A 56,501-nucleotide genomic window follows, 5' to 3' on the forward strand; every position below is an offset into this window, starting at 1 on the left:
CGCCGCCTCCTCCGCCGCCGCTCGTGCCGCCTGACGTGCCACCGCCGTCCGTGGAACCACTGCCGGTCGGCGTTGGCGAGGCGTCGGGGCCCTTCGTCGTCGGTTTCGCACCCTCCGTGGGGGCGGCGCGGGCCGGGTCGCGCGACTCCCGCCTCGGCGAGGATGGCCTCGTGGCCCGTGAACCGCCACTTGGAAGGCGTCACGGGAGCCCAGTTCCGCTCGCCCATGACGCGGGTGAGCGTGGTTCCGTCGGTGTCGCAGGAGGCGAACTTCCGGGTGCCCGTCACCTTCCAGATCTTGCCGTTGGCCTTGGACAGCAGATACAGCTCGCCGTCCGCGTCCCGCCCGAAGCGCAGGTCCACCCGGGCGTCCCCGGCCAGGTCCTGCATGGTGACGCGCTTGCCGCTCTCGTCGTAGAGCATGAGGTCGTACAGCCGTGCCAGATCCTTGCTGTCGCGGTCCATGTCCTCGGTGTCGGCGAAGAGCAGCCGTCCGTCGACGAGGTCGCCGAAGATGTACTTGCCGCGCAGTCCCGGCAGGTCACTGCCGCGGTAGACGAAACCGCCCACGATGGCGCGGCCCACGTCGGAGGTGCAGTTCCAGTCGGCGGGCGGGTCGTGGTCGTAGGCGGCGACAGGGTAGGTGTAGCCGTACCGCTCGTCGTCCTCGGGGAGCGGGAGGATCCGGGCGCAGGGGTCGGTGGCTGTCTTGTCGAAGACGAAGGGGCCTTCACGTTCGCTCCAGCCGAAGTTGTCACCCGCGCGCACCTCGTACACGGACTCGATGGCGTGCTCACCGATGTGGCCGAGATACATGCGGTGACTGCCGCCGGGGTCCCAGCTGAAGCGGTGCGGGTCGCGCATGCCGTACGCGTAGATCTCGCCCAGCGCGCCGGGGGTGCCGGTGAACGGGTTGCGCGCCGGGATCCCGTACTGGCCGTTGGCGCCGTTGCTGCCGCGCGGGTCGATGCGCAGGATCTTGCCGTGCGGCAGGGACAGGTTCTGCGGCTCGGTGTTCCGCGCGCCCTGGCCGCCGTCGCCGACGGCGACGTAGAGCAGGCCGTAGTCGGGGTCGTCAGGGTCGGCCGTGGGGTTGAAGTCGATCTGCTGGATGCCGTGGATCGTGCCCGCGAAGCCGATGCGCAGGATCTCGCGGCGGGTGCCATGGAAGGTGTCGGCCGAGGGGTCGTCGGCGGTCCATTCGGTGATGATGCCGTGGTAGTTCGTCGTGGCCGCCTGTCGCCAGTCGGGGACGACGGTGGTGGCGGAGGCCAGTTCAGTGTGGACGGTGTAGAAGCGGCCGTTGCGCTTGAAGTCGGGGTCGAAGGTGACGAACCCGAAGCCCTGGCCGAGGCCCCGGCTGGCGAAGAACTGGGGGGCGAAGGTGGCGCCGACGTCCAGGTAGACGTGCGGGGTGCCGTCCTCGACGAGATACAGCTTGCCGTTGAGGTCGGGAACGGCCATCCGGCCGGATCCGTCGGGGAGTTCGCTCAGGTAGTTGATACGCGCGTGCCGCACCAGCCGTGGATCGGTGACCGGGCCTGGCGACGGTTCCGTCTTCGGGAAGGAGGCGAACTCCTCGACGGTCAGCCCTATGCCGGAGGCGGCGGGCCGGTCGGGCAGGGGATCGGTGAGGGGGTCGGCAGCCGCGTGCGCCCTTCCTGGTACGGCGACGAGGGCCGACAACAGCAGGGCGAGGACGATAAGAGGGGCCAGCAATAGGGTTCTTGGTCTGACGCCGGGGGATGTGTTCATCGGTCATTCCTCCTTACTGATGGCTCAGTTCTGGCCGGTGCTCACCAGTCGGTACTGAGCCCGTATCCGCTCGCCGTCCACGGCCCGGTTCAGGAACATCAGGCTGTCCATGCGGCAGTCGCAGGGATTGCGTTCGGCGGTGTTCTGCGGGAAGCTGCCGCCGATCTTGATGCCCCGGGGGTCGGTGGGCGAGGTCTTGTGCGGCCCTGGTGTCGAGAGGTCCCAGGGGTCGCCGGCGACGGCGTAGAAGCCGTCCAGCCGCTGCCCGTTGCGATAGAGCGCCATGGCTCCGGTGTCGAAGTCGAAGGTCGCGGCGAGGAAGACCCATGTGCCGTCGGGCAGCAGGGTCCGCCAGTCCTGGGAGGCGGCGAAGGTCTGCGAGCTCGCCCCGTCGATGCGCCGGCCGAGGGCCACCAGACGCAGTTCGCCGTTCACGTTGATGATTTCCAGCAGGGCACGGACCGCGTGGCCGTCGGAGTCCCCCGACAGCACCCCGGCCAGGCCGACGGCGCCGTAGTAGTCGTCCGGGGCTGCCGTGTTGCTGTTCGGGCTCGGGTTCGGGCCGGTCATCTTGAACCAGCCCATGACGGTGATTCCCTTGACCGCGTTGAAGGGCTTCAGCGTCGGCACGCCGGAAGTCCCGTACACGCCTGCCTTCCAGTCGTCGTTGCCCGCTGTGTCCGGGCTCACCTGCCGCACCTGGATCGAGGTCCGGCTGCCGCGGTGTCCCCCGTCCGCCGTCCGCATCAGTGCCCCGCCGTTGACCAGGTCGATGTCCGTGCGGGAGAAGCCCTGGTCCCGCTCCTTCGCCGGGTTCCCACGCACCGGGTGCTCGAAGTCGTAGTACGCCGCCAAGTACGGCCTCAGGGTGGGGTGTACGGCACCTTGGTCGGCCCCTGCTTGCGCGGGTGCGGCCGCCACGGCGGTCGAGGCGGTCAGGAAGGCGGCGAGTGCCGCGGCGGTGTGCCGTCTGCGTCGCATGAACATTCCACTCGCTCCTTTGCGAGGCGGGTCATGGGCGGGCGTGTCGCGGAGGGGGGCGGCTGTCGGAGGGACGGCGTGTCGAAGGTGCCGCGCGTCCCAGGTGCGGCGTGTCGCCGAGGGACGGCCTCGGAGGGCGGCATGTCGTGGGCAGGGATTGTCGTGGCCGAGGATTTGTCGTGGCCGGGATGTGTCGTGAGCCGGGGGTGCGCACGTCAGCGGCGCGCGGGTCGGCCTCCGAGGTAGAGCTCGCCGAGTTGGGGATCGGCGAGCAACTGCCGTGCCGGGCCGGAGACATGGACGCGGCCGAGGTCGAGGACGCAGCCGGTGTCGGCGGCCTCCAGGGCGCGCCGCGCGTTCTGTTCCACGAGCAGGACGGCGGTGCCCGCGTCCCGCATCCGTACGATCTGCTCGAAGACGATGCCGGTCGCCTTGGGGTCGAGCCCCATCGAGGGTTCGTCCAGGAGCACCACCCGGGGTTTGACCATCAGCGAGCGCGCGAACTCCACCTGCTTCTGCTGGCCGCCGGAGAGCAGCCCGGCCAGGCTCGTCCACCGCTCCCCCACGACCGGGAAGAGTTCCCGCACGAAGCTCACCCGCTCGGCGAGGAGTGCCTTGTCCCGGAGGGTGTAGCCGCCCAGCAGGACGTTCTCGGCGACCGTCATCTCCCGGAAGACGCTGTGCCCTTGGAGGACGTGGGCGACTCCGGCGGCGAGCATCCGCTGCGGTCCGTGGCCGGTGAGGTCCTCGCCGTCGACCAGGATCCGGCCCGCGCGCGGGGCGAGGAGCCCGCTGGCGACCTTCAGAACGGTGGACTTGCCCGCGCCGTTCGGCCCGACCAGGCAGACGATCGCCCCGGCGGGGACCTGGACGGTCAGCCCGCGCAGCACCAGCGCCGCCCGGCCGTATCCGGCCTGTATGTCGTCGAGTTCGAGAAGGATTGCGGAGTCAGAGTCAGACGCCAAGGTATGCCCCGAGGACTCGTTCGTCGGACTGGATCACCGAGGGCGGGCCCTGTGCGATCGGCCTGCCGCGGTCGAACACGACGACGTGGTCGCTCAGGCTCATGACCAGGTCCATGTTGTGTTCGACGATCAGGAAGGTCCGCCCCTCGGTGTTGAGTTCGCGGACCAGCTCGCAGATGCGGTCGATGAGCGCCGGGTTGACGCCGCCCGCCGGCTCGTCCAGCAGGACCAGCTCGGGCTCGCTCATCAGCACACCCGCGAGTTCCAGCAACTTCTGCTGTCCCCAGGACAGTTGGCGTGCCTCGGCCCGCTCCAGATGCTCGATGCCCATCCGAGCCAGCCAGTTCCGGGCCCGCTCGGTCTCCTCCCGCTTGCCCGCGCCCGCGAGCTGTCCCGCCAGACCGGACGGTCGTACCGCGGCGAGGAGGTTGTCCAGTACGGTCATCCGCGGGAAGACGCGGCACAGTTGGAAGGAGCGTCCGATGCCGGCGCGGGCGATCCGGTGCGGGGGCTTTCCGGTGATGTCGCGTCCGCGGTAGGTGGTACGGCCCGCGTCCGGGCGGATCATCCCGGTGACGCAGTTGAAGAAGGTGGTCTTTCCGGAGCCGTTGGGGCCGATCAGGGCGTTGACCTTGCCGTGGTGGAAGGTCACGGTGGCGGAGTCGAGCGCGGTGACCCCGCCGAAGGCCTTGGTGAGCCCGACGGTCGCCAGACTCGGCTCAGGCTCAGGCTCACGCTCAGGTCGGGCTTCCCTTCCCGCTTCCGCTCCCGCTTCGCTCACTGTCTCTCACCTCTTCCGTTCCGTTGCGCTGTCCGCGCCGCTCCCGCAGTTCGGCGGCGGTCACCTCGCGGATGGAGGTCTCGCCGGTCTTGCGGAAGCGGTCCAACAGGGCGGTGGCGGCCGGGATGACCCCGTCCGGCATGAACATCACGACGACGCCCAGCAGCAGCCCCGCCACGACCAGGTGCAGGGGTGTGTCTCCGTATTCGATCTTGGAGTACTCCAGCCCGTACCCGACGATCACGGCCCCGAGCACGGGTCCGTACAGATGACGTACGCCTCCCAGCAGCGCCATCAGCACCATGTACGCCCCGCTGAGGATGGAGAACTGGAAGACCGGGTCGAGGTCGCCGAACCAGAGCGCGTAGAGACCGCCCGCCAGCGAGGTGAAGGCGGCGGAGACCACGAACACCACGAGTTTGTACGTGTAGGTGGGGGTGCCCAGCGACTGGGCCTTGTCCTCGTCCTCACGGATCGCCTTCAGGCCCATGCCGAACCGCGAGCGGTCGATGATCCACCAGACCACCAGCGCCGCCGCGAGCAGCGCGGCGAAGAGGAAGTAGAAGGTGCGGTGGTGCTCGGCGCGCAGCATGCCGGGGAAGGGCCGTGGTACGACCAGTCCTCGGGAGCCGCCGGTGAAGGAGGACCAGCTCTGGAAGACCAGCAGCAGGATGAGGACCAGGGCGATGGAGACGATGACGAAGGAGGCGCCGCGCACGCGCAGGGCGGCGTAGCCGACCGGCACGGCGACCGCGGCCACCAGGACGGCGGCCGTGAACAGGGCGGCGAAGGGCGGGAGTTCGGCCTTGGTGACCAGCAGTCCGGTCCCGTAGGCGCCGAGTCCGGCGAAGCCGCCGTGCCCGAGGGAGATGTAGCCGGTGAAGCCGCCGACGAAGTTCCACGAGGTGGAGAGCACCGCGTAGTTGAGGATGGCGATGCCCACGGTGATCTCGTACGGGCTCGGGGCCATGGACGGGAAGGACAGCACGACGGCGACCACGGCGAGCAGGATGCCGAGGCGCAGCAACCTGCCTGCCCAGGACGGGGTTTGGCCCGCCCGGAGCGAGGTTCCACCCGCCCGGAGCGAGGTTGCGCCCGCCCGGAGCGGGGCTTCGCCTGCGGGGACCGGGGCTTCAGAATCTCTGGGCAAGCCGCCCCCCGAAGAATCCCTGTGGCCGGAAGGCCAAGGTGGCGAAGAGCGCGACGTAGAAGACGGTCTGCGCCCAGGTGGTCGAGAGTTCCAGCTGGAGCAGGCTCTGGAGCATGCCCAGCGTCATGGCCGCGATGGCGGCTCCCGGCACGCTGCCGAGTCCACCGACGACGATGATGGCCATCAGCGGGCCGATCCAGTGCCAGTGCAGCGAGGGGTAGATGGTGGTGTCGAGGGCCAGTGCCGTGCCGCCGACGGCCGCCGTGGCGAGGCCGAGCCCGAAGCCGTAGCCGGCGACCCGGTCGGTGTCGATGCCGAGCAGCTGGGCGGCTTCCCGGTGCTGGATGGTGGCGCGCAGCGCCTGGCCGAACCGGCTGTGCTTCATCAGCATGTACAGCCCGAGCAGGGCGAGTGCGGCCATGCCGAAGGCGATCAGCTTGACCGCCGCGATCCTCGCCCCGAGGAACTCGAAACCGGCCGAGCTGTAGCCGAGCCGGATACGGCGCTGGGTGCCGCTGAAGACGTACCCGAGCAGCCCTTCGATGACGAGGGCGACCGAGAAGGTGAGCAGCACCGACATCATGGTGAGCGTCGCGGGGCGCAGTCGGGTGAGGAGCAGCCGCTGCATGGCGACGCCCGCGGCGAAGAACAGCGGCACGGTGACGAACAGGGTGAGCAGCGGGTCCACACCGGTCTCCCGGTGGGCGTACCAGGCGAGGTAGGCGGCGAGGATCAGGAAGGCGGAGTGGGCGATCATCACGACGCGCATGACGCCGAAGTAGAGGGTCAGGCCTGCCGCGAGGAGGGCGTAGAGCCCTCCCAGCAGCACACCGAGGACGACGCTCTGGAAAACAAGGCTCGCGGAGGGCACGCCGGCCTCACCACGCCGGCTTGGGGTAGATCAGATCGGCTTCCTTCTGTTGCTCGGGGAGCACGATCTGGATCTCTCCGTCGACCCATTGCTGGATCATGTGCGCGCTCTGCGGACGGCCCTTGTCGTCCCACTTCAGCGGTCCGACGACGGTCTCCACCTGGTGGCCGCGCAGCCACTCGACCATCTTGCTCTGGCATTCGGGGTCCTGGGAGGCGCAGTCGGCGGCCTTGACCGCCGCCGCGACCACCTGACCCGTGGTGTAGGCGTTGGCCTCGTCCTCCTCCGGGGCCTTGCCGAACTGCTTGGTGTACTTCTCCACGAACTCCTTGTTGCTGGGGTAGTCGCCCTTCTGTGTGTAGCCGGTGGGTGCGAGGATCCCCTCGGTCTTGTTGCCGACGGCCTTCGCGAACTCCGGTTCCGTCGGCGCGGTGGAGAAGGCGGCCATCTTCGGCTGGTAGTTGAGCTGTTGGAGGGCGACGATCAGATTGACGCCGTCCTGGTACTGCGAACCGCCCACCACCATGTCCGCCTTGGAGTCGGCGATCTTGGCGGCGATGCCGCCGAAGTCGGTGGTGTTGGGAGGGTAGACCTCGTTGACTACGGTCTTGATGCCGCCCTTCTCGAGTTTCTCCTTGAGTCCGTAGGCCGTTCCCTGGGCGAAGGGGTCATCCATCGCGGCGTACGCGACCGTCTTGGGACGCTTGTCGGCCGGCAGGGCCAGGATGTATTCGGCCAGGTAGTTGTAGTGGTCGTTGGCGACGGCCGGCGCGGCGTAGAAGAGGTTCTTGAAGCCCTGGTCGAAGACCTCCGGCGCCGCTCCCGCCGGCTCGACGAAGAGCATGCCGTACTCGTCCGCGACACGCGCGGAGGGGACGACGAGCCGGGTGGAGAAGGGGCCGAAGACCAGGTCCACCTCGTCCTTGCCGATCAGCTGCTCGTAGTCGGAGACGACCCGGTCGGCGTTGGACTGGTCGTCGAGAATCTTCAACTCGACCTTGCGGCCGAGGAGTCCGCCCTTGTCGTTGACGATCTTCGCCCAGGACTTGTAGCCGCGCTCGACGCCTTTGCCGGGCTCGGAGAAGTCGCCGGTGAGAGGCAAGGAGACGCCGATCACGATGGGGTCGTCGGGTGAGTCCTCGGAGTTGGAGCCGCCGGAGACGCAGCCACTGGCGACGAGCACCAGGGTCAGCGTGCCGACGGTGATTCCCCCTTGCAGACGGTGCGTTGTTCTCATCGAATGGACACCCCTCGTCGGCTGGACCGCCTCATGGGTTGGCCGGATAACGTGGTGCGTGAAAGCGCTTTCAGCGACGCTTTCGTCCTATGTAAGCCGCGTCAGGGTGGTCTGGACAACACTCGTGCACGGAGAAATTTGGCCTTCGCTTGACCAATTTGGCGCCCCCCACGCGCTGCGGCAGTCCGCGCGCCCCTCCTCGGGCGCCGCGGCGGGACCGTTACCATCCGCCTGGGCCGCCTCGGAGTTGACGGCTCGACAGCGTTCGAGCGGCAGGGCTACGTCGGCGGAGAGCTGAGCTGCCGGGAGGAATCCGCGCGCGGTGGCTCGTAACGGTGCGGTCGGTCCGATTACGCCGCTGAACTGGGATGTTCCGGTTGCGCGCACTCCACCGGTACGAGGGTCGCGGCCGCCGCCCCCGGTCAACTGCTCCTGCCGGCCGACCATTCCGCGGCCTCGCGCGTCAACACGCGGGAACGCGAAGGGCTGAGGTGGCATCTGCGACCCGTACGGTCCTCAACTCGTGGGGAATGGGCCCATGCTGCGGACCGGAGCGCGTACGGGCCTGAGTCGTCCTTTGCCGGAGCGTGGCCGGACCGGAGCCCGTACGGACCTGATTCATCCGATCTTTGCCTTGCTGGACCCTGAACCCGTACGAACCTCAGTCATCTGACCTTTGCCTGACTGGACCTGAGCCCGTACAGCTCGGGCGAGGCCTGCGGCGCCGCGCCGGCGGTCAGGCGGCGTAGTCGTAGAATCCGTGGCCGTTCTTGCGGCCGAGGCGGCCCGCGGCGACCATGCGGCGCAGCAGCGCGGGCGGCGCGTAGAGCGGCTCCTTGAACTCCTCGTACATCGATTCCGCCACGGCCTGGGCGGTGTCGAGCCCGATGAGGTCGAGAAGGCGCAGAGGTCCCATGGGATGTGCGCAGCCGAGTTCCATGCCGCGATCGATGTCCTCGGCGCGGGCGGATCCGGACTCGACCATGCGCACCGCGGCGAGCAGGTAGGGCACGAGGAGTGCGTTGACCACGAACCCCGAGCGGTCGGTGGCCTGGACGACCTCCTTTCCAAGGCACCCGGAGGCGAAGGCGCTCGTCCGGGCGACGGTGTCGGGGCTCGTGGTGAGGGCCGGGATGACCTCGACCAGGGCCTGCACCGGTACCGGGTTGAAGAAGTGCATGCCGATGACCTGAGTGGGCCGCTTTGTGGTCACGGCCAGGTCGACGATGGGTATGGACGAGGTGTTGCTGGCGAGGATGGCCTGGGGATCGGTCACGACGCGGTCCAGGGTCTGGAAGATGCCGGTCTTGATGTCACGGTTCTCCGCGACGGCCTCGATGACGAACTGACGGTCCGCCATGGCGTCGAAGTCGTCGGTGACGGCCAGGCGGGCGAGCGCGGCGTCCCGCGCTGCCTCCGTGATCTTGCCGCGGCGCACACCGCGGTCGAGGGAGACCTCGACGCGTCGGCGGCCGGTCCGGGCTGCTTCGGGGGACGACTCGATGACCAGGACGTCGGTGCCGCCGAGGGCGGCGACTTCGGCGATGCCGGAGCCCATGAGGCCGCAGCCGACGACGCCGAGGCGGGAGACGGTTTCCATGTGATGGCCCTTGCGGTGGTGTTGTTGGGGTGGTGAGAAGGTGTTCCGGGCCGGCGCCGTCATGAGCCGGCAGCGTCAAGCGGGCGGGGCTGCCGGTAGGGCTTCACCGCGCGGCGCGCTATGGCGAACCGGTGTGTCTCCGACGGGCCGTCGTAGATCCGGAACGGGCGCACCTCCCTGAGCAGGCGGGCCAGCGGGGCGTCGGCGGTCGAGATGCCGAGCGCTCCGCAGATCTGTACCGACCGGTCGACCACCCTCCCCACCGCCTCCGCGACGAAGGTCTTGGACACCGAGGTGAGCTGCGCGGCCGCGGCGGATCCGGTGTCCAACTCCCAGGCGGTACGCAGAATCAGGGCGCGGCTCGCCTCGATGTCGATCTCGGAGTCGGCCAGCATCTGCTGCACCATGCCGAGGTCTCCCAGCACGGAGCCGAACGCCATCCGGCTGCCCGCCCGCTCCAGTGCGACGTCCTGAGCGCGGCGGGCCGCTCCCAGCCAGCGCATACAGTGCGTCATTCGGGCGGGGCCGAGCCGGACCTGGGCGTTGTCGAAGCCGCGGTCCACCGCGCCGAGCACCTGCTCCTCGCCGACCACGCATTCCTCGAAGACGATCTCGCTGTGCCCGGCGAAGAGCCCCTCGTCCAGGGTTTCGATGTCCCGGACGATGCGCATGCCCGGGGTGCCGGCGTCGACCAGGAACATGGTGGCGCCGCCCGGGTCGCCGGGGCTGCCGGAGGTGCGGGCCATGACGATGGCGAAGTCGGCTCCGTTGGCTCCACTGATGAACCACTTGCGCCCGTCGATGCGCCACCCGCCGGGTACCCGGGTCGCGGTGGTCCGCAGGGAGCGGGGGTCGGCGCCGGCGCCCGGCGCCGGTTCGGTCATCGCGAAGCAGGACCGGGACTCGCCGGCGGCGAGCGGGCGCAGATAGCGCTGCTGCTGCTCCTCGGTGGCCACCTTCTCCAGCAGGTGCATATTGCCCTCGTCCGGAGCCGCGCAATTCAGGGCCAGCGGTCCGAGCAGCGAGTACCCGGCGGCTTCGAACACGACCGCCTGGCCGCGCAGGTCCAGCCCGTGCCCGCCCCACCGTGCCGGCACGTGCGGCGCGAACACGCCTGCCTGCCGAGCGCCCTTCTGCAGAGCCTGGCGCAGTGCCTCGGGGGCGTCGTGCACGGAGCCGCCGCACTCGCGCTCGGCCGGGATCACCACTTCACGTACGAACACCGCGGTGGCCTCGGCCAGCCGGGCGACAGACGGATCGACATCGAACTGGACAGGCATGGTTCCTCCCCGCCGACGGGCGTACGGGCATCGGTGCCCGTCGCGACTCTAGAAACTGTACAGCGTCTTCAGTATCTTGCCTCCGTGACGCTGGGCGACGACGGGAGAGGACCCCCATGAACCATCAGCCGGTGGATACCCAGCCGGTCCGGGTCGTCCGGCATCCCGACGGGGTCGTCGAGCTGAGGCTGGACGACCCAGGACGGGGCAACGCCCTGGACCTCCGGACAGCCGAGGCGCTTCGGGACATGACCGCCCGGGTGGCCGCCGACCCCGGCGGCGCGGTCCTGCTGCGGGCGACGGGAGCCAACTTCTGCGTGGGCGGTGACCTGCGCGCTTTCGCCGGCCTGGGCGCTAAGACCGGACCTTATGTGCATGCCGTGGCGACCGCCGCGCACGCGGCGTTGCGGGCGCTGCACGAGCTGCCGGTGCCCGTGGTGGCCGCCGTGCGCGGCGCGGCGGCGGGCGGCGGCATCGGCCTCGCTCTCGTCGGCGACATCGTCCTTGCCGCCCGGTCGGCGCGGTTCCGGCTGGCGTACACGGCGATCGGGCTGTCGCCGGACTGCGGGGCCTCGTGGTTCCTGCCGCGCCTGGTCGGTCCCCGGCTGGCAGCGGATCTGATCCTGACAAACCGGGTCCTGACCGGCGACGATGCCGAACGTCACGGCCTGATCTCCCGGGCCGTCGGCGACGACGAACTGGACGAGGCCGCCCACCGGACCGCCGCCGAGCTCGCAGCCGGGGCCGGTGAGGCACTGCGCGCCTCGAAGCGCCTACTGTGCGACGACGGCACCAGGGACGACCTGCGCCGTCACCTCGCCGAAGAGGCGCGGCTGATCGCCGGCCTGGCGGACGGCCCGGAGGCACAGGCCCGCATGGCGTCGTTCCTGGCCTCCCGGAGTCGCGTGAGGGTGGAAACAGAAAGTGTTTCTTGATTCCCTCTTCACTAACAGTCCCGCCGGAGCGTAATCTCCGGGCAACACAGAACCGAGGAAGAGGTGTGGCAATGCAACCTGCTGCCGTGGCCGGGTCGGACGCTGTCGACGAGACCCTCACCGAAGCCGTTGTCGACCTCGTTCTGCGTGGCATGTGGCGTGGCGCCCCCGAGTCCGAGCACCGCCCTCTGGTGGACGCCGGGCTGGCCATGGCGAAGGGCCCGATGGTCCTGCCGACCGAGCGCGCCAAGGCCACCGCGGCTCAGCTCCTGCGGGTCCCCGCGGGATCCGAGCAGGAGGAGCGGATCACCGCCGTCTACGAGGCTTTCCTGCCGGTCAACAGGAAGATCCGCGAGGTGTGCACGGCATGGCAGTGCCGTCCCGACGGCAGCGCCAACGACCACACCGACAGCGTCTACGACGCCGAGGTGCGCGAGTCGCTGGAAGATGTGCACGAGGCCATTCAGCCCGTGCTGCGCAGGCTGGAGCGGGTGCTCGCGGGCAGCGGACGCTACATGACCGGCCTGGACGAGGCGCTCGACCGCTTCGACGACGGCGCGGTGGAGTGGCTGGCCTCGCCGCTGTGTGACTCGTACCACACGGTGTGGATGCGGCTGCATCAGGAGCTGCTGCTGGTTCTGGGCATCAGCCGGGCGCAGGACGAGGTTCTCGAAGAGGAACTGGTCCGAAGGAGCCGGGGTTGAGCACGACCGACGGCCGCTCCGGCGCGCTCGCGCAGGCACACACGCCCCTCGCGCAGGCACATACGCCCCTCGCGCAGGCAGACACGGACCTCGCACGGGCACACACGCCGGTCGCACAGGCACCCGCCCCCGGCCATGCCCTGGTGCCCTACGGCCAGGGCCGCATCCGGGGGCTGGACGCCGGTGAGCTGGGCACGCACGGCATCGCCATGGACCGGCTGGTGGCCCTCGGGCTCCCGGTGGTCCCCGGACTCACCGTGCCGGCCGGTGCGGCCGGCACGCTGTGCGAGCCGGAGACCGCCCGGGCCGCCCTGGAACTCGTCGAGCAGCTGTCGGGACGGCAGATCGGCGACCGAGGCAGGCCACTGCTGCTGCGTCTGTCGGCGAGCGCGTCGACCGAAGTCGCGGGGCTGCCGCCCGACCTCGCCTGCATCGGTGTCACCGCGGCGAACGCCGGTGACCTGTGCGCCGTGATCGGCCGCGAGGAGGCGCTGTACGAGGTGTGGGCGGCCACCGTCCGGATGATCGCCGAATACGCCCTCGACGTGCCCGGCCCGGAGCTCGACGACGCTCTGCTCGATGCCCCGGATCCGAAGGCCCGCGTCGACGCGCTGCTCTCCACGATCGCCCGGCACGGCGCGCGCCCTTTCCCGGACGATCCGGCGGAGCAGCTGGCGCTCGCCGCCCGAGCGGTACGGGGACGGTGGGCCTCGCCCCGGGCCAGGCGGTCCCGCAAGGCTCAGCGGCTTCCCGCGGACCTGGGCATCGCCCTGCACGTCCAGGCCGTACGCATCGGGCCGTCGGATCTCTCCGGCTACGGCACGGCGGTGAGCCGGCACCCCGAAAGCGGCCGCTTCGCGCCACAGGGCTCCTTCTTCCGCGGCGTACGCCGCAGCGCGCCGCCCCCGCACACCGGGGAACCTCTGGAGAAGATCGGCGGGGGCATCACACTGCTCGAGCACTCTCTGCTCACCCTCGAACGCCATCTGCACGCCCCGGTCTCCGTCGACTTCGAGGTGCGCGACGGCGAGGTCTCGCTGCTCGCCGCCTCGGCGCAGAGCCACCCGCCGCTGCGCGCCTCGGTGTGCCTGGCCGCGGATCTGGCCGGCGACGGGACGCTTCGCCCGGAGGAGGCGGTACGCCGTGTCGGCCCCGCCCAGGTGCAGGAACTCCTGCACCCCCGGCTCCGGTTGACCGGCGCGGAGGAACTCCTCGTCCAGGGACTGCCCGCCTCTCCCGGGGCCGCGGCCGGCGCGATCGTGCTGTCCAGCGAACGCGCCCTCGAACTGGGCGCGGCCGGCACGCCCGCCGTCCTGGTGGCGCACGAGACCACTCCGGCCGACGTCCCCGGCATGCTGGCCGCCTCCGCGGTGCTGACCGGCAGCGGCGGCATCGCCTCGCACGCCGCGGTCGTGGCCAGGGGGGCCGGCAGGCCGGCGGTGTGCGGCGCCGAGGGTCTGCGGGTGGACCGGGCGGCCGGCACGGTACGGATCGGGGACCGGTTGCTGCGCGAGGGCGACCCGGTCTCCCTCGACGGCCGCACCGGCACCGTGTACGCCGGGACGCTCCCGGTCACCCTCGCCGACCCACCGCCGGAGCTGTCCACGCTGCTGGAGTGGGCGGACGGTGTGCGGCGCCTGGGCGTACGTGTGAACGCCGATACGGCGGCGGAGGTGAACACCGCCGTCGCCCTGGGCGCGGAGGGTGTCGGCCTGTGTCGTACGGAGCACCAGTTTCTCGGCGAACGGCTGCCGCTGATCCGGCGGGTGATCCTGGCCGCCGACCCGGACGCGCGCACGGAGGCGCTGCTCGCCCTGGAACATGCCCAGCACGAGGACTTCCGGGCGCTGCTGTCCGCCGTCGGGGACCGACCCGTCACCGTACGGCTGCTGGACGCGCCGCTGCACGAGTTCCTGCCCGCGCCCGGAGATGCCGGTGACGACGCGGCCGAACAGCGGGCCGCCGCCCTGCGCGAGGCGAACCCCATGCTCGGGCTGCGCGGAGTGCGTCTGGCCCTGCTGCACGAAGGGCTCTACCCGGCGCAGGCCGAGGCGCTCTTCACCGCCTGGGCCGATGTCGCCGCCACCGGAGTCCGCCCCGAGCTGGAGGTGATGATCCCGCTCGTCAGCCTGCCGGAGGAACTGGCCGCCGCGGCCGCGTACGTGCGGGGCGCCGCCGAGGCGGTCGCCTCCCGCACCGGTGTGGAGGTCCCGTACCGGCTCGGCACGATGATCGAGACACCCCGGGCCGCACTGATGGCCGCCGAGCTCGCCGAACACGCCGAGTTCTTCTCCTTCGGCACCAACGACCTCACCCAGCTCACCTACGGCTTCTCCCGGGACGACGTCGAGCGCCAGGTACTCGCCTCGTATCTGGACCGCGGGTTCCTGACCGCCAGTCCGTTCGCCCGGCTCGACCCGCACGGGGTGGGCGCCCTGATCGCCCTCGCCGCCGAGCGGGCCAGGCGCGTACGCCCCGACATCAAGCTGGGCGTGTGCGGTGAGCACGGCGGGGACCCGGAGTCGATCGCCCTCTGCGACGAACTGGGCCTTGACTACGTCTCCTGCTCCGCACACCGCGTGCCGGTCGCCCGCATGGCGGCCGCGCACAGCGCCCTGCGAGAGCCGGAGCGTCGCAGCGAAAGCGAGACCGCGTCATGACGAGCACCGTGCCCAGTCCCGTCAGAGGGGCGACCGAAGTCTCCACCAACACAGCTGCCTCAGCGGCCTCCGAGGTGTCCGAAGTCTCGGACGCCGATCTGAACGACCTGCGGGAGACCGTGCGGTCGGTGTGCGCGGACGCCGGCGGCACCGCCGCGGTGCGCCGGCTGCCCGAGCACTCCCCCGGCATCGACGCCGGGCTGTGGGACACCCTCGGCCGGCAGGTCGGCCTGGCCTCCCTCGGCCTGCCCGAGGCTGCCGGAGGCATCGGCGGCCTCGCCGAGATCGCCGTGGTCTGCGAGGAACTGGGCCGGACCCTGACGCCGGTGCCGCTGCTGTCCTCCACCGTGCTGGCCGGGCAGGTACTGGCGAGCTGTGGTACCGCCGACGAGGCGCTGGCGGAGCTGGCCGAGGGCGCGGTGCACGCCCTCGCGGTGGCGGCGCCCGACGGCACCTGGCGGCCGGACGCCGTGCCGGTGGCCGTCACCTGGCGGGGCGGCGTGCCGTTGCTGGACGGAACCGCGCCGTTCGTCCTCGACGGCGCCGACGCCGAAGGGCTGGTGGTCGCGGCTGTCGGGACCGACGGTGTGGATCTCTTCCTCACCGGCCCGGGCGAGCCGGGGGTGACGGTCCGCCGGGTGCCCACTCTGGACCTCAGCCGCGGGCAGGCCGTGGTCTCCTTCTCCGGCGTGCGAGCACGGGCTCTGACCGCCGGGGGCGAGGGAGCGGATCTCGTCAGCCGCGCCCTCGACCTGGGCCTGGTGGCCCTGGCCGCCGAGCAACTGGGCGGCGCCCAGGCCGCCTTGGACATGACCGTGGCCCACGTACGGGACCGTACCCAGTTCGGCAGGTCCCTCGGCAGCTTCCAGGCGGTCAAGCACACCTGCGCCGAGATGCTGCTCCAGGTCGAGGCCGCACGGTCGGCGGTGGTACGCGCCGTCCGGGCGGCCGAATCGCCCGAGGCGCTGGCCGAGGCGGCCGCGGTGGCGCAGGCGTGGTGCGGCGAGGCGTTCGTGTTCGTCGCCGGGGAGTGCGTGCAACTGCACGGCGGCATGGGCTTCACCTGGGAACACGACGCGCACTTGTACTTCCGGCGCGCCCAGTCCGACGCCGTCCTGCTGGGCGGCGCCGCGCACCACCGGGAACGGCTGGCCGGGCTGCTCGGCTGGTGACGTAGAAGGCGGGACGGCATGACCACCAGACTTATCGACGAGAACCTGTTCGACGCTGTGGACCCACCGCGTCTCGCGGGCGCGCGCTGCGACGAGTGCGGCACCGTCGTCTTCCCCCGGCAGGACTCGTGCCCCAAGTGTTCGGGCAGGGCCATGTCCACGCACGCGCTGCTGGTACGCGGGCTGGTGTGGTCCTGGACGCTCCAGGCGTTCCCGCCCAAGCCGCCGTACCGGCCGCCGGCCGAGGGCTACCAGCCGTACCACGTGGGCTATGTGGACCTCGGTGAGGTGCTGGTCGAGGCACGGCTGGATGTTCCGCGCGCGGAGATTCGGATCGGGCTGCCGGTCCGGCTCACCATGGTGCCCGCGTACCACGACGAGGACGGAACCGAGGTGCTGACCTTCGCGTTCCGCCCGGACCGGGAAGAGGACCGATGACCATGGCGAGGTCCGACGATGTCTACGTGGTCGGCTGCGGGATGCATCCCTTCGGCCGCGACGCGAGCGTGACCGGGATGGACATGGCCGAACACGCCGTGCGAGAGGCGTTGCGGGACGCCGGCGTCGGCTGGGCGGACATCGGCTACGCGGCCGGCGGATCGGATGTGTCCGGCAAACCCGACACGCTGGTAGGGCGTCTCGGCCTGACCGGTGTCCCCTTCGTCAACGTCCAGGGCGGCTGCGCGACCGGGGCGTCTACCGTACTCGCGGTGGCCAACGCGCTGCGCGCGGGCGAGGCCACGCTGGGGCTGGCCGTGGGCTTCGACAAGCATGAGCGGGGCGCGTTCCACGTCTCCGCGGCCCGCTACGGACTGGGCGACTGGTACGCCGAGACCGGCATGATGCTGACGACCCAGTTCTTCGCCCTGAAGACCCAGCGGTACCTGCACGAGTACGGCATCTCGGAGCGGGCGCTGGCGATGGTGGCGGCACGGGCCTTCCGTAACGGCTCCCACCACCCCATGGCCTGGCGCCGTAAACCGCTGACGGAGCAGGAGATCCTCGACTCCGCCGAGGTCAGCCCGCCCCTCACCCAGTACATGTTCTGCTCGCCGGGACAGGGCGCGGTGGCACTCGTGCTGGCGCGCGGCGACCGCGCGTTCGACCTGTGCGAGCGGCCGGTCAGGCTGGCGTCGGTGGCACTGCGCACCCGGCGGTTCGGCTCGTTCGAGGTGTTCTCGCCCTGGCTGCCGCCGGGACCGCATCGCAGCCCGAGTGTCGACGCGGCCGAGGCGGTGTTCCGCGGGGCGGACGTGCGTCCGGCTGACGTGCGGGTGGCGCAGTTGCAGGACACCGACAGTGGCTCGGAGCTGATCCATCTGGCGGAGACGGGGCTGTGCGGCCACGGCGAGCAGGAGGAACTGCTGGCCTCCGGGGACACCGATCCCACGGGTCGGCTGCCGGTGAACACCGACGGCGGCTGCCTGGCCGGCGGCGAGCCCGTCGGCGCCTCGGGGCTGCGCCAGTTCCACGAGGTCGTACGGCAGTTGCAGGGCCGGGCGGCGGGCGTACAGGTACCGGGCGCTCCCCGAGTGGGCTTCACCCATGTGTACGGGGCACCCGGGATCAGCGCCTGTTCGGTGCTGACGATCTGAGAGCCAGGGCAGGCACGCGGACACAAGGCAGCACACAGAAACAAGGCAGGCACACGATGAACGGGCAGCAGAATCCCGCCCCGGAAGGCAGGAGAACCGCGCTGGTCACCGGCGGCGCTCGCGGCCTCGGCGCCGAGATATGCCGGCAACTGGCAGGCCAGGGGCTACAGGTCCTGGTGGCGGCCAGAAGGCGCGAGGCGGCCGAGGAGGTCTGCCGCGCCATCGGCCCGGCAGCGGTGCCGCTGGCCCTGGACGTGGCCTCCGCCGAGAGCGTCACCGCGGCCGTGCGCGAGGCTCTGGAGCGCTTCGGCACGATCGACGTCCTGGTGAACAACGCCGGTGTCAGCCTCGACGGTTCACGAACGGCTCTCGACCTCGACGACGACGTTCTGCGCGCCACGCTGGACACCAATCTGGTGGGCGCCTGGCGCATGGCCGAGGCCGTGGTCCCCGGCATGGTGCGCGCCGGTTACGGCCGCCTGGTCAATGTCACCAGCGGCTACGGCTCGCTCGCCCTGATGGACTCCGGCCGCCACCCCACGTACCGGGTGTCGAAGACCGCGCTCAACGCCCTCACCCGCATGCTCGCCGCCGAGCTGTCCGGCACCGGTGTGCTGGTCAACTCCGCCGACCCGGGCTGGACCCGGACCGGAATGGGCGGCCCGGCCGCACCGCGCGGACCGGAGCTGGGCGCCGACACTCCGGTGTGGCTGGCGACGCTGCCCGTGGGCGACACGACGACGGGCGGAGTGTTCGCCGAGCGCAAGCCGCTGCCGTGGTGACAGGCGTACGGGCGCTCTGAGCACCGCCCGGTGATCAAGCCTCGGTGATCAAGCCGGCGAGACCCGTGGCGACCTGGTTCGCCGGTAAGCGCCCCCCAGTGATCAAGCCGACGAGACCGCCGCGCCCTGGTCCGCGGCGACGATCCGCAGGGCCAGCGACCTGACCGCTGCCTGTACATCACTCGGCGGCAGCCCGGCCAGCGGCCCGCCTTCCGCCCGCAGCGCGGTGACCAGCATGGTCGTGCTGATGAGGGTGCGGACCGCGAGCGCCTGGGCGGCGTGCCTGGCCTTGGCCGCGCGAGGGCTGCGCGTGGTGCCCTCCGGCAGATAGTCGTACGCACGCTGGATGTGCCGCTGTTCGAACTCGTCGCGCAGCAGCTTCACGCTTCCGTTGGCGGCGGCGACCTGGACCTGGAACAGACGGGCTTCGTCCGGGTTGGCCCCCACCCAGTCCCAGACGGCGTCGATGACGCGCAGCAGTCCCTGGGCGTCGCCCGGCTCGGAATCCGGGCGGGCCTCCTCGACCACGGCGTTCAGCTGGTCGAAGACCCGCCGCATGGCCAGTTCGAGCAGTTCTTCCTTGCCGTCGAAGTGGTAGTAGACGGCCGTGGGCACCACCTGGGCCTCGTCCGCGATGTCCTGGACGCTGGTCTCGGCGAAGCCCTTCCGGCCGAAGACCCGTACCGCGGCACCGATGATGTGCTGCCGTCGTGAGGGACGGTGGGCCGGCTGCTTGCCGTTCTGCGTGCTGGTGGCCATTGCGTGCTCCCTTGCCGCTGCCGCTGCCGTCTCCGGTGCCAACGCCAGTCCCAGTGCCGGTGTACTGACCATGCTATCCAGTAACTCCGTCGTGTGGCTGCCGGTAATTCCTGCCATTGCTGTGGCGCTGTTGGCAGGAGCCTTGGGCATACTTGACATCATGACGACTTCCGGAACCCGCGCCGCTCACCGCCCGTCGCGTCGGCAGTGGGTGATCGAAGCAGCCACGGAGCTCTTCGCCACCCAGCCGCCGGACGAGGTGACGGTGGCCGACATCGCCGCGCGGGCGGAGATGACGTCCGCGGCGGTGTACTACCACTTCTCCTCCAAGGACCAGGTCCTGGTGGAGGGCATGCGAGTGTTCGCCGCCGCGCTGCGCGAGCAGCTGGAGTCGCTCACCGAGGCCCACAAGCCGGGTTCTGACATCGGCACGGAGGTCACCGCGCTGCTGGCCTGGCTGGGCGAACACCGGTCGGCCGCCGCCGTCTTCTTCGTCTCCTCGGCCGGGATGAGCCAGGAGGCGGAGATACTGCGCCACGAGATCCGTACGCAGCTGCTCGAAGAACTCGTACGCCTGGTGCGCAAGGCCCGTGAGTCGATCAGCGACGCGGAGGCGGCGGTGATCGGCCTGGGCGTCCTCGCGCTACTGGAGAACGCGGCAATCTCGCAGATCCGTGGCGACGACGTCTACCGGTCGCTCGGCCACCGGTCGTTCACCAAGGAGGTCGGCCGACTGGCCACCCGCGTCGCGGCTGCTGCGGGGACTACGGGGAGCTGAACGGACGCGGGCGCTCCGCGGTGCCGGCGGGCCGGGCCCCGATCATTCGGGGGTGATGCGGCCACGCCACGCTCCGGATTCGCCACCGCGGTGCTCGATGTACTCCTTGAAGCGTCGCATGTCTCCCTTGACGCGTCGGTCGACCATCCCGAACATGTCGGCGGTCTTCTCCGCGACGCCGCTGGGCTGGATTTCCATCACGAGCTCCACCCTGGTGTGGGTCTCGTCCAGCGGCTGGAAGCGGACCATACCCATCTGCCTGGTGTCGCCGGTGGTGGTACGCCAGGCGATCCGCTCATCAGGAAGCTGGTCGACGATCTCGGTGTCGAACTCCCGCCGTATTCCGCTGATCTTGGTGGTCCAGTGGTTGTGGGTTTCGTCGAGCTGCCTGACCTCCTGGACCCCCTGCATGAAGTTCGGGAACTCCTCGAACTGCGTCCACTGGTTGTAGGCGGTACGGACGGGGACCTCGACTTCCACCGTTTCCTTGACCGTGCTCATCCCTGGCCTCCTTTCACTGACCGGTACGACAGAGCCACCGGCCCCGCCGCACAGATCTCGGCACGCCGCGGCGAGTACCCACGCACCGCCCGCTAACCGCTCCGACGATCCCCGTCCGGTCCGGGCCGCCCTGTCATACGAGCAGACGCAGCGGCTTGCCCAACAGGGATGCCACCGTGCGCAGAAACTCCGCGGCCGGAGCCCCATCGACGGCACGGTGGTCGAAGGTGAGGCTCAGGGTGAGCACCCGCGTCCGCCGCGGCTGGTCGTCCACCCACTCGACGCCGTCCCTGAGCCTGCCCACTCCCAGGATGGCGACGTTTCCGGGGTTGATCACGGGGGTGAAGAAGTCGACTCCGTACCCGCCCAGCGAGGTGACGGTGAACGTGGCCCCTTCCAGCCGCGCCGGGGAGATCCGGCCGGAGCGGGCGCTCTCGGCCAGTTCCCTGGACCAGCGGGCCAGGTCCGTCAGCGGAAGAGCGGCGGCGTCCTCGATCACGGGGACGAGCAGGCCGTTCGGCACGGCGACCGCGAACCCGATGTGGATGTCCTCGACCAGGTGGACGCCGTCCTCGTGGACCGCCGCGTTGAGCAGCGGGTGTACGCGCAGGGCCAGCGCGGCGGCCTTCACGAGGAAGTCGTTGAGGCTGGGCACCGGCAGGCCGCTGTCGGCCCACTCCCGCTTGAGCTGGGCTCTGAGGGCCACGACGGCATCCATGCGCACCTCGTAGCCGTGCGTCAGCTGCGCCATCTCCTGGAGGCTGGCGTGCATCCGGCGGGCGATGGTGCCGCGCATTCCGGTGAGCGGGAGGACGTCTCCCGGCTGTGGCTCGCCGGCCGCGGCGCGCGAGGGCCGGCGGACGGCCGATTCGGAGGCCGGCGCGGGCGCCGGGGCAGGTGCAGGTGCCGCTGCGGGTTTCGGAGCGGCGATGACGGCGTCGAGGTCGGCCCTCCGGATCCGGCCGCCCGCACCCGTGCCCTGTACGCCGGCGAGGTCGATGCCCCGCTCCTTCGCCAGACGGCGCACCAGGGGGGAGACAGGGGTGACGGACTCGCCGGGCAGGGTGGCGGGCTCGCCGGGCAGGGTGGCGGACGCCTGTACGGCCGGCACGGAAGCGGCGGCGAGGAAGTCCTCCACGTCCTCGGAGACGATCCGGCCGCCGGGCCCCGTGCCGCGTACGGCGTCGAGGTCCACGCCGGCCTCGGCGGCCACCCGCCGAGCGTTGGGCGACGACAGGAGCCGGCCCCCGGCCCCGCGGCCGTGATGCCCATTCCGGGCCGCGGCACCGTTGACGGACAGCGCGTGGGCGCCGTTGACGGACGGCGGCGCGGACGAGACGGCTTGGGCCGCGGGCTCAGCGGCGCTGTTGGCCCCGGGCAAGGCGGGCATCGGCGTACCCGCCGCGCCCGGAGGCTGCTCGCCCTCGGCCAGCAGCCAGCCGATGAGGGCCCCCGCCGGGACGGTGGTCCCGGCCGGGACCACGGGGTGGAACAGTCCCCCCGCCTCCGCCTCGACATCCACGTCGACCTTGTCCGTGGCCAGCCGCAGCAGAGCGTCGCCCTCGGAGACGGAGGCGCCGGCCGGCACCAGCCACTCGTCGATCGTGCCTTCCTGCATGGTCAGGCCGATCTTCGGCAGCAGAACCTCGACCGCCACTGGGTCACGACCTTTCGAGGAGACGGCGGCAGCCCTGCACGATGCGGGCCTGGTCGGGCACGTACGCCTTCTCCAGCACCGGGGAGAACGGCACCGGGGAGAAGGGCGCGCCGATACGCAGCACCGGCGCGTCGAGGTAGTCGAAGGCCGCGTCCTGGATCTGGGCGGCGATCTCCCCGCCGAGCCCGCCGAAGGTGACGGCCTCGTGCACCACGAGGGCCCGGTTGGTGCGGCGGACCGAGGCGATCATGGTCTCAGTGTCCAGGGGCTGCACGGTGCGCGGATCGATCACCTCGACCTCGATGCCTTCGGTGGCCAGCTCGTCGGCCGCCGCGAGGGCCTCGCCCACCATGCGGCCCAGGGCGATGACGGTGACGTCGGAGCCCTGCCGCGCGGTGTGGGCCTGGCCCAGCGGGATTCCGTAGATCTGCTCCGGCACCTCGCTCTTGCTGCCCAGCAGGACCTTGTTGAGCATCACGACGACCGGGTTGTCGTCCCGGATCGCCGAGACGGTCAGACCTTTGGCGGTATACGCGTCGCACGGCATCACGACCTTGAGGCCGGGCACATGGGCGAGCCAGGCTTCCAGGCTCTGACTGTGCTGGGCGGCGGCACCCAGGCCCGCGCCGGAGGCGGTGGTGATGGTGAGCGGCACGGATACGGCGCCGCCGAACATGTACTTCATCTTTGCGGCCTGATTGACGATCTGGTCCAGGCAGACGCCGATGAAGTCCATGAACATCAGGTCGACGACGGGGCGCAGGCCCCGGGCGGCGGCGCCCACGCCCAGTCCGACGAGCGCGGCCTCGGAGATCGGGGTGTCGATCATGCGGCGAGGGCCGAACTCGTCCAGCAGGTTGTCGAACATGCGGAAGACGCCGCCGTATCCGGCCACGTCCTCGCCGGCGACGAAGACGTTCTCGTCCTCGCGCATGACCTGCGCCAGGCCCTCGTTGAACGCCTTGACGTAGGTGAGCTTGCGGCCCGTGCCGTCCGGGGCAGGGGCCGGAGCTTCGGTGATGGTGGTCATGGCGGTCATCCCGAGTAGACGTTGAGGAGGAGGTCGGCGGGGTCGGGCAGCGGGCCGGCCTCGGCGTAGGCGATGGCCTCGGCGATCTCGTCGCGGGTGCGCTGCCAGGTGTCGTCCAGCTCGGCGCGGGTGGCGGTGCCGTCGGCGAGGGCGCGGGCCTCCAGCAGGTCGATCGCGTCCCGGGCCTTCCACTCCTCGACCTCCGCGTCCGAGCGGTAGGGGTGACGCAGTCCCTTGACGCCCTGGTGGTCGTAATAGCGGTAGGTCTTGGCCTCGATGAACATGGGACCCTCGCCGGCCCGGGCGCGTGCGACGGCCTCGACGGTGGCCTGGTAAACGGCGAGCGCGTCCATGCCGTCGACGATCACGCTGGGCATGCCGTAGGACGCGGCCCGGTCGGCGACGTCGGTGATCAGCATGTGCTTCGACTGCGGGGTGAACTCGGCGTAGCCGTTGTTCTCGCAGATGAACAGGACCGGCAGGCGCAGGATGGCGGCCATGTTGGCGCCCTCGTGGAAGCTGCCGATGTTGGTGGCGCCGTCGCCGAAGAAGGTGACGGCGATGTTGTCCTCGCCGCGATACTGGGCGGCGAAGGCGGCTCCGACGGCGATCGGGACGCCTGCACCGACGATGCCGTTGGCGCCGAGCATGCCGAGGGTGACGTCATTGATGTGCATGCTTCCGCCGCGACCGAGGCAGGCGCCGGTGACGCGGCCGTACAGCTCGGCGTACATGTGCCGGAAGCTGACGCCCTTGGCCACGGCGTGACCGTGTCCGCGGTGGGTGGAGGTGATCTGGTCGTCGTCGCGGAGTGCCACCATCACCCCCGCGGCCACGGCTTCCTGGCCTACGTAGAGATGCAGGAAGCCGGGGAGCTTACCCGCCTCCATGAGCTTTCCCGCCTCGGTCTCGAAGAGCCGGATACGCACCATGCGCTCGTGCAGATCGCGTATGACCTGGGCTGATGCCGGGTGGGTGACCGTCGAGGCCGTCTGTCGCGTGATTTCCGCGGCCGACTTCCGCGGTGCCTTGTGAACCATCGTCCGCCCCTTCGCTCCGAGCGGGGTGTCCAACCGATCGGACTTTGTTGTACCGGTCTACAGTAACCAGCAGGGGCACCTTACTGGAGAGGTTGTCTAATTACTATGGGGCGGACTCAACCGGACCCAACCGCCCCCCTGTCACCGCCCCCCTGTCACCGCCCCGCTGGTCCACCAGCTCGACCACATTGCCCTCGGGGTCCGCCCAGAAGCTGATCCGACGGCTCCGCGCCCGCACGACGACCGGGCTGGACAGCGGCCTGGCTCCGGCGGCCGGCAGTGCGGCGACAACCGGCGCGATGTCGTCCAGGTGGAAGGTGAGATAGGACAGACCGCAGCGCGCGGTCAACGGCACGGGCGGCGGGACGGGCGGGGCAGGCATGGCAGCGTCCGCCTGCGGCCGTATCAGCTTGATCCGCCCTCCGGAGGGCACCTCGCCCGCCGCCCCGGACGCCGTCCCCGACGGCATCCCGCACGGCACCTGAAGCCATACGACCAGAAGCGGCGCGCCCAACCCCGCAGGGCCACCGATCGACCGCGGGATGTGCGAGCGGTGCACCGGAACACAGCCGAGTGCCTCGCGATAGAAGCGCTCCATCAGTTCCAGGTCGTGCACCACGACACCGGCCTCGAGGGGCTGAGTCATCGCCACCCCCAGGACACCGCGGCCACACCGGCTGCATGAGCCACATCGGCCACATGGGCCGCTTCGCAGGTCATCTGGACCGCCTCCCCTCGGAACAGCACCCGCCGACCACACTCCGGCAGCTGGAGCCGATCCCTAGAAAGATCGAGTCGAGCCGGGGTTACCCTCGCTGCAGAAAGCGAAGGTGACCTGCGGAATGCCGCTCGACCCAACTTCGGCACTTTCTATTGACACACAACACTAACTCCTGTTGTTGTGGCGATCGCAGCGGAGCTGTAACACCGGAACCCTTCATCAGCTCGCGGCTGGGAGGATTGAGGACACCGTGGTCCAGATCACTTCACCGGACGACCGAGCGGCAGGCGACGAACGTCCCCTGCCGCCCCCCGCCCCGGAATACCACTCATGGATCGGCCAGAACCGCTCCACCGATGCCGCGAGCGTGGCCATGCGGGAGGACGCTGCCGCACTCGCCGAGCGCGTCATCGAGCACTACCGCAATAACACGACTCATGAGGTCGATGAGCAGTGGACGGAACCCGTCGACCACTACCTCGACGCCGACCGCTGGCTGCGGGAGATGGACGCCGTCCATCGGAGCGTTCCGCTCCCCCTCGCCATGTCGAGCGAGCTTCCAGGGCCAGGCACGTACAAGGCGCTGGATGTGCTCGGCCTCCCGATCCTGATCACCCGGGACCGCAAGGGCGTCGTACACGCGATGATCAACGCCTGCCGGCATCGTGGCGCCGAACTCGTCGAGCCCGGCTGCGGCGTGGCGAAGCGCATCACCTGCCCCTACCACGCCTGGTCGTACGACCTGTCGGGGGAACTGCGCGGCGTGTACGCCGAGAAGACCTTCGGCGACGTACCGCGCGAGAAGCGCAGCCTCGTGCAACTCCCCGTGGGTGAGCGCGCCGGCATCGTCTTCGTCTCGCTCGATCCTTCCGCCGAGCACGACCTGGACGCCTGGCTGGGCGATCTGCAGCCTCTGCTGGAGGGGCTCCGCTTCGCGGACTGCCACCACTACGCGACCCGCGAACTGACCAGCCCCAACTGGAAGGTCACCCTCGACGGGTACCTGGAGACCTACCACTTCGCCTCGCTGCACACGAAGACGGTCTTCGAGACGAACTTCTCCAACATGATGGCCCACGACACCTGGGGTCCCCACCAGCGTCTCGGGGCGGCCCTGCGGCCCATCGCCGACATGGTGGACCTGCCGGCGGACAAGCGTGACCCCGGCGACGTGGTCGGAGCCATCTACTGGCTCTTCCCCGGCCTGGCCATCGCCGGCACCTGGCGCAACAAGATCGCCGTCTCCATCGTGATCCCCCGTTCGGCCACCGAGTCTGTGACCCAGCAGATCATCCTGCTGCGCGAGCCGGCCGTCACCGAGGAGGAGCGCCACGCCGCCGACCAGTTCGGCGAGTGGTTCTACGAGGTGGTCCGCGACGAGGACTACGCGACCACCTACGGAGTACAGCGGGGGCTGAAGGCCCTCGCCGGGACCGACTTCGTCTTCGGACGCAACGAACCCGGACTCCAGCATTTCCACCGCACCATCCACCGCCTCCTGGACGAAGCGTCCAGATGACGAACCCTCAGAACTCGCAGGAGAACAGCATGGTGGCTACGGGCAGCCTCGACGGACGTGTCGCGGTGATCACGGGCAGCACGCGCAGCATCGGCCGCGCGATAGCCGAGGCCTTCCTGGCCGACGGGGCAACGGTCGTGCTCAGCGGCCGTTCGGAGATCAAGGGCAAGCAGGCGCTGGAAGAAATCCAGGCCGGCGACAAGGCCGTCTTCCACCCCTGCGACTCGAGTCGGCAGGCGGACATCGAGGCACTGGTCGACTGGACGGTCGAGCGATTCGGCCGACTGGACATCATGGTCAACAACGTCGGCGGCACCGAGGGATTCGCCCCCGTCCACGAACTGAGCGACGACGCGTGGCACAAGGCCCTCGACCTGAACCTCAACGCCTACTTCTACGGCACCCGCCGCGCCCTGCGCCCCATGCTGGAGGGGGGCTGGGGCCGTGTCATCAACATCTCCTCGGTCGAGGGCAAGCAGGCCAACAAGCCCGCGATCAGCCACTACATCACCAACAAGCACGCCATCCACGGTCTGACCAAGGCGACCGCCTTCGAGTACGGCACCGCGGGCATCACCTGCAACGCGATCTGCCCCGGCGCCGTCGACACCGACCTGATGCGCGCCGCCGGTCCGGCCGCGGCCGAGGCCGAGGGCATCTCGTACGAGGAGTGGCTGGCCCGGTTCGCCGAGCACGCCGCCACCAAGAAGATCACCACCGTGGAACAGATCGCGGGCGTCGCCTCGCTGCTCGCCGGCGATGCCGGCGCCGGCATCACGGGCACGCTGATCAGCGTCGACGGCGGAACGGCGCAGTGGTGAGCGCGGGAACGGACGGCGGGAGACCCATCGCCATGAAGCACTGGATCACCGACTCGCAGCGCAGCGAGCGACTGCCCCACTACACCCGGGCCAACGCGGGCGAGACCCTGCCGGATCCGGCCAGCCCGCTGGGCTGGACCCTGGTCTGGGGGCGCGGCCTGCAGGGCTGGCGGCGCGGCTTCGTCGAGTTCGGCATCTACCGCGGGGACGAGGTCAGCGGCCCCCGCCCTCCGTTCGCCGGAATCTTCGGCGGTTACTTCTACCTCAACCTGTCGCATCTGCGGCTGTTCGGCATCCGCATGGGGCAGACCGCCGACCAGATCGACACTGCCTTCGTGGGTCAGCGCTCCGACACCCCGGTGTACGTGCCGCACGCCGACGACCAGGACGCGGAACTGACGGCCAAGGCGACAGCGACGCTGCAGGGCATGCTCGGCCAGGCCGGGTACCCGGAGGGCGACGCCGACCACGAGCGGCTGCGCCGGGTCCGGCGCGAGCGGCCCGATCTGGCGGCCCTGTCCGACGCCGAGTTGGTGGCGCACGCCCGCTCGCTGTTGGACGACGTGGAGACGACCTTTCAACGGCATGTCGAGTCCTCGCTGCCGGCGTCGGTCGGACCGGCGATCCTCGGCCCGCTGTGCGCGAGCGTCGACCGTCCCGGCGCGATGCTCGACCTCATCGGCGGGCTGGGGGATGTCGACTCGGCCTCTCCGTCGACCGGCCTGTGGACGCTGTCGCGCCAGGTGGCGGCCTCGGCGGAGCTGACGGCTCTGTTCGACCGGGGCCCGGCCGCGGTGGAACAGGCCCTCGAAGGGGCGACCGGAGACGTCAAGGCGTTCCGGGACTCCTTCGACGAGTTCCTGGCCGAGTCCGGTGACCGCGGCCCCAACGAGTGGGACATCCACGCGCTGTCCTGGGAGGCGGCGCCGGTCCAGGCGCTGGCCCTGGTGGACCGGATCCGGCACAGCTCCGACGACGCCTCCCCCGCCGAGCGCCACCGCAAGCTGACGGGGCGCCGCACGGAGATCGCAGCCGAGATCCGAGTCGCGCTTCCGGAGGACGTACAGCCGATGTTCGACGCCGGCATGCACGCCTCGCAGGTGTGGATCCCGGCCCGCGAGCGGACCAAGGCGAACTGTGTGACCGTCATCAACGAGATCCGGATGGCGGTTCGGGAGCTCGGTCGCCGCGGGGTGGAGGCGGGGCGCTTCGCCCAGCCCGAGGACGTGATGATGCTGCTGGACACCGAGCTCGACGACTACGTCGCCGACCCCGACCGCTTCGGCTCCGTCATCGCCCGGCGGCTGGAGGAGTACGCCGGACTCAGCGAGCTGGAACCGCCGTTCTTCATCGCGGAGGACTCCCGGACCGAGATCGACGCGTGGCCGCGACGCAGCGACGCGGGAATCGCGGCCGCCGTCGAGGGCGATGTCCTCCCGGGTGTCGGCGGCAGCCACGGCACATACACCGGCAGGGTGCGCGTGGTCACCGACCCCGCCTCGTGCGAGGCGCTGGAGCCGGGCGAGGTACTGGTGGCTCCGATCACGGACGCGGCCTGGACCCCGCTGTTCCTCGTGGCGGGAGCGGCCGTCGTGGATGTGGGCGCGCTCAACAGCCACGCGGTCGTGGTCTGCCGCGAGCTGGGCATCCCGGCCGTCATCTCCGTCGAGGGCGGCACCCAGCGGCTGCGGGACGGCATGGTGGTCACGGTCGACGGCGACAAGGGCACGGTCACCGTGGACAGCGTTCCGGCCGCACTCGGCATCTGATCCCCGTCGGGCCCGCCGTTCCTCTGCCGGAGGAGCGGCGGGCCCGGGCCATGACCGTGGAAAGGACCACCGTGTCAGAGGACATCACCGCGGAAGTCATCGTCTCGGGCTGGATGGACTACGCACCCGGCGACCGCGACACGATGCTGGGGCATCTCGTCGAGCTGGGCCGCCGGACCCGTGAAGAGGAACCGGGCTGCCTGGACTACGCGATGAGCGCCGACCCCACGGACGAGAGACGCATCCGGGTGTACGAGCGATGGACCTCCCAGCAGGCGCTCGACGAGCACTTCACCACCGCGCACATCAAGGACTTCCGGGCCGCGGTGTCCGGGCTGACCCGGGTGGGCGTGAGCCTCCAGGCCCACACCGTGGCGGCGTCGCGCGACATGCGCTGAGGCGCGCGGAAGCGAGAAGAACTCGCCCTTACCGTTGCTCAGGCGATTGCTCGGGCGATTGCTCGGGCGATTGCTCGAGCATGGCGAGGGTCAGGACGTTGCCGCCGATGCCCCAGCCGCCGTCGGTGACCTCCTCGACCAGGACCATGGTGCTGGCGCGGGCCCGTTCGCCGTAGATCTCGACGTAGAGCTCGGTGGTACGGGTGACGATCCGCTCTTTCTGCTTCTCGTCGAGGGTGCCGGCGGGGACCTTGAAGTTGGCGAACGGCATGGTGGTTTCCTTTTTTGTTGTTGGGGTTACAGAGGCTGCCCGCGGTGAGCAGTGAGTGCGGAACACGTACGGCGAAGGCGCCGTGGTCGGTCAGATGATGCCGCCGTTGGCGCGGATGACCTGGCCGTTGATCCAGTGGCCGGCCGGCGAGGCGAGGAAGGCGACGACCTCGGCGATATCGGCGGGGGTGCCAAGCCGTTGCAGCGGGGGCTGGGCGGCCAAGCGGGCGATGGTCTCCTCGTCCTTGCCCTCGAGGAACAGGTCGGTGGCGGTGGGACCGGGGGCGACGGCGTTGACGGTGACGTCCCGGCCACGCAGCTCTCGGGCGAGGATCATCGTGAGCGCCTCGACGGCACCCTTGCTGGCGCTGTAGGCGCCGTAGCCGGGAAACGCCAGGCCCACCACCGACGTGGAGAACATGACCACCGCCCCGCCGCTGCGGAGCTTCCTGGCGGACTGCTGAGCGACGACGAAGCTCCCGCGGATGTTGGTGCGATGGACCGCGTCCAGCGTCGCCAGGTCCAGGTCGGCGACAGGGGACAGGTACATTCGGCCGGCCGCGTGGACAACTACGTCGACGCCGCCGAACTCGGACTCGGCGGTGTCGAACAGCGCGGCCACCTGCTGCTCGTCGGCGACGTCGGCCTGGACGGCGACCGCCCGGCCACCGGCAGCGGTGACCTCCTCGACGGCGGCCTCGGCCAGCTCACGGTTGCCCGCGTAGCCGACCACCACGGCGAATCCGTCGGCGGACAGCCGGCTCACCGTCTCGCGGCCGATACCGCGGGAGCCGCCCGTGACGATGGCGACGCGGGGCTGCTCTGCTTGGTGGTTGGGCGCGGCGCGAGTCGCCGCGGTTTCTTGGGAGGACATGGAGACTCCTGCAAGAGTTGCCAGATGCGGGATGGCACGACAGGCGGGTCGTGGCGCGGGGCGTCGGCGTTGTCACCGGCTGCTCCCTGCTTGCGCCTCCAGCATGGGCCGATGGTGCCGCGCCAGCCATGGCTGTCTCTACCCAGGGGTTGCCATCCCCTGGCTCAGGACGCCGGTGCGCGTCACGATGGGGAGCGTGAACCACTCCGAACTCGCCGCGTTTCTGAAGTCCCGGCGCGCCCGAATCCGCCCGTCCGACGTCGGCCTGCCCACTGGTCCGCGGCGCCGGGTGCCCGGACTGCGACGCGAGGAGGTCGCCCAGCTGGGGGGCCTGTCCGCCGACTACTACACCGAGTTGGAACGTGGACGCGGCACCCAGCCCTCGGCTCAGGTGCTGGCCGCTCTGGCCCGGGCGCTGCGCTTGAACGGCGACGAACGCGACCACCTGTTCCATCTCGCCGGCCGTCGTGTCCCCCCGGCCGCCCTCGGCCCGACCGCGCACGTCCAGCCGGCCCTGCTCGGCCTGCTGGACCAGCTCACCAGCACTCCTGCCCAGGTCATCACCGACCTGCACGAAACCCTCGTCCAGAATCATCTGGCTGCCGCGCTCGTCGGCCGGCCCCCGGCCGTGCGCGGCCCCGCGGCAAGCTTCGTCCACCGCTGGTTCACCGACCCTGACGCCCGCAGCCTCTACCCGGCCGAGGACCACCCCCACCACTCGCGGGTCTTCGTGGCCGACCTCCAGGCGGTCGCCGCACGGCGCGGCCGCGACACCAAAGTAACCCAGATGGTGGCCGCGCTACGACGGCGCAGCCAGGAGTTCGCCGACTTGTGGGACACCCGCGATGTCGCCCTCCGACGGACCGACCACAAACGCATCGTGCACGCCACACTGGGCGTCATCGAGCTGGACTGCCACAGCCTGTTCAGCGAGGACGGACGCCAGCGCCTGCTGTGGTTCTCCGCCCCACCCGGCACCGAAGGCGCGACCCAGCTGCAACTGCTCTCCGTCATCGGCACCCAGGACATGACGCCCAGTGCGAACGAACTCGGACAGCCAGGGGCCTGAGCAGGGTCTGGAACTGACACGGTGGCCATGGGATCTGTGCATGATCGCGCGCCCGAGCTGCCGCCGCGCCTGGGCGCGCGGACGCCTTTCGGCGGAGACCGCCGACAGCCGCGACGCTACGGGCGCTGCCGCACAGGCCGGATGACCAACTCGTTGACGTCAACATCGGCGGGCTGGCTGATCGCATAGGAGATCGCACGAGCAATGGCATCGGGCGAGATGGCCGCCGAGCGGTATGCCTTCATTGCCGCCGCGGCTCCTGGTTCAGTGATGGTTTCGGCCAGTTCGGACTCAACGACGCCAGGTGAGACGGTGGTGACCCGGATGAACGGCTCAGCCTCTTGCCGCAGCCCCTCTGTGATCGCCCAGGCGGCGTACTTGGTGGCGCAGTACACGGCAGCCGTGGGAACCACGGAGTAGGCACCGATCGACGCGATGGTGATGAAGTGCCCGCTGTTCCGGCGCTGGAAGTGCGGCATTGCCGCAGCGATGCCGTGCAGCAGGCCCTTGACGTTGACATCGACCATCCGGTCCCATTCGTCCACCAGCAGTGAGTCAAGCCGCGACAGCGGCATGACGCCGGCGTTGTTGACGATCACGTCGATGTGCCCCCGGGCACTAACCGTTTCGTCGACGAACCTGGCCACGTCGGCCCGGTCGGTGACATCGAGGCGGCGTACGTCGATGCTGCCGCCGTCGGCTCGGACGCTCTCCGCCAGACTGGTCAACCGATCCTCTCGACGCGCACCGGCAACGACGTGGTGGCCCTCCGCAGCGAGCCGCCTGGCGATGCCTTCGCCGATGCCGCTGGTGGCACCCGTGACGAGTACGACCTTCCGGTTGCCCTGCTCTGTGGTCTCCATGGTTGTCTGTGTCACCGCGTCCTCCTTGCTCAGTCAGGGCAGAAGCCCCGTTGACGGATCGTTCGCTGCAGGCTCACCGACCGGGTTGCCGTGCACGTCAAGGCGCCAGGCGGCGAGGGGGTCGTCGTTCATGTCCACCCCCACCACACCCCGGGCCAGGGCCGCCTCCAGCGGCATGACGGGGGTGGTGGCGCGCTGCCAGGACGCGGTCACATACCAGCGGCCACGTGCCGTGTCGTGGTGGATGCACTAGGTACGGCGCATCGGCTCCACCAGACCAAACCCTGTCCATATGCTGTCCATTCAGTGGTCACTCCCCGAATCGCCGTCACGACCGCCGGCGCGGACTCCCCACTCAGTCGTGGTCGGGATAGTCGGCGCCGAGCGTCACGTCGCGCCATGTGGTGAAGTTGGTCCGCAGAGAGTCGAGCCTGGCCAGAGCGACATCGAGGGCGACCTTGCCCAGGAGCAGTCGCAGCGGCGGGTTCTCCGCGTCGACGGCGGCCATGATGGCGGCGGCGGCACGTTCGGGGTCTCCCGGCTGGTGGCCGTAGGTGTCCAGGGTGCTCTTGCGCCGTGCTCCCGCGGTCGCCTCGTAGTCTTCGATGCGGGTCGCGGACTGACGCATGGACGGGCCGGACCAGTTGGTGCGGAAGGCTCCGGGTTCGACGATCGTGACGTTGATGCCCAACGGGGCGACTTCGGCCGCGAGGGATTCGGAGAGGCCTTCGACGGCGAACTTCGTGGCATGGTAATAACCGGTGGCGCCGAAGGCGGCGAGGCCCCCGAGGGAAGAGATGTTGACGATGTGGCCGCTGCGCTGCTCGCGCATGCCCGGCAGTACGGCTCGGGTGACGTCCACGAGGCCGAAGACGTTGGTGTCGAAGAGGGCGCGGACCTGGTGATCCTCTCCCTCTTCGAGGGCCGCGAGGTAGCCGTATCCGGCGTTGTTGACCAGGACGTCGATGGGGCCGAGGACGGCCGTCGCCGCCTTGACGGCCGCGGCGATCTGGGCGCCGTCGGTCACGTCGAGGGCAAGGGCCAGGGCCCGGTCCTCGTGGCCGGAGACGATGTCCGCAACCGTTCGCGGATCGCGGGCAGTTACCACGGCCTTCCAGCCGCGTTCGAGCACAGCGGTGGCCAGGGCACGGCCCAGACCTGTGGAGCAACCCGTGATGAACCAGACGGGCGTGGTGTTGGCAGACATGTGTGCCATGTCCCTTCATGGAGACGGCTGTTCGTCGAGGTCGCGTCATCAGGCGCGCGCAGTGCGGCGCGCCCTGGAGGCTCCGGGACGTGTGGGCGCTTTGAAGACGGTGAGGTGGGCCGCTCAGGCGTCGTGGGCTGGTTGGTCCGCCGCCTCGGCGGTTTCCGCGGCCTGTGAGGCGATCAGGCTGCCCAGCAGGGAAAGCGTGTGTTCGGAGGGGCTGCCGGGTTCGGCCTGGTAGACGACCAGTTGCTGTCCCGGCGCGCTGTTGACGGTCAACGACTCGTACTCCACGGTGAGTTCGCCGACGACGGGGTGGTGGAAGCGCTTGGTCTCCCTCGTCTTCTGGCGGATGTCGTGGCGTGCCCACAACCTGCGGAAGTCGGCGCTCTTGAGCGACAGTTCGCCGACCACCTCGATCAGTTGGGGATCGTTGAGGTCGGATCCCGCCGCCTCACGCAGACCGGCCACCGTGTTGACAGCGACCCGGTCCCAGTCCGGGTAGAAGTCCCGGGCGTCGGGATCGAGGAAGACCAGGCGCATCAGATCCCCGCTGTAGGTGTGTCCGGCGAACAGCGCCCCGCCGAGCGGGTTGTGGGCCAGCACCTTCATGCAGCGGTCCAGGATCACGGCCGGGGTGTTCGGCCAGTTGTTCAGCATCCGCATCAGGCCCGGGCCCACCTGGCGGCCGTGCGTGCTCCGGCGCCCCTTGGCCGGCCGCGGCCGTGCCAGTTGGTGGAGGTGGGCGATCCCGTCGTCATCCAGCATCAGGGCACCAGCGAGGGCGTCGAGTACCTGCACGGAGGGGTTCCGCTCACGCCCCTGTTCGAGACGTACGTAGTAGTCGGTGCTCAGCCCGGCCAGCATCGCCACTTCCTCCCGGCGCAGGCCCGAGACCCGGCGTCGGTCACCGCCCGGCATGTTCAGGTCCTCGGGCCGCACCAGTCCGCGGCGGGCTCTGAGGAACTGTCCAAGGAGGTTGTCGCTGTCCATGACCCGACAGTAGCTCCGCACCGGTGGCGCAGGGTGGCCCTGATACTCCCAGGCACGCTCAGCTCCGCATCGGGTGTCCGTACCGGCCCGGTGCGAGGCGTGGGCCGCGAGCCCCGGAGCTGGGCGGCGCGCTCGTCAGGTGACTGCTCCGCCGGATGACTTCCGCTCGCGAGACCAGCGGCGCCGATCGCACGACCGCCTTCTCCAGTGGATGCCACGGCCGCGCGGCTCCTCCGTCGTCACCGTCACGTCTTTAAGAAGTACCGTCCAGCCTCACCAGCATCTTGCCGATGTTTCCGCCGGCGAGCAGGGACAGCAGCGCCGCCGACGCGTTCTCCAGACCGTCCACCACCGTCTCCCGCGCGAGAACGTCGCCCGAGCGCAGCCAGTCGGCGACCCGGCTCTCGAACTCGGGCCGCAGGTCCTCGTGATCGCGCACGATGAAGCCGCGCAGGGTCAGGCGCTTGAGGACCGCCTGGATCAGCTGGTTGATGTCGGCGGACCGGCGGTCGCCGCCGAACTGCGACATCATGCCGCACAGGGCGACGCGGCCGCCGGGCCGCAAAGCGTGCAGGGCAGCCGCGAGTTGCTCGCCGCCCACGTTGTCGAAGTAGACGTCGATGCCCTCCGGCGCCAGCCGGGCCAGTGCCTCGCGCACCGGCTCGGCGCGGTAGTCGGCGGCGGCGTCGTAGCCGAACTCCTTCACCAGCAGGGCGCACTTGTCCGGCCCGCCCGCGGTCCCGATGACACGCTCAGCGCCCAGCATCCGGGCGAACTGCCCGGCGGCGCTGCCCACGGCCCCGGCCGCCGCCGAGACGAAGACCGTGTCACCGGGGCGCACCTCGGCGATCCGCGCCAGCCCGACGTACGCGGTGAAGCCGGTCTGTCCGAGCAGTCCCAACCAGGTGGGCAGCGGGGCGAGTTCGGGGTCGATCCGCCCGGCGCCGTCGGTGTCCGCGGGATCGAGGACTGCCCGTTCCCGCCAGCCCAGCTGGTGGCGTACGAAGCTGCCGGCCGGCACGGAGGGGCAACGGCTCTCCTCCACTACGCCCAGCGCCCGGCCGTCCAGAGGGGATCCAGGGGTGAAGTTGTGGGTGTAGTGCTTCTCGGTGCTCTCCAGCCGACCGCGCATCGAGGGGTCGACGCTCATATAGAGGTTGCGGACGAGGAGTTGGCCCTCGCCGAGCGGCGGCAGCGGACGTTCCTCGACCGCGAAGTCGCCGGGGACCGGCTCTCCGTCGGGCCGGCGGACCAGACAGACCACCCGTGTGGTGCGGGCTGTCACCGGCTCACTCCTCCGGTTGCCGGGCGGAGCGCCGCTGGGCGAGCCGGCCCACCCAACCGGCCATCTGCAGGTCGGCGTGGCGCAGTTCGCCCGACTGCCAGCGGGCCTGGAAGTCGAAGATGCCCTGCGCGCCCGTCTTGGGGTCGGTCACCTCGACCAGTCCGTCCTCGGTGAGCCGGTACACATGCCCGGTCAACGGGTGTGTCACTTGCTTGGGCATGGTGCTCACTCCTGCACTGGGCGGCGCACGCCGCGTTTGGTCACGGTCACCGGGCCGGCGACCCGGAGCTGGCAGGCGAGCCGGGTTCGGCCGTCCACCGGCCGGCGGAGGGACTGGATGCCCTCGCGCTCCAGCGCGCCCACGGGTGAGCAGTTCTCGGCGCCCTCGTCGACCTCCACGAAGCAGGTGCGGCAGGTTCCCTTGCCGCCGCAGACGGTGGGCCACCGGTATCCGAGACGTCGGGCGGCGGTGAACACGTCCTCGTCGCCCCGCACCTCCAGCTCGGCGCCCGAGGGGCGGACCGCCACGCGGTGGGTCACGGTCACCGGTTCATCCACTGGTCGAGGGTGCGATTGAAGTGCCGTATCCGGCTCTCCTGGTAGTTGGCCAGGGTGATACCGGGTTTGCGCAGGGTCTTCAGTCCCTGCTGCACGTACGGCAGGTTCTCGCAGTCCTGGTCGAAGACCGGGCCCAGCAGGCCGAGCTCGGGGATGTCGGCGAAGAGCAGGTCGTCCGGCACCCAGCGGATCTTCGCCGGGGGCGGGGTCTCGCCGGACTTCGGCGGGGACGACATGAAGAAGATCTCGGCGACGCAGGAGTCGGGGTCGAGCCCGTTGGGCCGGAACCGGTAGATGATGTTGGACTTGGCGCCGCCCCAGGGGTTGAAGTTGGGGAACAGCAGGTAGTTGATGGCGTCCAGCAGCTCGCTGTCGGAGGTCTTCGAGAAGTCCTGTTCCGAGGTGGCCGCCAGCTGCGCGCGCATCCGGTCCGCGAGGACCTGGCGGGCGGTGCCGCCGGGCGGTATCGGGGGGAGCTCGCCGCCGTCCGGCAGTGCCAGGTCGCGGCCCTGGGTGGCCGCGTAGAAGGAGCGCGAGTAGTAGAACGCCTCCAGGACGTCCTCCTCGGTGACGGAGTCCGCCACGTGGGGGCTGGGGGCACCCTGGATGTTGATCATCCGATTCCAGTTGGGCTGGCCGGCGATGACGTCGTACTGGGAGTTGGCGTCGGCGAGCCATGGCAGCATCTGCGGATGCGTCGCGATCACGTGGAAGGACTCGATGAACGCGTCCTGCGCGACCTTCCAGTTGCAGGGCAGCACCTTGGCGATGTGCAGCGACTTGTAGCGCTTCTCCAGCGGCCAGATGTAGTACTCGTCGAAGGTGCCCCGGTAGCTGTCGAACGACTCGGCGTACGGGTCCATGTTGATGAAGACGAAGCCGCGCCAGGTGGCCACCTTGGCCTCGGGGAGCGAGAACTTCTCGGGGGTGACATGGGGAAAGTCCCAGACGCAGGGCGGTGTCTGCATGGTTCCGTCGAGGTTCCAGGCGAAGCCGTGGAAGGGGCAGCGGAACTCGGCGACGTTGCCCCCGCCGGTACGCAGTTTGCGGCCCCGGTGCAGGCACGCGTTGACGAACGCGCGGATCTCGTCGGGTGCCGTGCGCACGATGATCAGTGAGTCGTCGCCGATCTCGTAGATCTCGTGGTCGCCGACCTCGGGGATCTCGCTCTCCAGACAGGCGAACTGCCAGACACGGCGCCACACCTGCTCCATCTCGCGCTCGGCCCATTCACGGGAGACGAAGCGGTCGATGTCGACGTCCTCGCTGCCGAGGTGGTCGTTGTGGTCATACCTCAGCGCGGCGGGAACGGTCCCGCTGTCCCGGTCGAGGTAGTCCTGGACGCTGAGCCCGGGGCACCGCTCCGCGCCCAACTCCGACGATTCGCCCATCTTCGCTCCTCCAGCAGAAACTATAGATGGAGTGTAGTTAGTGATTGCACGCCAGAGCAACAGTTGCGACGGCGTAAGGCGTGCCCATCACTCAAGGTCTCGAGAAAGTCAGGCGCCCGACCTCGAATTTATTTCCGCCGCCCCCTCGCCAAGCCGGTTGCGACATGTCACACTCCGACGCACTTGAGACTGTAGTGCGTCACAAGTTTCTGATTGCGGGGACGCGGCTGCGCCCGTTCCCGCCCGAGCGCCGCACGGTTCCTTCCGTCGGCCACCGCGCCGCCCTCCCCCCACGGCGGCGACCGCCATGGTCCGCTCCACCACCCCACGCGTGCCGCCCGGTCCTGAACGGCACCGGAAGAGACTGGAAAGAGCCGCCCGCCGAGGACCGGAACACCACCGGCCCCGGCGCCGGCGCCACATCACAGGAGTGCTCAACGATGAGTTTCAGACCTGTTCGCGCGGCCCGCCGTGCGATGACCGCGATCGTCCCCGTCACCGCGCTGCTCACCCTCGCCGCGTGCGGCGGCGGCGCCACTCCGGCCGCCGACTCGTCGCAGGCTGCGGCGGCCGACTCTCCGGGCCTGACCGCGGCCCGCAAGGCCGTGCAGCAGTACTCACAGCGCCCGACGCGGATTCCCGTGACCCAGCCGGTGGGCAAGAAGATCCCCACAGGCAAGAAGATCGACTTCATCCTGTGCGGCGTCCAGTCCTGCAAGGACCTCGCCGACTACTTCACCACCGCGGCCAAGAAGCTCGGCTGGGAGGTCAAGCAGATCTCCACCCAGGGCACGCCGGAGTCCGTCCAGGCCGCCTACGAGCAGGCGGTGCGCGACAAGCCGGACGCCGTCGTCGCCTCCGGATTCCCGCGCGCGGTGTACGCCAAGCAACTGGCGAAGCTGAAGAAGGCCGGTATCCCCGTCATCCAGTCGAACGCCGACGACGTGCTGGGCGACGGAATCGGACTGCTGAAGAACGGGCCGGCCGACGTCGATGTCCAGGGCACGATGATCGCCTCGTGGGTGGTGTCGAACAGCGGCGCCAAGGCCAACACCGTCTACTTCGACCTGCCCGCGTACACGATCCTCAAGCCCGTCAGGGACGGGTTCGAGGCGAAGTACCGGGAGTGGTGCGAGGGTTGCGAGCTGGACACCGTCGACGTGCCGATCACCGCGATCGGCAAGGACATGCCGGACCGGGTGGTGTCGTACGTCCGCTCGCACCCGAAGGTGACCCACATCGTCTTCTCGCTGGGCCTGCTCAACGTGGGTGTCCCGGCCGCTCTGAAGACCGCGGGCATCACGGGCAAGCACATCGTCGTCAACGTCGGTGACGCACAGAGCTACCAGTACATCGAGGGCGGTCTCACCGACGCGGCCATGGCTCTGAACCTGTACGAGACGGCCTGGATCCAGGTCGACGCGCTGGCCCGCCACTTCACCGGCCAGTCGATGGACGTGGACCAGAAGGCGGAGCTGCCCAACATGCTGATCACCAAGGAGAACCTCCCGTCCGCCGATGGCGACTTCCCGCTGGTCGAGGACTACCAGAAGCAGTTCAAGGCGCTCTGGGGCCTGAGCTGACCGGCCCGGCGCCGTCGGCCATCACGCCGGCGGCGCCAGGTGCGACGGATGGATGGAGTAGCGGTGCACGCTGACACATCAGCAGGGACGGCGTACGGGCCGGCCCGGACGGACGAGACGGACCGGCCGGTGCTTCGCGTCTCGGGGCTGTCGAAACGGTTCGGCGGAACCCAGGCGCTGAAGGACGTGGACCTCGACATCGCCCATGGCGAGATCCACGCGCTGATCGGGCCCAACGGTTCCGGCAAGTCCACCCTCATCAAGATCCTCGCCGGATACCACCACGCGGAGCCGGGAGCCGTCGCCGAACTCGACGGCGAGCGGTTCGAACTGGGCCAGGTCACCGGTTCGCGGCACGACCGGCTCCGCTTCGTCCACCAGGAGCTGGGGCTGGTGGAGGAGCTGAGCGCCACGGACAATCTCGCGCTCAGCCGTGGCTTCGCCCGTACGGCGTTCGGCAACATCCGTTGGCCCGAGATGGAGCGCCGGACGGCCGCGCTGGTCGAGCGGTTCGGCCTCGGCATCGACGTACGCCGGCCGCTGGCCATGGCCACCCCCGTCCAGCGCGCGGTGGTGGCCATCGCCGCCGCGCTCCAGGGCTGGGAGGGCCGACGCGGCGTGCTGGTGCTCGACGAGCCGACCGCCGTACTGCCACCGGGTGAAGTCGCCCGGCTCTTCCACATCGTGCGGGAGGTCCGCGACGCGGGCGCCAGTGTGCTCTACGTCTCGCACCGCATGGACGAGATCTTCGCGCTCGCCGACCGGGTCACCGTGATCCGCGGCGGACGCCGGATCGCCACGCGTCCGGTGGCCGGGCTCACCCCCCGTGCGCTGGCGGAGCTGATGGCCGGCCAGGAGAGGGAGACCGGCCACCGGCCGCGGCCGCCTTCCGGCAGCGCAGGCGACGTCGGCGGCACAGGCGGCGTCGGCGGCACAGGCGGCGTCGGCGGCACAGGCGGCATCGGCGTGGCCGCGCTGGAGGTCCGCGACCTGTGGGCAGGCCCGCTGCGCGGCGTCGGCTTCGACCTGGCCAAGGGCGAGCGGCTGGGCGTCACCGGCCTGGTCGGCTCCGGCCACGAGGCCGTGCCGTACGCCGTGTGCGGGGCCTGGACCGGGCCGGTGCGCGGCCGGGTGCGGATACCGGAGCGCTCCCCCCGGTGGGTCGACGCACGGAACGCCGCCGGCCTCGGCATCCCCCTGGTCCCCGCCGACCGGGCGAACGAAGGGGTGGTCGGCGACTTCTCGGTCGGGGAGAACCTCACGCTCCCCCTGCTCGACCGGCTCCGCGCCCGCCTCGGCCGACTGCACCGCGGGAGGGAGGACGCGCTCACCGAGGCGTGGATCCGGCGGGTTGAGGTGCGCACGGCCGGACGCGGGGCGCGGATCACCACGCTCAGCGGCGGCAACCAGCAGAAGGTCGTCATGGCCCGCTGTCTGGCCCAGCAGCCGCCGGTGCTGGTGCTGTGCGAACCCACGGCGGGCGTGGACGTCGCCACCCGGCAGCAGCTCTACGAACTGATCGGGCGTCAGGCGGACGACGGCATGGGCGTGATCGTGTCCTCGTCCGACACGGAGGACCTGCTCGCGCTGTGCACCCGCGTCCTGGTGGTGCGGGACGGCCGGATCGTGCGGGAGATCAGCGGCCGGGACATCACCGAGCCCGCGCTCGTCCATGCCATGGAAGGAACCGAGTGACATGACATCCACCCCGACCCGGGCGGCGCAGCACCGGCCGACCGAACCGAAGGTGCCCGCGGTGTCCGCGGTGTCCGCCGTGGGGACACCGGTGGAGCTGGGCCGACGAGCGGTGGCCGCCCTGTCGTTCCGGAACATCGGCGCCGTCTACGTATGGCTGCTGATCGTCGTGATCTTCTCCGTGTGGGCGCCGGAGACGTTCCCGACGGCCACCACGGTCAAGCAGGTACTGAACGGCAACGCCGTGGCCGGACTGGTGGCGCTCAGCGTCGTCACGCCGCTGGCCGCCCGTGTCTTCGACCTGTCGGTCGCCTACACCATGTCGCTCACCAGCGTGCTGACCGCCCGCTTCCTGGTCTCCGCGGGCCTCGGCCCGGGCACCGCGATCACCCTGGCGATGACGGCCGCCCTGCTGGTCGGGGTGATCAACGGAATCGTGGTGGTGGTGCTGCGGGTCGACTCGTTCATCGCCACGCTGGCCACCGGCGCGCTGATCCAGTCCCTCATCACCATGGTGACCAACGACAGCTCGATCACCGGCGTGCAAATGCTGGCCAAGCCGTTCGCGAGCATCGCCCAGCTGGACGCGGGCGGTATCACGCTCCCAGTGCTGTATCTGCTCGTCGCCGCGGTGGCCATCTGGTTCCTGCTGGAGCACACCGCCACGGGGCGCCGGCTGTACGCGACCGGCTTCAACGAGAATGCGGCACGCCTGCAGGGAGTGCGCACCGACCGGCTGCGCTTCATGACTCTGGTGACGGCCGCGCTGCTCTCCGGTTTCGCCGGAGTCGTCTTCGCGTCCTCCGTCGGCTCCGGATCGCCGAGCGCCGGCACGCCGTATCTGCTGTCGGCCTACGCGGCGGCCTTCGTCGGAGCGACCCAGCTGCGCGCCGGCCGCTTCAACGCCTGGGGCACGGTGATCGCGGTGCTGCTGCTCGGCACCGGCATCACCGGACTCGGGCTGGCCACCAGCGCACCGTGGGCCACGAGCCTGTTCACCGGCTCGGTCCTCATCATCGCGCTGGTCCTCACCGGCGGACGGATCGCCCTGCCGGCCGTGCTGCGCCGCCGGAAGTCACCCACGCCGGGCTCCCATCCAGACGGAGCCGACCCCATGCCCGTACCAGCACCAGCACCAGCACCAGCACCAGCACCCAACAAGGAGGCCTGACGATGAGAGCGGTTCAGTACCGGAAGGTGGGCGCTGCCCCCGAGGTCGTCGAGGTCCCCGTGCCCGAACCCGGCCCGGGTCAGGTGCTGCTGAAGGTGACGGCGGCCGGCCTGTGCCACTCCGACCTGGCGGTCATGGGCTGGCCGGAGGAAGTGTTCCCCTACCACCTGCCGATGACGCTGGGTCACGAGGGCGTCGGCACCGTCGCGGCACTGGGCCGGGGTGTCACCGGGCTCGCGGAGGGCGACGCGGTGGCGGTGTACGGGCCCTGGGGCTGCGGCCAGTGCCGCAAGTGCGCGGAGGGAAAGGAGAACTACTGCCTGCGGGCCGCCGAGCTCGGCATCATGCCGCCCGGTCTCGGCTCCCCCGGCGCCCTCGCGGAGTTCATGGTGGTGGACTCGCCCCGCCACCTGGTGCCGCTGAACGGACTCGACCCCGTGCAGGCGGCACCGCTCACCGACGCGGGGCTGACGCCGTATCACGCGATTCTGAAGTCCCTGCCCAAGCTGGGGCCGGGCAGTACGGCGGTGGTGATCGGCGTCGGCGGACTGGGCCATCTCGCCGTCCAGCTGCTGCGTGCGCTGACCCCGGCCCGGGTGATCGCCCTCGATGTGAGCCAGGAGAAGCTCGGGCTGGCGCGCACCGTCGGCGCCCACGAGACGCTGCTCTCGGACGCCGAGGCGTCGAAGCGCGTCCGGGAACTCACCGGCGGGGTGGGGGCGGAGGCGGTACTGGACTTCGTGGGAGCCGAGGCGACCCTGTCGATCGCCGCCGCTGCGGTGGCCGTGGAAGGCGACGTGACCATCGTCGGCATCGGTGGAGGCACCCTGGCGGTCGGCTTCGGCGGCGGACTGCCGTTCGAGGTCTCCGCCTGCTTCCCCTACTGGGGCAGCCGGGCGGAGCTCATCGACGTCGTCGAACTGGCCCGGCAGGGTCTCGTCTCCTCCCACGTCGAGACGTTCTCACTGGAGGAGGCACCCATGGCGTACGAGCGCCTGCACGCCGGGGAGATCAAAGGCCGCGCCGTGGTGCTACCGCACGGCTGAGCCGCGCCCCGTCGGACCGGGCCAGGCCGGGGCCGGGTACTGGCCAGGGCCCGGCCTGACGGGTGTCCGCGGCCGGAGCACGAGCTCGTCGGCTCGCCGGTTGGCCGCTCACTCCAGCCAGGGCCGGGGCCAGGCCCGGGTACTGACCGCGCCGACCGCTGCTTTGGCCGCTCGCTCGACCAGCGAGATCCCGCCCGCCATCGACGCGTTGTCGCCGCTGAGGACCGAGATCAGATAGCGGCGCCCGTGCACCGTGACCTGCCCGATGCTGTTGATGTCCCACAGCTCGGTCGTGCTGCGTTTCAGCCAGCCGTTCTTGAGGGCCCATCGGGAACCTGCGGCCGCCGACACTCCCCAGTCCTGGCCTTCCGTGATCTCGCTCATCAGCTGTCGGATGTACGCACGCGACTTCTGGTTCAGCCCCGCTGACCCGCGGGAGGACATCGTGCCCTCACCGCCGAACACCTCGCGCAGCAGCCTGACCTGGTCCTCCGCCGTCGTCTGGGTCAAGCCCCAGCGGGCGCCATGGCCACCCTGCGTCGAGGACAGCCCCAGCTTCTCATTGGCCGCGTCCAGCCCCGGCGCCCGGCCGATCGCCCGCCACAGGACATTGGCCGCCTCGTTGTCGCTCGCCTGGATCATCACCTTGGCATGTCTGTGCTCCTTGTCGGTCAACTCGCGCTCCTTCTCCTGTGCCTGAAGCAGCAGCGTCGCGAGGATGTTGACCTTGACGATGCTCGCCGTGTCGAACGTCGCACGGTCCCCGAACGACGCGATCTGCCGGTCGGCGTCGTCCAGGCGGAGCACCGCCACCGCCAGCCGCGCCTCGTCGTCCGACAACACGGGCTCGATCGACCTGGCCAGCGCCGCACCGAGGCCCTCGCGCGGTGCTGCCGGTCCCATGGCGGGCGCCGCTGGGGCCGTTTTCCGCGGCGGGGGTCGCTTGACGGTGCCGGCCGAGGAGCAGCCTGCCGGCAACGCCATGAGGACTATGGCCGCGCAGACGATCAGAGTCTGCCGTCGGCGGCCGGAGGGCGTTGTGGTCAGTCTGTATGTGCGGTGGTGGCTTCTGTACGACATGACTGGGCGACCCTCAGCATCCTGGGGGGAGGAGACATAAGGGTATGAAAATATGACAAATCAGCCTCTTGAGCAGTTTTTGAAGTCCCGCCAGGCGCCGACGGCCCGCTCCAAGCAGCGCTCGAGCACGGTCAGGAACTCCGGCGTCTCCCAGGGGCCCCGGTCAACGCGCCCGGTGTCGTCCACGCCCAGATCCTGCACGTCGTAGCGGCCTCGGCAGTGGCCGAGGGTGAAGTAGCAGACCTCGCCCAGGCCGTGCCGCTTCAGGTAGAGCACGGGGCGGCGGGCGTCGTCGACAGCGGCCGTGTCGCCCTCGGCGAAACCTCGGCACGGCCCCGAGTACTCGGCGTGCAGCAGCACCTCCAACTCCCCGTGCAGTTCGCAGACGTACAGCTCGTCGGAGACCGTGAAGGGCTCGATCCCGGCGACCAGCGGATGGTCCGGCCGAGTGACCCGTACCGCGTACGGCTCGATCGGCGGGTGGGCCAGGAACTGGCTGCCGAGCACCTCGGCCAGGCCGCCGAGGAGCCGCGGGGTGGTGAACACCCGGGGCCCCTCGGGGGCGGGCGCCTCGATCACGGAGTTGGTGCCGTGCAGGGCGAGCCAGCGCCCGCCCCGCTCGACGAACTGCGTCAACGCCTTCTGTTGCCCGGCGTCCGGACGTACGTCGCAGGTGTAGGTGAGCAACAGGTCGGCGGCGTCCAGAGCGGGCACGCAGGCGAAGTCCTCGTACACCCGGGTGCGTACCCGTGGATGGTCACCGAGCAGGTTCAGCAGCCGCAGCCGCGCGTAGTCGAAGTCGTGCCACTTGCCGCCGCAGACCAGTACGGCGTCCAAGCGGCCCGCCGGGCCCGCCACGGCTCAGTACTGGACGCGGGTCAGCAACCCGCCGTCCACCACGAGGTTGACGCCGACGCAGAACGAGCCGGTGCGGCCGAGGAGGAACGTCACCGCCGCGGCCACGTCCTCCGGGGTGCCGTAGCGGCCGATCGGCAGCTTGCCGAGCACCTCCTCGTACACCTCCGGGCGGCCCGTGCGGATCGTCTCCCAGGCGCCGCCCGGGAACTCGATCGGGCCGGGCGAGACGGTGTTGACCCGGATGCCCTTGGGGGCGAGGGCATGGGCGAGCGCCGAGGCGTGCTGGACCACGGCGGCTTTGATGGCTGAGTAGGAGTTGGCGCCGGCCGGGCGGGCGGTGTCCGAGGCGTTGGTCGTACCGATCACGACGACCGACGCGCGGTCGGAGCGTTCCAGGTGCGGCAGCGCCGCCTCGACCAGACCGGCGAACGGCAGGAGGTCGCCGTGCAGGCTCGCCTCCCAGGATTCGGGGCCCTTGACGTTGCCCGCCGACACATTGGACACCAGCAGGTCGAGGCCGCCGAGTTCGTCGGCCGAGCGCTGCACGAAGCCCGCGAGCGCGGCCGGGTCGGTGACGTCGACCGGTTCGGCGAACACGGTCGCTCCGTCCGCTCGCAGTTCGGCGGCGGCCTTCTCCAGCGCCTCCTCACCCCGCGCGCACAGTGCCAGCGAGCAGCCCTCGGCGGCCAGTGTCCGGGCGATCGCCCGGCCGATGCCCCGGCTGGCGCCGGTCACCAGCGCCTTCGCGCCGGTCAGTCCTGTGTCCATCGCTCTCACTCCTCGGTCGGTTCACGGCGCCGGGCACAGGGCCATCCCTGTCCTGCGGCTCGGCTGTGCTCGGCTCGGCTCGGCTGTGCTCGGCTCGTACTGGCGGGTCGGCGGCAACTGGTCATCAGCTGCCGGGCAGTTCGGAGAACGGCACTCGGTCCGTTCGCGGCTCGCCGGGCAGTCCCAGCACGCGCTCGCCGATCAGATTGCGCTGGATCTGGTCGGTGCCGCCGGCCAGCCGGTAGCCGGGGGCGCCCAGTAGGTGCTGCGTCCAGGCGAACGTGTCCGGCTCTCCGGTGTCGGCGCTGATCCGGGCACCCATCACTTCGGCCGCCGTCTGCCCGGTGCGGGTGAGCAGGTCGGAGGCCATGAGCTTGGTCAGCGACGCCTCCGGGCCCGGCCGGCCGCCGCCGGCGCTCGCCCTGGCGACCCGGTCCACGGTGGCCGCGCGCAGCGCGGACCTCACATACAGGTCGGCGAGGCGCTGACGGATCAGCGGGTCTCCGGTGCGGCCGAGCGAGCGCGCGAGGGCGAGTACGTCCGAGAAGGTGCCACCCTTGCGCCGGCTGCCGGTGCCCGAGGCGGTCCGTTCGAAGGCGAGGGTGGTGGTCGCGACCTCCCAGCCCTGCCCGGGGCGGCCGATCCGCAACCGGTCCGGGACGCGTACACCGCTGAGGAACACCTCGTTGAAGGAGGCACCGCCACTCATCTGGCGGATGGGGCGTATCTCCACGCCGGCGGCGTCCATCGGGACCAGGAAGGCGGTGATGCCCGCCTGTTTGACGACGTCAGGGTCGGTGCGGGCCAACAGCAGTCCGTAGTCAGCGAACTGGGCTCCCGAGGTCCACACCTTCTGACCGTCGATCACCCAGTCGCCCTCATCGCCACCCCGCCCATCGCCTTCATCGGCGCTCGCCTCCCGGCGGGCGCGGGTGCGCAGGGCGGCCAGGTCGGATCCGGCGCCGGGTTCGCTGAAGAGCTGGCAGGCCAGCAGGTCCGTGCGCAGGAACGCGCGAGCGTAGTCGTCGCGCTGCTCGGCCGTCCCGAAGAGGGAGACGGCCATCGCCACGAGTCGCACGGTGACGCTGATCAGTTCGGTCGACGGCGGCACGTCGAACGCCGACTCCTCCTGGGCGAAGGCCGCCGCGTGGGCGGCACTCAGGCCCGCGCCGCCGCTGGCCCGAGGGAGCGTGAGGGCCTGGTATCCGGCGTCGAAGCGGGCGCGCTGGTAGGCGCGGCAGCGCTGAAGCAGCAACCGTTCGTCGTCGTCGGAGAGGTTGTGGAACACGGCGAGATCGGCGGCTTCCGAGGCGGACTCCGGCGCCCGGCCCGGTTCAAGAACGGTGGCCAGCCACTGCCTCACCTGTGTGCGCCACGTGTCCACATCCGGCTGGGACATGGCTCCTCCTCAGGATACTTACCAGACGACAGCTTCAGTAACCGTGAGTCGAACGATCGCCCCCCTCGCCTCGGAACAGGCGAAACGTGCGGGGATACCTTCGACTCGAATCAGAGTGTTCCGCACTTTCTTGATAAACGCTACAGTCTCTGCATCGACTCTCTCCTGAATCCAGGGGAGGACCGAGGAGCCGCCGGAGGAGCCATGTCCTTGCCGCCACTCGACCGCCGCGCCCACGAGACACCTGACGAGCCCGCCCTGGTGGACGACCGGGGGGTGCTGTCCTGGGCCGGACTCGCCGACCAGGTCGCGCGGGCGTCGGCACGGCTGCTGCAGTTCGCTCCCGGCCCCGCCGACCGGGTCGCCGTCCTCGGGGACAACGCGATACCGACCCTGGTGGCCCACCTGGCCGGACTGTGCGCCGGAGTCGGAACCGTGGCCACCTCCCGGCAGCTGACGGTGGGCGAACTCGTCGACCAGATCATCGACGCGGGCGTGACCGGCATCGTCGCCGGGCCCGCCGGCGCCCCTGTCGCCCTGGAAGCGGCCCGCGAACTGGGCCTGCCGGTGGTGACGCACGGAACCCCGCCGGCCGGGCATGCCTTCGACTGGGATCTGTGGCTGGCAGCGGCCGCGCCCTCCGGTGGCGCCACTGACGCCGGTGCCGCCTCCGCGGACCGCCCCGCCCGGCCGCCCCTCGTCTACACCTCGGGAACCACCGGTCGGGCCCGCGGCACCGAGGTGCGCTGGGTGAGCCCTCCGGCCGCCGACAGCGCCGCGTACCTGGCCGCGCTGGCCGCCCGGTCCGGATTCCCGCCGGGACCCCACCTGGTGTGCGGCCCGCTGCAGCACAACGGCCCGCTCACCTCGCTGCGGCACCTGGCGGCCGGCCAGCAGGTCGTGGTGCTCGGCAAGTTCGACGCGGAGGCGTTCCTGCGCCGCGTCGAGGAGTGGCGGGTCACCTCCACCGTCATGGTGCCCACCCACTTCCAGCGCCTGCTCTCCCTGCCGGAGGAGGTGCGCGCCCGGTACGACGTCTCCAGCCTGCTGCAGGTCTCCCACACCGGGTCCGCGTGCCCTCCCGAGGTGAAGCACGCCATGATCGACTGGTTCGGTCCGGTGCTGACGGAGTCGTACGGCGCCAGCGAGGCGGGCACCGTGGCACGCATCAACAGCACCGAGTGGCTTGAGCACCCGGGCTCGGTCGGGCGCGTCCAGCCTCCGTTCGAGGTTCTGGTGACCGGCGACGACGGCCGTCCGCTGCCGCCCGGCGAGGTCGGTCTGCTGGCCTTCCGGGCGCCCGAAGGCCGGGGCGTGCGCTACCACGCCGACCCGGACAAGACCAAGGCCGCCTACCTCTCCCCCGGTGTCTTCACCCTCGGCGACATCGGTTACGTCGACCCCGACGGCTTCATCTTCATCACCGACCGGGCCGCCGACATCGTGGTCTCCGGCGGCGTCAACCTGTACCCGGCCGAGAGCGAGGCGGTGCTGCGCCGGCACCCCGCTGTCGCCGAGGTCGCGATCATCGGCGTGCCGGACGCGGATTTCGGCGAGTCGCTGCGGGCACTGGTCGTGGCCGCCGGGGAGGAGCCGACGGCCGAAGAGCTGGACCGGTTCTGCCGCGAGCGGCTGGCCGCCTACAAGTGCCCGAAGTCGTACGAGTTCGTCCCCGAACTGCTGCGCAACGCGATGGGCAAGCTGGACAAACGCGCGATGCGCCGCCCGTATTGGCGCTCCGAGCGGACCATCGCCGGCTGAGCAATCCCACCGGCCACCGCATCGCCCTCACCGACGGCGCCCGCCCCAGTGCTGACGCCCGCCCCCGTACGAAGGATCACCCATGACCGAACTCCTCCTCATCCGCCACGGCCTTCCCTTGGCGGGCCAGTACGATCCCGGGCTGTCGCCGGAGGGCACCATGCAGGCCGAGCGCCTCGCCTCCTGGCTCGCACACGAGGACATCGACGCCCTGTACGTCAGCCCCTTCCAGCGTGCCCGCGAGACGGCGGCACCGTTGGAGCGGCTCACCGGCCTGACCGCCAACGTGCTGGACGACCTGCGCGAGTGGGACACGGACGTCTCGCACCCCTACACGCCACCGGAGCAGATCCGGGCGGACGACCCCCGGTCGGTGGCGCTCGCCGAGGGACGGTACGAGGACTTCGTACCCGATCTCGACTGGGAGGCCTTCCGGGCCCGAGCGGTCCGGGCCATGAACACCATCCTGGACGCCCATCCCGCAGGGCGGGTCGCGGCCGTGTGCCACGGCGGCATCACCAACACCTATCTGGCGACGATGCTCGGCCTGCCCCTCATGTTCTGGTTCCATCCCGGCTACACCTCGGTCAGCCGCGTACGGCGGCTGCCGGGCGGGCGGATCGTGCTGCACTCGGTGAACGAGACCGCCCACATGATCGCGGAACGCGCCGTCGACGCCGCCGCCTGACCCGAGCCGATCCGCTCACATCCCCCAGGAGGTCCCGGCCATGCCCGGATCCGTCATCGTCGCCGGTGTCAGAACGCCCATCGGCAGACTGATGGGCGCCCTGAGCGCCGTGTCCGCCGCCGACCTCGGCGCGCACGCCATCAGTGCCGCGCTGGCCGCCGTGCGTCTGGACCCGTCCGCGGTGGAAGCCGTCGTCATGGGTCACGTGGTCCAGGCCGGTGCCGGTCCCAATCCGGCCCGGCAGGCCGCTGTCCGCGCCGGCATTCCGTTCGCCGTCCCTGCGAGCACCGTCAACAAGCTGTGCCTGTCCGGTCTGCACGCCATCGCCCTCGCCGACCTCATGATCGCCTCCGGGCGCCATGAGGTGGTCGTAGCGGGCGGGATGGAGTCCATGTCGGGTGCCCCGCACCTGCTGCGCGGAGCACGCGGCGGCTGGAAGTACGGCACGGCCACCGCCGAGGACTCCCTCGACCGCGACGCACTCGTCTGCGCCTTCGACGGCGTCTCCATGGGCGCGGCCACCGAGCGGTACCAGCGGCCGTTCGCCCTGACCCGTGAGGAGCAGGACGAGTACAGCGCGCTGTCGCACCAAAGGGCCTCCCGGGCCCAGGATTCCGGCGCGCTGGCCGCAGAGATCGCCCCGGTCACGGTGGCCGGACGCGGTGGCGGGACGGTGGTGGACGCCGACGAGGGCGTACGGCCGCGGAGCACCGCCGAGAGCCTGGGGCGCCTGAAGCCCGCCTTCTCCGGCGAGGGCACCATCACCGCGGGCAACTCCTCACAGCTCTCCGACGGCGCCGCGGCCGTCGTCGTGATGAGCGCGGATCGCGCGCGCCGGGAGGACCTGACACCGCTCGTGGAGATCGGCGCCTACGGCACCGTCGCGGGCCCCGACCCCTCGCTGCTCGTCCAGCCGGCCGGCGCGGTCCGCGACGCCCTGTCACGGGACGGCCGCCTGAAGACCGCCGACCTCGACCTGTTCGAGATCAACGAGGCGTTCGCCGGTGTGGCCCTGGCTTCCGTACGGGAGCTGGACGTCCCGCTGGAGAAGGTGAACGTCAACGGCGGCGCGATCGCCCTGGGGCACCCGGTCGGCATGACCGGCGCCCGGCTCGTACTGACCCTCGCGGCGGAACTGGGGCGGCGCGGAGGCGGTACCGGAGCGGCCGCCCTGTGCGGGGGCGGCGGCCAGGGAGACGCCCTGCTGCTGCACGTTCCCCCGCGGGTCTGATCCCTCCCACCCATCCGTGTTCCCGCTCGTGTTCCCGCCCCGTGTTCCCGCCGTACGAGACCAGGTTGACCCACCATGACCGACCTCCTGCCCCTGAACGGGACGCCTCTCGTCGTGGCGACCCGCACCCCCGCCGCCGACGGTGTCGTCTCCCTCACCCTGCGCCGCCCCGACGGCGAGCCGCTGCCCTCCTGGACCCCGGGCGCGCACATCGACCTGCTCCTGGACGGCGGCCTGACTCGTCAGTACTCACTGTGCGGGCACCCCGCCGACCACGAGGCCTGGCGCATCGCCGTGCTGCGCGAGCCGCAGGGCCGCGGCGGCTCGGCGTACGTCCACGACCACCTTCGGGAAGGCGCCACCGTGCGGGTCCGCGGGCCGCGGAACAACTTCCCGCTGCGGCCCGCCGCACGCCACCTGTTCATCGCGGGCGGCGTCGGCATCACACCCGTCCTTCCCATGGTCGAGGCCGCCGAGGCCGCGGGGGCCGACTGGCGTCTGCTGTACGGCGGCCGCACCCGCACCTCCATGGCGTTCCTGGACCGTCTCGCACCGTACGGGGACCGGGTGTTCGTCCGCCCACAGGACGAGTACGGCCTGCTCGACCTCGCCGCCTTCCTCGGCTCACCCGAGGAGGGCACCCTGGTGCACGCCTGCGGTCCCGAACCCCTGCTGCAAGCGGTGCACGAGCGGTGTGCGGACTGGCCGCCCGGCACGCTGGGCGTGGAGCGGTTCGCCCCGGCACGGACAGTCGAGGGGGCCGGTCCGGCCGAGGCATTCGAGGTGGTGCTCGCCCGCGCCGGGCTCACCGTCACCGTGCCGCCGGACCGCTCGGTGCTCGAAGCCGTGGAAGAGGCCGGCGTCACCGTGGACTTCTCCTGCCGGGAAGGCACCTGCGGCACCTGCGAGACCGACGTGCTCGACGGCACGCCCGACCACCGGGACTCACTGCTCGACGAGGACGAGCGGGAGGCCGGTGACACCATGCTCATCTGTGTCTCCCGCTCGTGCGGGCCCCGCCTGGTCCTCGACCTGTGACCGTGATCGGCCACGGCGTTCAGGACGGGTGCGGGTGGTCCTCCTGGGTGCTGTCCGCCCACCGGGCCGACCAGTGGGCCAAGGGGCGCAGCGCGGTGTAGGCGTCCTGGCCCAGCCCGGTCAGGGCGTAACTGGTGTCAGGATGCTGCACGACGATGCGCGCGTCGGCCAACTCGGTCAGGCGTTGCCGCAGCACGCTGGACGACATGTTGTCGCAGCGCTGCTGGAGGGCGCGGAAACCGAGTGGTTGCTCGCGCAGTTCCCAGACGATGCGCAGGCTCCAGCGCCGCCCGAAGAGGTCGAGCGCTGCCATGAGCGGCCGTCCCGTGGTGGAGCCGCGTACCGGCTGTCCCGGTTTCGGCACGGCCATCGCCGACCCCTTTGTCTCACCGCTGACGCTTCGGACACCGGCACGATACGTCACCGCGTTTCGCTTCTGATTCCGAAACATCGAGGAGGAGCGGTTCGGACGCGTGCCTGGATGCTGGTTACCCTTCGTCGGTGACCAGCGCGAAGGTGGGCCGTCGGCAGGCGCTCCGCGCCGGGCTCGGAGGTGTGGCGGCTGCTGTCCTGTCCGGATGCGCCGAGGACACGGGCCCCGTGCAGCGGCTGCATTTGGCGACCGGGCCGCGAGGCGGGCCGTACAACGCCTTCGGGAGGGCACTTGCCCGAGCAGTCGCCGGAAGCGGCCACCGGCTGGAGATCGCTGCTGTGAGCACCGCGGCGAGCGTGGACAACCTGCGCAGGCTGAACGACGGCTCGGTGGAGCTGGCACTGGCCATGGCGGACGCGTCGGAGGACGCGGTACAGGGGCGGGCACCGTTCTTGCGAAAGGCCGCGGTGACGGCGCTGGCGCGTGTCTACGTGAACTACACGCATCTCGTCGTTCCGGCGGACGGCCCGGTACGGTCCGTGAAGGAGCTGGCCGGCCGGCAGGTCGCGGCGGGCGCGGCCGGCTCGGGAGTGCAGGTCGTGGCGGGCCGACTCCTGCGGGCGGCAGGACTGCTCGACGGCCGCTCGCCGATACGGGAACGCAGACTCGGCCTGGCGGACTCGGTCGACGGGCTGCGTGCGGGCACGGTGGATGCGCTGTTCTGGTCCGGCGGCGTTCCTACGCCGGCGCTGTCGGCGCTGGCGGCCGAACTGCCCCTGCGGTTCCTGCCGCTGGATGGGTATGTGAGCGCGCTGCGCAAGCGCCACGGTCCCGTCTACACAACGGTTACGCTGCCCGCCGGGGCCTACGGGCTGCGGGAACCGGTGGGCACCATCGGGGTGGGCAACTATCTGCTGGCCCGTGCCGATGTGCCCGATCGTGCGGTGCTTGAGCTGCTCCAGGTGGTGTTCGACCAGTGGCGAGTGCTCCTGCGCGAGGTGACCGCGGGCGCCCGGTTGGAGCCCCGGTTCGCCATCTCCACCGGTCAGGTGCCACTCCACCCGGGCGCGAAAGCGTACTACCGGTCGGTGTACGGCTGAGTCGATGGGAAGGGGCCGGCCCGGAGGAACGCGCAGTCCGGCATACCAATCGGTTGTCGGTTCGGCGGTGCGTCAGGCAGAAGGTAGCCGGAGTTCGACGGTCAGTCCTCGCGGGCTGCCGGAGCTCGCGTTGAGCCGACCACCACTGATCCGGGCGATCTCGTCGGCGATGGCAAGGCCCAGTCCGCTGCCGGGGATGTTCTGGTGCTCGCGAGCCCGGGTGAAGCGCCGTAGTAGCAAGGGCAATTGGTCCTCGGGGACTCCGGGGCCGTCGTCGGCGACACGGACGACGACCTGCCCGCCCGGAGCGGGGGCCGCCCACACTTCGACGCGTCCCCCGGGCGGTACGAACTTGGCGGCGTTGTCGAGGAGCGCGTCGAGGATCCGTCCCGCCGCGTCGGGCAGTGCCCGCGCCCGCAGACCGTCGGCCACCTCAGGGACCAATGCGGTTCCGGCCTCCCGGAGGACCGGCGTCCAGGCCGCCACTCGGTCCCGCACAGCCCGGGACACGTCCTGGTCCGTAAGCTGCGCCGTGGCGGACTCCACCCGTGCCAGGGCGAGCAGACCGTCGAGCAGTTCCTCCAGGCGCTCCGCCTCGTCCAGGGCTCGGCTGTGCTCGGCCCTGCCGTGGCCCGGGCCGATGTGCGGCTCCACGTTCTCGAGTTGCAGCACCAGGGTGGCGAGCGGGTTGCGCAGCTGGTGGGAGGCGTCCGCGACGAAGTCGCGCTGGCGGGCGATGGAGTCGGCCACTGCCTCGGCCATGGTGTTGAAGTGGCGTCGCAGGCTGCGTAGTTCCGGCGGTCCGGTGTCGGAGTCGGCCCGCGCCTTCAGGCTTCCGGCGGTCAGATTCTCCACGGCCCGGTCGAGATCGCGGACCGGGCGCATCAGCCAGCGAGTGATGCCCGCGGCGACCAGGGCCGCGGCCGCGAAGGCGGCGACCGCCCCGGCGGCGATGAGCGACCAGCGGACGGTGACATCGCGGCGGGCCCCGGCAGTCGGTACGGACATCAGGACAGCCCCACTGACCCGCTCGTCCCGCCCCACCGGCTCGGCGAGCACGACGGTCCCGGGTCCCCAGGGACGCACGGCCGGCAGCTGCTCGGTGGAGCGGCCGGTCAGGGCCCGCTGCCGGGCGTCGTCCGCCTCCGGGCCGCCCGTACCGCGGAGGCCGGGGCCTGCCTGGGCGACGGTCCGGCCCGCCGTGTCGACGACGGCTACGGCGGCTCCGTACAGCTCGGCGTACCGGGTGATCTCGGCGGACAGTTCGGCGCGGTCTGCCTCGGTGCGCACTCGGTCGGCGAGATCGGCGAACCGCACGGCCTCGGAGCGCCGCTGAAGCAGCAGGTGCTCGGTGCGCTCGCTCGCATAGGAGTTGGCCAGGGGAACGGACAGCAGCAGAGCCGCGGCTCCCATGAGCACCATCAGCACGGCGAGAAGCCTGCGTCTCATCCGCCGCCGTCCCGCTCGTCACCCAGGGAAGTGGAGCCGCCGCCCGGGGACGGAGAGCCGAGCTGGTATCCGAAGCCCCGGACAGTACGGACCAGGTCGCCCCGACCTGTCTTGGCACGGATGCCCGCAACATGCACGTCCAGGGAGCGGGAGGCGGCGAGGAATGCATCGCCCCAGATCCGGTCCAGGATCTGCTCGCGGGAATGCACTTCCTCCGGTCGGGCGGCCAGGAAGGCGAGTACATCGAACTCGCGCCGGGTGAGCTGCACTTGGGCTCCGGCGACCATGACGGCACGGCCCGCGATGTCGATCTCCACATCGCCGGTGTGCACCGATGCCCCCATGCCGTCCGGGCGGCCGTGCGGCGGCGCCGTGCGGCGACGCACGGTGTCGATCCGGGCCATCAGCTCGGCCATCCGGAACGGCTTGACCACGTAGTCGTCGGCGCCGGCGCGCAGCCCCTGCACGATGTCGCGCTCCTCGCAGCGGGCGGTGACCACGATCAGCGGCGCGTCGCAGACCGTGCGCAGCCTCCGCAGCAGTTCCAGCCCGTCAAGGTCCGGCAGGCCGAGGTCGAGCAGGACGAACTCGGCCTCGCGGACGTGCCGCAGAGCGTCCAGGGCACGGCCGACCCGGCGGACGGTATGCCCGCGCTGGGTCAGGGCGGTGCCCAGGGCCTGAGCCATGCGGTCGTCGTCCTCGACGAGCAGCGCGTGCATAGGTACTTCCTTGTGGCGCTCGGACCGTTGCGAGCCTGGTGACCTGAAGCAGCAGCTTACGGAAGCCGCCGCGCCAGGTCACCGTCCGGGCTCAGCGCACGACGTCGACGGGGTCGGCGGCCGAAGCCCTGCCCTGGGCGGAGTCGGCCTCGGCCTCGGCCTCGACGCGGCTGAGCACCGCGTCGCGGGTGTCGGGCATCAGTACATAGGTGACGAGGGAGATGAGCGCGCATCCGGACACGTACCAGAAGAACCCCGTCTCGTGGCCGCTGTCCTTGAACCACAGCGCCACGTACTCCGCCGTGCCGCCGAAGAGTGCGTTGGCGATCGCGTAGGGCAGCGCAACGCCCAGGGCGCGAATCCGGGTCGGGAAGAGCTCGGCTTTGACGGCAGCGTTGATCGAGGTGTAGCCGGTGACGATCACCAGGGCCAGCAGGGACAGACCGAGCGCCGACCAGTACGAGGACGCTGACCCGAGGGCGGTCATGATCGGATAGGTGCCGACGGTGCAGCCGACCGCGAACGTGATCAGCAACGGGCGGCGTCCGATCCGGTCCGACAGCATCCCGGCG

At 70.7% G+C, this 56,501-nt stretch carries 54 protein-coding genes and 1 pseudogene (1 of these 55 running past the window's edge); 22 read left to right on the forward strand and 33 right to left on the reverse strand.

What is annotated here, in order from left to right:
* The 9 genes from FE633_RS05175 to FE633_RS05215 form a co-directional block, all read right to left on the reverse strand.
* The coding region (locus FE633_RS05175) for a PQQ-dependent sugar dehydrogenase (RefSeq protein ID WP_246113426.1) at nt 1–1,718 on the reverse strand (1,718 nt) is incomplete at its 3' end.
* Nucleotides 1,719–1,778: 60 nt separating this feature from the next.
* A complete protein-coding gene (locus tag FE633_RS05180) occupies nt 1,779–2,735 on the reverse strand; it encodes a LamG domain-containing protein (protein ID WP_138043895.1) in 957 nt (318 codons plus the stop codon).
* Nucleotides 2,736–2,950: 215 nt separating this feature from the next.
* A complete protein-coding gene (locus tag FE633_RS05185; RefSeq protein ID WP_138043896.1) occupies nt 2,951–3,700 on the reverse strand; it encodes an ABC transporter ATP-binding protein in 750 nt (249 codons plus the stop codon).
* Nucleotides 3,690–4,481 (reverse strand): ABC transporter ATP-binding protein, encoded by a 792-nt coding sequence (locus FE633_RS05190; protein ID WP_212747160.1) that lies wholly within the window; start codon nt 4,479–4,481, stop codon nt 3,690–3,692. The genes FE633_RS05185 and FE633_RS05190 overlap by 11 nt, the downstream gene beginning before the upstream one ends.
* Nucleotides 4,438–5,508 carry a branched-chain amino acid ABC transporter permease gene (locus FE633_RS05195; RefSeq protein ID WP_212747161.1) on the reverse strand — a complete coding sequence of 357 codons (1,071 nt, stop codon included), beginning with the start codon at nt 5,506–5,508 and terminating at the stop codon, nt 4,438–4,440. The genes FE633_RS05190 and FE633_RS05195 overlap by 44 nt, the downstream gene beginning before the upstream one ends.
* Before the next feature lie 106 nt (nt 5,509–5,614).
* Entirely contained in the window at nt 5,615–6,502 is an 888-nt protein-coding gene (locus tag FE633_RS05200; RefSeq protein ID WP_138043897.1) for a branched-chain amino acid ABC transporter permease, read from the reverse strand.
* A 7-nt stretch (nt 6,503–6,509) separates the two neighbouring features.
* On the reverse strand, nt 6,510–7,739 hold the full coding sequence (locus tag FE633_RS05205; protein WP_138043898.1) for an amino acid ABC transporter substrate-binding protein: 1,230 nt from the start codon (nt 7,737–7,739) through the stop codon (nt 6,510–6,512).
* Nucleotides 7,740–8,475: 736 nt separating this feature from the next.
* Nucleotides 8,476–9,339 (reverse strand): 3-hydroxybutyryl-CoA dehydrogenase, encoded by an 864-nt coding sequence (locus FE633_RS05210; protein ID WP_138043899.1) that lies wholly within the window; start codon nt 9,337–9,339, stop codon nt 8,476–8,478.
* A gap of 59 nt (nt 9,340–9,398) precedes the next feature.
* The gene (locus tag FE633_RS05215; protein WP_138043900.1) at nt 9,399–10,619 is read right to left on the reverse strand and encodes an acyl-CoA dehydrogenase family protein; all 1,221 of its coding nucleotides are present in this window, start codon (nt 10,617–10,619) and stop codon (nt 9,399–9,401) included.
* Between the two features lie 116 nt (nt 10,620–10,735).
* On the opposite strand from FE633_RS05215, the gene FE633_RS05220 reads away from it, so the two are divergent.
* The 7 genes from FE633_RS05220 to FE633_RS05250 all read left to right on the forward strand — a co-directional run bounded on the left by FE633_RS05220 (nt 10,736) and on the right by FE633_RS05250 (nt 18,467).
* Nucleotides 10,736–11,554 (forward strand): enoyl-CoA hydratase/isomerase family protein, encoded by an 819-nt coding sequence (locus tag FE633_RS05220; RefSeq protein ID WP_138043901.1) that lies wholly within the window; start codon nt 10,736–10,738, stop codon nt 11,552–11,554.
* Nucleotides 11,555–11,625: 71 nt separating this feature from the next.
* Nucleotides 11,626–12,258, forward strand: a complete 633-nt coding sequence (locus FE633_RS05225; protein ID WP_171059808.1) for a hypothetical protein — start codon at nt 11,626–11,628, stop codon at nt 12,256–12,258.
* On the forward strand, nt 12,255–14,918 hold the full coding sequence (locus FE633_RS05230) for a putative PEP-binding protein (RefSeq protein ID WP_138043902.1): 2,664 nt from the start codon (nt 12,255–12,257) through the stop codon (nt 14,916–14,918). Before FE633_RS05225 ends, FE633_RS05230 begins: the two co-directional genes overlap by 4 nt.
* Nucleotides 14,915–16,090, forward strand: a complete 1,176-nt coding sequence (locus tag FE633_RS05235; RefSeq protein WP_138043903.1) for an acyl-CoA dehydrogenase family protein — start codon at nt 14,915–14,917, stop codon at nt 16,088–16,090. The genes FE633_RS05230 and FE633_RS05235 overlap by 4 nt, the downstream gene beginning before the upstream one ends.
* 18 nt (nt 16,091–16,108) lie before the next feature.
* Complete coding sequence (locus tag FE633_RS05240; RefSeq protein WP_138043904.1) at nt 16,109–16,528, forward strand: Zn-ribbon domain-containing OB-fold protein; 420 nt, start codon at nt 16,109–16,111, stop codon at nt 16,526–16,528.
* Between the two features lie 2 nt (nt 16,529–16,530).
* Nucleotides 16,531–17,685, forward strand: coding sequence for a thiolase family protein (locus FE633_RS05245; protein ID WP_138043905.1), 1,155 nt, complete (start codon nt 16,531–16,533; stop codon nt 17,683–17,685).
* Between the two features lie 56 nt (nt 17,686–17,741).
* On the forward strand, nt 17,742–18,467 hold the full coding sequence (locus FE633_RS05250) for an SDR family NAD(P)-dependent oxidoreductase (protein WP_138043906.1): 726 nt from the start codon (nt 17,742–17,744) through the stop codon (nt 18,465–18,467).
* Nucleotides 18,468–18,569: 102 nt separating this feature from the next.
* On the opposite strand, the gene FE633_RS05255 is transcribed toward FE633_RS05250, so the two are convergent.
* Nucleotides 18,570–19,226, reverse strand: a complete 657-nt coding sequence (locus FE633_RS05255; protein ID WP_138043907.1) for a TetR/AcrR family transcriptional regulator — start codon at nt 19,224–19,226, stop codon at nt 18,570–18,572.
* Nucleotides 19,227–19,386: 160 nt separating this feature from the next.
* Between FE633_RS05255 and FE633_RS05260 the strand changes: the two genes are divergently transcribed.
* On the forward strand, nt 19,387–20,004 hold the full coding sequence (locus tag FE633_RS05260) for a TetR/AcrR family transcriptional regulator (protein ID WP_138043908.1): 618 nt from the start codon (nt 19,387–19,389) through the stop codon (nt 20,002–20,004).
* 42 nt (nt 20,005–20,046) lie between these two features.
* On the opposite strand, the gene FE633_RS05265 is transcribed toward FE633_RS05260, so the two are convergent.
* From FE633_RS05265 to FE633_RS05285, 5 genes are all read right to left on the reverse strand, one after another.
* Nucleotides 20,047–20,505 (reverse strand): SRPBCC family protein, encoded by a 459-nt coding sequence (locus FE633_RS05265; RefSeq protein WP_138043909.1) that lies wholly within the window; start codon nt 20,503–20,505, stop codon nt 20,047–20,049.
* A gap of 133 nt (nt 20,506–20,638) precedes the next feature.
* On the reverse strand, nt 20,639–22,162 hold the full coding sequence (locus FE633_RS05270) for a 2-oxo acid dehydrogenase subunit E2 (RefSeq protein ID WP_138043910.1): 1,524 nt from the start codon (nt 22,160–22,162) through the stop codon (nt 20,639–20,641).
* A 4-nt stretch (nt 22,163–22,166) separates the two neighbouring features.
* Nucleotides 22,167–23,192 carry an alpha-ketoacid dehydrogenase subunit beta gene (locus FE633_RS05275; protein WP_138043911.1) on the reverse strand — a complete coding sequence of 342 codons (1,026 nt, stop codon included), beginning with the start codon at nt 23,190–23,192 and terminating at the stop codon, nt 22,167–22,169.
* A 5-nt stretch (nt 23,193–23,197) separates the two neighbouring features.
* On the reverse strand, nt 23,198–24,232 hold the full coding sequence (locus FE633_RS05280) for a thiamine pyrophosphate-dependent dehydrogenase E1 component subunit alpha (RefSeq protein ID WP_246113427.1): 1,035 nt from the start codon (nt 24,230–24,232) through the stop codon (nt 23,198–23,200).
* 103 nt (nt 24,233–24,335) lie between these two features.
* Nucleotides 24,336–24,878, reverse strand: a complete 543-nt coding sequence (locus tag FE633_RS05285; protein WP_246113428.1) for a VOC family protein — start codon at nt 24,876–24,878, stop codon at nt 24,336–24,338.
* Nucleotides 24,879–25,203: 325 nt separating this feature from the next.
* Here FE633_RS05285 and FE633_RS05290 point away from each other — a divergent pair, with 325 nt between their 5' ends.
* The 4 genes from FE633_RS05290 (at nt 25,204) to FE633_RS05305 (ending at nt 29,460) form a co-directional block, all read left to right on the forward strand.
* Entirely contained in the window at nt 25,204–26,472 is a 1,269-nt protein-coding gene (locus tag FE633_RS05290; RefSeq protein WP_138043913.1) for an aromatic ring-hydroxylating oxygenase subunit alpha, read from the forward strand.
* Nucleotides 26,469–27,293 (forward strand): SDR family NAD(P)-dependent oxidoreductase, encoded by an 825-nt coding sequence (locus FE633_RS05295; RefSeq protein ID WP_138043914.1) that lies wholly within the window; start codon nt 26,469–26,471, stop codon nt 27,291–27,293. Before FE633_RS05290 ends, FE633_RS05295 begins: the two co-directional genes overlap by 4 nt.
* Before the next feature lie 32 nt (nt 27,294–27,325).
* Nucleotides 27,326–29,062 carry a PEP-utilizing enzyme gene (locus FE633_RS05300; RefSeq protein WP_138043915.1) on the forward strand — a complete coding sequence of 579 codons (1,737 nt, stop codon included), beginning with the start codon at nt 27,326–27,328 and terminating at the stop codon, nt 29,060–29,062.
* 71 nt (nt 29,063–29,133) lie between these two features.
* A complete protein-coding gene (locus tag FE633_RS05305) occupies nt 29,134–29,460 on the forward strand; it encodes a putative quinol monooxygenase (protein WP_246113429.1) in 327 nt (108 codons plus the stop codon).
* A 28-nt stretch (nt 29,461–29,488) separates the two neighbouring features.
* Here FE633_RS05305 and FE633_RS05310 read toward each other — a convergent pair whose 3' ends face one another.
* Both FE633_RS05310 and FE633_RS05315 read right to left on the reverse strand, forming a co-directional pair.
* The gene (locus FE633_RS05310; RefSeq protein WP_138043916.1) at nt 29,489–29,731 is read right to left on the reverse strand and encodes a tautomerase family protein; all 243 of its coding nucleotides are present in this window, start codon (nt 29,729–29,731) and stop codon (nt 29,489–29,491) included.
* Between the two features lie 90 nt (nt 29,732–29,821).
* Nucleotides 29,822–30,604, reverse strand: a complete 783-nt coding sequence (locus tag FE633_RS05315) for an SDR family oxidoreductase (protein ID WP_138043917.1) — start codon at nt 30,602–30,604, stop codon at nt 29,822–29,824.
* Between the two features lie 196 nt (nt 30,605–30,800).
* Here FE633_RS05315 and FE633_RS05320 point away from each other — a divergent pair, with 196 nt between their 5' ends.
* The gene (locus tag FE633_RS05320; protein ID WP_138043918.1) at nt 30,801–31,673 is read left to right on the forward strand and encodes a helix-turn-helix transcriptional regulator; all 873 of its coding nucleotides are present in this window, start codon (nt 30,801–30,803) and stop codon (nt 31,671–31,673) included.
* A gap of 116 nt (nt 31,674–31,789) precedes the next feature.
* Here the strand turns inward: FE633_RS05320 and FE633_RS05325 are convergent, their stop codons facing one another.
* From FE633_RS05325 to FE633_RS05360, 8 genes and pseudogenes are all read right to left on the reverse strand, one after another.
* Complete coding sequence (locus FE633_RS05325; protein ID WP_138043919.1) at nt 31,790–32,536, reverse strand: SDR family oxidoreductase; 747 nt, start codon at nt 32,534–32,536, stop codon at nt 31,790–31,792.
* 69 nt (nt 32,537–32,605) lie between these two features.
* A pseudogene (locus FE633_RS05330) lies at nt 32,606–32,782 on the reverse strand (IS200/IS605 family accessory protein TnpB-related protein); the annotation flags it as partial.
* Nucleotides 32,783–32,891: 109 nt separating this feature from the next.
* A complete protein-coding gene (locus tag FE633_RS05335; protein ID WP_138043920.1) occupies nt 32,892–33,743 on the reverse strand; it encodes an oxidoreductase in 852 nt (283 codons plus the stop codon).
* A 123-nt stretch (nt 33,744–33,866) separates the two neighbouring features.
* Nucleotides 33,867–34,736 (reverse strand): helix-turn-helix domain-containing protein, encoded by an 870-nt coding sequence (locus FE633_RS05340; protein ID WP_138043921.1) that lies wholly within the window; start codon nt 34,734–34,736, stop codon nt 33,867–33,869.
* A 253-nt stretch (nt 34,737–34,989) separates the two neighbouring features.
* On the reverse strand, nt 34,990–36,021 hold the full coding sequence (locus FE633_RS05345; RefSeq protein WP_138043922.1) for an NADP-dependent oxidoreductase: 1,032 nt from the start codon (nt 36,019–36,021) through the stop codon (nt 34,990–34,992).
* Between the two features lie 4 nt (nt 36,022–36,025).
* Nucleotides 36,026–36,241 carry a transposase gene (locus tag FE633_RS05350; protein WP_119103225.1) on the reverse strand — a complete coding sequence of 72 codons (216 nt, stop codon included), beginning with the start codon at nt 36,239–36,241 and terminating at the stop codon, nt 36,026–36,028.
* 5 nt (nt 36,242–36,246) lie between these two features.
* Nucleotides 36,247–36,567, reverse strand: a complete 321-nt coding sequence (locus FE633_RS05355) for a 2Fe-2S iron-sulfur cluster-binding protein (RefSeq protein WP_246113430.1) — start codon at nt 36,565–36,567, stop codon at nt 36,247–36,249.
* Nucleotides 36,564–37,970, reverse strand: a complete 1,407-nt coding sequence (locus tag FE633_RS05360) for an aromatic ring-hydroxylating oxygenase subunit alpha (protein WP_138043923.1) — start codon at nt 37,968–37,970, stop codon at nt 36,564–36,566. Before FE633_RS05360 ends, FE633_RS05355 begins: the two co-directional genes overlap by 4 nt.
* 440 nt (nt 37,971–38,410) lie before the next feature.
* Between FE633_RS05360 and FE633_RS05365 the strand changes: the two genes are divergently transcribed.
* From FE633_RS05365 to FE633_RS05380, 4 genes are all read left to right on the forward strand, one after another.
* Nucleotides 38,411–39,553 (forward strand): sugar ABC transporter substrate-binding protein, encoded by a 1,143-nt coding sequence (locus FE633_RS05365; protein WP_171059809.1) that lies wholly within the window; start codon nt 38,411–38,413, stop codon nt 39,551–39,553.
* 63 nt (nt 39,554–39,616) lie between these two features.
* Nucleotides 39,617–41,248, forward strand: coding sequence for a sugar ABC transporter ATP-binding protein (locus FE633_RS05370; protein ID WP_171059810.1), 1,632 nt, complete (start codon nt 39,617–39,619; stop codon nt 41,246–41,248).
* 1 nt (nt 41,249) lies between these two features.
* Nucleotides 41,250–42,419, forward strand: a complete 1,170-nt coding sequence (locus FE633_RS05375; protein ID WP_171059811.1) for an ABC transporter permease — start codon at nt 41,250–41,252, stop codon at nt 42,417–42,419.
* A 2-nt stretch (nt 42,420–42,421) separates the two neighbouring features.
* Complete coding sequence (locus FE633_RS05380) at nt 42,422–43,465, forward strand: NAD(P)-dependent alcohol dehydrogenase (protein WP_138043927.1); 1,044 nt, start codon at nt 42,422–42,424, stop codon at nt 43,463–43,465.
* A 108-nt stretch (nt 43,466–43,573) separates the two neighbouring features.
* Here FE633_RS05380 and FE633_RS05385 read toward each other — a convergent pair whose 3' ends face one another.
* From FE633_RS05385 to FE633_RS05400, 4 genes are all read right to left on the reverse strand, one after another.
* Nucleotides 43,574–44,368 (reverse strand): serine hydrolase, encoded by a 795-nt coding sequence (locus FE633_RS05385; RefSeq protein ID WP_246113431.1) that lies wholly within the window; start codon nt 44,366–44,368, stop codon nt 43,574–43,576.
* 237 nt (nt 44,369–44,605) lie between these two features.
* Nucleotides 44,606–45,403, reverse strand: a complete 798-nt coding sequence (locus tag FE633_RS05390) for a ThuA domain-containing protein (RefSeq protein WP_138043929.1) — start codon at nt 45,401–45,403, stop codon at nt 44,606–44,608.
* Between the two features lie 3 nt (nt 45,404–45,406).
* Nucleotides 45,407–46,171 carry an SDR family NAD(P)-dependent oxidoreductase gene (locus tag FE633_RS05395; RefSeq protein ID WP_138043930.1) on the reverse strand — a complete coding sequence of 255 codons (765 nt, stop codon included), beginning with the start codon at nt 46,169–46,171 and terminating at the stop codon, nt 45,407–45,409.
* A 124-nt stretch (nt 46,172–46,295) separates the two neighbouring features.
* The gene (locus FE633_RS05400; RefSeq protein ID WP_138043931.1) at nt 46,296–47,570 is read right to left on the reverse strand and encodes an acyl-CoA dehydrogenase family protein; all 1,275 of its coding nucleotides are present in this window, start codon (nt 47,568–47,570) and stop codon (nt 46,296–46,298) included.
* 204 nt (nt 47,571–47,774) lie between these two features.
* Between FE633_RS05400 and FE633_RS05405 the strand changes: the two genes are divergently transcribed.
* The 4 genes from FE633_RS05405 to FE633_RS05420 all read left to right on the forward strand — a co-directional run bounded on the left by FE633_RS05405 (nt 47,775) and on the right by FE633_RS05420 (nt 52,288).
* On the forward strand, nt 47,775–49,331 hold the full coding sequence (locus FE633_RS05405; RefSeq protein ID WP_138043932.1) for an AMP-binding protein: 1,557 nt from the start codon (nt 47,775–47,777) through the stop codon (nt 49,329–49,331).
* Between the two features lie 82 nt (nt 49,332–49,413).
* The gene (locus tag FE633_RS05410) at nt 49,414–50,019 is read left to right on the forward strand and encodes a histidine phosphatase family protein (RefSeq protein WP_138043933.1); all 606 of its coding nucleotides are present in this window, start codon (nt 49,414–49,416) and stop codon (nt 50,017–50,019) included.
* Nucleotides 50,020–50,059: 40 nt separating this feature from the next.
* Nucleotides 50,060–51,250 (forward strand): acetyl-CoA C-acyltransferase, encoded by a 1,191-nt coding sequence (locus tag FE633_RS05415; RefSeq protein ID WP_138043934.1) that lies wholly within the window; start codon nt 50,060–50,062, stop codon nt 51,248–51,250.
* A gap of 75 nt (nt 51,251–51,325) precedes the next feature.
* Nucleotides 51,326–52,288 (forward strand): PDR/VanB family oxidoreductase, encoded by a 963-nt coding sequence (locus FE633_RS05420; RefSeq protein ID WP_138043935.1) that lies wholly within the window; start codon nt 51,326–51,328, stop codon nt 52,286–52,288.
* Between the two features lie 19 nt (nt 52,289–52,307).
* Here FE633_RS05420 and FE633_RS05425 read toward each other — a convergent pair whose 3' ends face one another.
* On the reverse strand, nt 52,308–52,658 hold the full coding sequence (locus FE633_RS05425) for a winged helix-turn-helix transcriptional regulator (protein ID WP_138043936.1): 351 nt from the start codon (nt 52,656–52,658) through the stop codon (nt 52,308–52,310).
* A gap of 131 nt (nt 52,659–52,789) precedes the next feature.
* Here FE633_RS05425 and FE633_RS05430 point away from each other — a divergent pair, with 131 nt between their 5' ends.
* Entirely contained in the window at nt 52,790–53,761 is a 972-nt protein-coding gene (locus tag FE633_RS05430; RefSeq protein WP_246113432.1) for a TAXI family TRAP transporter solute-binding subunit, read from the forward strand.
* Nucleotides 53,762–53,833: 72 nt separating this feature from the next.
* Here the strand turns inward: FE633_RS05430 and FE633_RS05435 are convergent, their stop codons facing one another.
* The 3 genes from FE633_RS05435 to FE633_RS05445 form a co-directional block, all read right to left on the reverse strand.
* Nucleotides 53,834–55,210: a sensor histidine kinase gene (locus FE633_RS05435; protein WP_138043937.1), complete on the reverse strand. Its 1,377-nt coding sequence runs from the start codon at nt 55,208–55,210 to the stop codon at nt 53,834–53,836.
* Entirely contained in the window at nt 55,207–55,929 is a 723-nt protein-coding gene (locus tag FE633_RS05440) for a response regulator (protein ID WP_138043938.1), read from the reverse strand. Before FE633_RS05440 ends, FE633_RS05435 begins: the two co-directional genes overlap by 4 nt.
* Nucleotides 55,930–56,020: 91 nt before the next feature.
* A protein-coding gene (locus tag FE633_RS05445) for an MFS transporter (protein WP_138044096.1) crosses the window boundary here: on the reverse strand, nt 56,021–56,501 show its 3' end. Its footprint extends 887 nt past the window's final position; the window shows 481 of its 1,368 coding nt (coding positions 888–1,368); its start codon lies off the right edge, out of view; the stop codon is at nt 56,021–56,023.

Source organism: Streptomyces montanus (genome assembly GCF_005786655.1).
GTDB lineage: Bacteria > Actinomycetota > Actinomycetes > Streptomycetales > Streptomycetaceae > Streptomyces > Streptomyces sporangiiformans.

Bases quoted from the DNA above. Each gene is read 5' to 3' on its own strand.
- FE633_RS05340 (WP_138043921.1), bottom strand. From the start codon at position 34,736: ATGGACAGCGACAACCTCCTTGGACAGTTCCTCAGAGCCCGCCGCGGA.
- FE633_RS05205 (WP_138043898.1), bottom strand. From the start codon at position 7,739: ATGAGAACAACGCACCGTCTGCAAGGGGGAATCACCGTCGGCACGCTG.
- FE633_RS05335 (WP_138043920.1), bottom strand. From the start codon at position 33,743: ATGTCTGCCAACACCACGCCCGTCTGGTTCATCACGGGTTGCTCCACA.
- FE633_RS05360 (WP_138043923.1), bottom strand. From the start codon at position 37,970: ATGGGCGAATCGTCGGAGTTGGGCGCGGAGCGGTGCCCCGGGCTCAGC.
- FE633_RS05425 (WP_138043936.1), bottom strand. From the start codon at position 52,658: ATGGCCGTGCCGAAACCGGGACAGCCGGTACGCGGCTCCACCACGGGA.
- FE633_RS05410 (WP_138043933.1), top strand. From the start codon at position 49,414: ATGACCGAACTCCTCCTCATCCGCCACGGCCTTCCCTTGGCGGGCCAG.
- FE633_RS05210 (WP_138043899.1), bottom strand. From the start codon at position 9,339: ATGGAAACCGTCTCCCGCCTCGGCGTCGTCGGCTGCGGCCTCATGGGC.
- FE633_RS05385 (WP_246113431.1), bottom strand. From the start codon at position 44,368: ATGGGACCGGCAGCACCGCGCGAGGGCCTCGGTGCGGCGCTGGCCAGG.
- FE633_RS05415 (WP_138043934.1), top strand. From the start codon at position 50,060: ATGCCCGGATCCGTCATCGTCGCCGGTGTCAGAACGCCCATCGGCAGA.
- FE633_RS05400 (WP_138043931.1), bottom strand. From the start codon at position 47,570: ATGTCCCAGCCGGATGTGGACACGTGGCGCACACAGGTGAGGCAGTGG.
- FE633_RS05365 (WP_171059809.1), top strand. From the start codon at position 38,411: ATGAGTTTCAGACCTGTTCGCGCGGCCCGCCGTGCGATGACCGCGATC.
- FE633_RS05315 (WP_138043917.1), bottom strand. From the start codon at position 30,604: ATGTCCTCCCAAGAAACCGCGGCGACTCGCGCCGCGCCCAACCACCAA.
- FE633_RS05300 (WP_138043915.1), top strand. From the start codon at position 27,326: ATGAAGCACTGGATCACCGACTCGCAGCGCAGCGAGCGACTGCCCCAC.
- FE633_RS05380 (WP_138043927.1), top strand. From the start codon at position 42,422: ATGAGAGCGGTTCAGTACCGGAAGGTGGGCGCTGCCCCCGAGGTCGTC.
- FE633_RS05240 (WP_138043904.1), top strand. From the start codon at position 16,109: ATGACCACCAGACTTATCGACGAGAACCTGTTCGACGCTGTGGACCCA.
- FE633_RS05310 (WP_138043916.1), bottom strand. From the start codon at position 29,731: ATGCCGTTCGCCAACTTCAAGGTCCCCGCCGGCACCCTCGACGAGAAG.
- FE633_RS05275 (WP_138043911.1), bottom strand. From the start codon at position 23,192: ATGACCACCATCACCGAAGCTCCGGCCCCTGCCCCGGACGGCACGGGC.
- FE633_RS05220 (WP_138043901.1), top strand. From the start codon at position 10,736: ATGAACCATCAGCCGGTGGATACCCAGCCGGTCCGGGTCGTCCGGCAT.
- FE633_RS05440 (WP_138043938.1), bottom strand. From the start codon at position 55,929: ATGCACGCGCTGCTCGTCGAGGACGACGACCGCATGGCTCAGGCCCTG.
- FE633_RS05285 (WP_246113428.1), bottom strand. From the start codon at position 24,878: ATGACTCAGCCCCTCGAGGCCGGTGTCGTGGTGCACGACCTGGAACTG.
- FE633_RS05250 (WP_138043906.1), top strand. From the start codon at position 17,742: ATGAACGGGCAGCAGAATCCCGCCCCGGAAGGCAGGAGAACCGCGCTG.
- FE633_RS05235 (WP_138043903.1), top strand. From the start codon at position 14,915: ATGACGAGCACCGTGCCCAGTCCCGTCAGAGGGGCGACCGAAGTCTCC.
- FE633_RS05280 (WP_246113427.1), bottom strand. From the start codon at position 24,232: ATGGTTCACAAGGCACCGCGGAAGTCGGCCGCGGAAATCACGCGACAG.
- FE633_RS05260 (WP_138043908.1), top strand. From the start codon at position 19,387: ATGACGACTTCCGGAACCCGCGCCGCTCACCGCCCGTCGCGTCGGCAG.
- FE633_RS05180 (WP_138043895.1), bottom strand. From the start codon at position 2,735: ATGCGACGCAGACGGCACACCGCCGCGGCACTCGCCGCCTTCCTGACC.
- FE633_RS05435 (WP_138043937.1), bottom strand. From the start codon at position 55,210: ATGAGACGCAGGCTTCTCGCCGTGCTGATGGTGCTCATGGGAGCCGCG.
- FE633_RS05405 (WP_138043932.1), top strand. From the start codon at position 47,775: ATGTCCTTGCCGCCACTCGACCGCCGCGCCCACGAGACACCTGACGAG.
- FE633_RS05255 (WP_138043907.1), bottom strand. From the start codon at position 19,226: ATGGCCACCAGCACGCAGAACGGCAAGCAGCCGGCCCACCGTCCCTCA.
- FE633_RS05420 (WP_138043935.1), top strand. From the start codon at position 51,326: ATGACCGACCTCCTGCCCCTGAACGGGACGCCTCTCGTCGTGGCGACC.
- FE633_RS05350 (WP_119103225.1), bottom strand. From the start codon at position 36,241: ATGCCCAAGCAAGTGACACACCCGTTGACCGGGCATGTGTACCGGCTC.
- FE633_RS05325 (WP_138043919.1), bottom strand. From the start codon at position 32,536: ATGGAGACCACAGAGCAGGGCAACCGGAAGGTCGTACTCGTCACGGGT.
- FE633_RS05245 (WP_138043905.1), top strand. From the start codon at position 16,531: ATGGCGAGGTCCGACGATGTCTACGTGGTCGGCTGCGGGATGCATCCC.
- FE633_RS05375 (WP_171059811.1), top strand. From the start codon at position 41,250: ATGACATCCACCCCGACCCGGGCGGCGCAGCACCGGCCGACCGAACCG.
- FE633_RS05395 (WP_138043930.1), bottom strand. From the start codon at position 46,171: ATGGACACAGGACTGACCGGCGCGAAGGCGCTGGTGACCGGCGCCAGC.
- FE633_RS05225 (WP_171059808.1), top strand. From the start codon at position 11,626: ATGCAACCTGCTGCCGTGGCCGGGTCGGACGCTGTCGACGAGACCCTC.
- FE633_RS05265 (WP_138043909.1), bottom strand. From the start codon at position 20,505: ATGAGCACGGTCAAGGAAACGGTGGAAGTCGAGGTCCCCGTCCGTACC.
- FE633_RS05295 (WP_138043914.1), top strand. From the start codon at position 26,469: ATGACGAACCCTCAGAACTCGCAGGAGAACAGCATGGTGGCTACGGGC.
- FE633_RS05215 (WP_138043900.1), bottom strand. From the start codon at position 10,619: ATGCCTGTCCAGTTCGATGTCGATCCGTCTGTCGCCCGGCTGGCCGAG.